Source organism: Streptomyces sp. SAS_272, assembly GCF_052543235.1.
The window spans coordinates 1-56,862 of record NZ_JBMNDR010000013.1; the positions used below are offsets into that span (position 1 = coordinate 1).

General features: G+C 71.6%; 48 protein-coding genes, 2 tRNA genes and 1 riboswitch (1 of these 51 only partly in view). Of the genes, 28 read left to right on the forward strand and 22 right to left on the reverse strand.

Translation table 11 applies throughout. From position 1 onward, the window contains the following. Positions 1-43: 43 nt before the first annotated feature. The 6 genes from ACN6LD_RS11050 to ACN6LD_RS11075 form a co-directional block, all read right to left on the reverse strand. Entirely contained in the window at positions 44-598 is a 555-nt protein-coding gene (locus tag ACN6LD_RS11050) for a hypothetical protein (protein ID WP_445043022.1), read from the reverse strand. Between the two features lie 53 nt (positions 599-651). Beyond that, positions 652-1,254: an aminoacyl-tRNA hydrolase gene (gene pth / locus ACN6LD_RS11055; RefSeq protein ID WP_319197507.1), complete on the reverse strand. Its 603-nt coding sequence runs from the start codon at positions 1,252-1,254 to the stop codon at positions 652-654. Between the two features lie 71 nt (positions 1,255-1,325). Next, a complete protein-coding gene (locus ACN6LD_RS11060) occupies positions 1,326-1,910 on the reverse strand; it encodes a 50S ribosomal protein L25/general stress protein Ctc (protein ID WP_319197508.1) in 585 nt (194 codons plus the stop codon). Between the two features lie 199 nt (positions 1,911-2,109). After that, entirely contained in the window at positions 2,110-3,084 is a 975-nt protein-coding gene (locus ACN6LD_RS11065) for a ribose-phosphate diphosphokinase (RefSeq protein WP_319197509.1), read from the reverse strand. 133 nt (positions 3,085-3,217) lie between these two features. Continuing rightward, complete coding sequence (gene glmU / locus ACN6LD_RS11070; protein ID WP_445043023.1) at positions 3,218-4,666, reverse strand: bifunctional UDP-N-acetylglucosamine diphosphorylase/glucosamine-1-phosphate N-acetyltransferase GlmU; 1,449 nt, start codon at positions 4,664-4,666, stop codon at positions 3,218-3,220. Positions 4,667-4,776: 110 nt separating this feature from the next. Next, positions 4,777-4,851: transfer RNA gene (locus ACN6LD_RS11075), tRNA-Gln, on the reverse strand. A gap of 492 nt (positions 4,852-5,343) precedes the next feature. On the opposite strand from ACN6LD_RS11075, the gene ACN6LD_RS11080 reads away from it, so the two are divergent. Next, positions 5,344-6,627 (forward strand): sensor histidine kinase, encoded by a 1,284-nt coding sequence (locus ACN6LD_RS11080; protein WP_445043024.1) that lies wholly within the window; start codon positions 5,344-5,346, stop codon positions 6,625-6,627. Between the two features lie 76 nt (positions 6,628-6,703). On the opposite strand, the gene ACN6LD_RS11085 is transcribed toward ACN6LD_RS11080, so the two are convergent. Together ACN6LD_RS11085 and ACN6LD_RS11090 are read right to left on the reverse strand one after the other, a co-directional pair. Beyond that, on the reverse strand, positions 6,704-7,198 hold the full coding sequence (locus tag ACN6LD_RS11085) for an SUKH-3 domain-containing protein (protein ID WP_319198581.1): 495 nt from the start codon (positions 7,196-7,198) through the stop codon (positions 6,704-6,706). 63 nt (positions 7,199-7,261) lie between these two features. Beyond that, entirely contained in the window at positions 7,262-7,798 is a 537-nt protein-coding gene (locus ACN6LD_RS11090) for a YwqJ-related putative deaminase (protein WP_445043025.1), read from the reverse strand. A gap of 305 nt (positions 7,799-8,103) precedes the next feature. Between ACN6LD_RS11090 and ACN6LD_RS11095 the strand changes: the two genes are divergently transcribed. From ACN6LD_RS11095 to ACN6LD_RS11105, 3 genes are all read left to right on the forward strand, one after another. Continuing rightward, entirely contained in the window at positions 8,104-9,132 is a 1,029-nt protein-coding gene (locus tag ACN6LD_RS11095) for an SMI1/KNR4 family protein (protein WP_057579347.1), read from the forward strand. 8 nt (positions 9,133-9,140) lie between these two features. Beyond that, on the forward strand, positions 9,141-11,924 hold the full coding sequence (locus ACN6LD_RS11100) for an SUKH-4 family immunity protein (protein WP_445043026.1): 2,784 nt from the start codon (positions 9,141-9,143) through the stop codon (positions 11,922-11,924). Positions 11,925-12,145: 221 nt separating this feature from the next. Further along, the gene (locus ACN6LD_RS11105; RefSeq protein WP_445043027.1) at positions 12,146-13,030 is read left to right on the forward strand and encodes a cellulose-binding protein; all 885 of its coding nucleotides are present in this window, start codon (positions 12,146-12,148) and stop codon (positions 13,028-13,030) included. A 171-nt stretch (positions 13,031-13,201) separates the two neighbouring features. On the opposite strand, the gene ACN6LD_RS11110 is transcribed toward ACN6LD_RS11105, so the two are convergent. Together ACN6LD_RS11110 and ACN6LD_RS11115 are read right to left on the reverse strand one after the other, a co-directional pair. Beyond that, the gene (locus ACN6LD_RS11110) at positions 13,202-14,812 is read right to left on the reverse strand and encodes a sodium/solute symporter (protein ID WP_445043028.1); all 1,611 of its coding nucleotides are present in this window, start codon (positions 14,810-14,812) and stop codon (positions 13,202-13,204) included. Further along, complete coding sequence (locus ACN6LD_RS11115; protein WP_445043029.1) at positions 14,809-15,282, reverse strand: DUF485 domain-containing protein; 474 nt, start codon at positions 15,280-15,282, stop codon at positions 14,809-14,811. The genes ACN6LD_RS11110 and ACN6LD_RS11115 overlap by 4 nt, the downstream gene beginning before the upstream one ends. Positions 15,283-15,991: 709 nt before the next feature. Here ACN6LD_RS11115 and ACN6LD_RS11120 point away from each other — a divergent pair. From ACN6LD_RS11120 to mfd, 3 genes are all read left to right on the forward strand, one after another. Next, positions 15,992-16,780 carry an ABC transporter ATP-binding protein gene (locus tag ACN6LD_RS11120; RefSeq protein ID WP_319198099.1) on the forward strand — a complete coding sequence of 263 codons (789 nt, stop codon included), beginning with the start codon at positions 15,992-15,994 and terminating at the stop codon, positions 16,778-16,780. Further along, positions 16,777-19,356: an ABC transporter permease gene (locus tag ACN6LD_RS11125; RefSeq protein ID WP_319198098.1), complete on the forward strand. Its 2,580-nt coding sequence runs from the start codon at positions 16,777-16,779 to the stop codon at positions 19,354-19,356. Before ACN6LD_RS11120 ends, ACN6LD_RS11125 begins: the two co-directional genes overlap by 4 nt. Positions 19,357-19,686: 330 nt before the next feature. Continuing rightward, a complete protein-coding gene (mfd, locus tag ACN6LD_RS11130; RefSeq protein ID WP_445043030.1) occupies positions 19,687-23,220 on the forward strand; it encodes a transcription-repair coupling factor in 3,534 nt (1,177 codons plus the stop codon). A 237-nt stretch (positions 23,221-23,457) separates the two neighbouring features. Here mfd and ACN6LD_RS11135 read toward each other — a convergent pair whose 3' ends face one another. Next, positions 23,458-23,643, reverse strand: a complete 186-nt coding sequence (locus ACN6LD_RS11135) for an antitoxin (protein WP_445043031.1) — start codon at positions 23,641-23,643, stop codon at positions 23,458-23,460. A gap of 191 nt (positions 23,644-23,834) precedes the next feature. Between ACN6LD_RS11135 and ACN6LD_RS11140 the strand changes: the two genes are divergently transcribed. Beyond that, positions 23,835-24,575 carry an HNH endonuclease family protein gene (locus tag ACN6LD_RS11140; protein ID WP_445043032.1) on the forward strand — a complete coding sequence of 247 codons (741 nt, stop codon included), beginning with the start codon at positions 23,835-23,837 and terminating at the stop codon, positions 24,573-24,575. Positions 24,576-24,619: 44 nt separating this feature from the next. Here ACN6LD_RS11140 and ACN6LD_RS11145 read toward each other — a convergent pair whose 3' ends face one another. Further along, positions 24,620-25,036 carry a hypothetical protein gene (locus ACN6LD_RS11145; RefSeq protein ID WP_445043033.1) on the reverse strand — a complete coding sequence of 139 codons (417 nt, stop codon included), beginning with the start codon at positions 25,034-25,036 and terminating at the stop codon, positions 24,620-24,622. A 266-nt stretch (positions 25,037-25,302) separates the two neighbouring features. On the opposite strand from ACN6LD_RS11145, the gene ACN6LD_RS11150 reads away from it, so the two are divergent. The 12 genes from ACN6LD_RS11150 to ACN6LD_RS11205 all read left to right on the forward strand — a co-directional run bounded on the left by ACN6LD_RS11150 (position 25,303) and on the right by ACN6LD_RS11205 (position 39,005). Then, complete coding sequence (locus ACN6LD_RS11150) at positions 25,303-26,133, forward strand: glycoside hydrolase domain-containing protein (protein WP_319190761.1); 831 nt, start codon at positions 25,303-25,305, stop codon at positions 26,131-26,133. Positions 26,134-26,313: 180 nt separating this feature from the next. After that, positions 26,314-26,958, forward strand: a complete 645-nt coding sequence (locus ACN6LD_RS11155) for a SurA N-terminal domain-containing protein (protein WP_319190759.1) — start codon at positions 26,314-26,316, stop codon at positions 26,956-26,958. A 113-nt stretch (positions 26,959-27,071) separates the two neighbouring features. Further along, positions 27,072-28,103, forward strand: a complete 1,032-nt coding sequence (locus ACN6LD_RS11160; protein WP_445043034.1) for a nucleoside triphosphate pyrophosphohydrolase — start codon at positions 27,072-27,074, stop codon at positions 28,101-28,103. Positions 28,104-28,143: 40 nt separating this feature from the next. Then, on the forward strand, positions 28,144-29,469 hold the full coding sequence (locus ACN6LD_RS11165; RefSeq protein WP_445043035.1) for a cytochrome P450 family protein: 1,326 nt from the start codon (positions 28,144-28,146) through the stop codon (positions 29,467-29,469). 217 nt (positions 29,470-29,686) lie between these two features. Next, positions 29,687-30,724: a LysM peptidoglycan-binding domain-containing protein gene (locus tag ACN6LD_RS11170; RefSeq protein ID WP_445043036.1), complete on the forward strand. Its 1,038-nt coding sequence runs from the start codon at positions 29,687-29,689 to the stop codon at positions 30,722-30,724. Between the two features lie 205 nt (positions 30,725-30,929). Continuing rightward, a riboswitch (cyclic di-AMP (ydaO/yuaA leader) is annotated at positions 30,930-31,113 on the forward strand. A 3-nt stretch (positions 31,114-31,116) separates the two neighbouring features. Beyond that, the gene (locus ACN6LD_RS11175; protein ID WP_057578622.1) at positions 31,117-31,827 is read left to right on the forward strand and encodes a LysM peptidoglycan-binding domain-containing protein; all 711 of its coding nucleotides are present in this window, start codon (positions 31,117-31,119) and stop codon (positions 31,825-31,827) included. A gap of 411 nt (positions 31,828-32,238) precedes the next feature. Then, positions 32,239-33,534 (forward strand): phosphopyruvate hydratase, encoded by a 1,296-nt coding sequence (gene eno, locus ACN6LD_RS11180; RefSeq protein WP_319190767.1) that lies wholly within the window; start codon positions 32,239-32,241, stop codon positions 33,532-33,534. A 118-nt stretch (positions 33,535-33,652) separates the two neighbouring features. Next, positions 33,653-34,129 carry an FtsB family cell division protein gene (locus tag ACN6LD_RS11185; RefSeq protein WP_266721306.1) on the forward strand — a complete coding sequence of 159 codons (477 nt, stop codon included), beginning with the start codon at positions 33,653-33,655 and terminating at the stop codon, positions 34,127-34,129. A 29-nt stretch (positions 34,130-34,158) separates the two neighbouring features. Next, the gene (locus ACN6LD_RS11190) at positions 34,159-34,698 is read left to right on the forward strand and encodes a DUF501 domain-containing protein (RefSeq protein ID WP_445043037.1); all 540 of its coding nucleotides are present in this window, start codon (positions 34,159-34,161) and stop codon (positions 34,696-34,698) included. Beyond that, the gene (locus tag ACN6LD_RS11195) at positions 34,695-35,636 is read left to right on the forward strand and encodes a Ppx/GppA phosphatase family protein (protein WP_445043038.1); all 942 of its coding nucleotides are present in this window, start codon (positions 34,695-34,697) and stop codon (positions 35,634-35,636) included. The genes ACN6LD_RS11190 and ACN6LD_RS11195 overlap by 4 nt, the downstream gene beginning before the upstream one ends. Before the next feature lie 452 nt (positions 35,637-36,088). Then, entirely contained in the window at positions 36,089-37,483 is a 1,395-nt protein-coding gene (locus ACN6LD_RS11200) for an NAD(P)/FAD-dependent oxidoreductase (RefSeq protein ID WP_445043039.1), read from the forward strand. A gap of 232 nt (positions 37,484-37,715) precedes the next feature. After that, complete coding sequence (locus tag ACN6LD_RS11205) at positions 37,716-39,005, forward strand: class I SAM-dependent methyltransferase (RefSeq protein ID WP_445043040.1); 1,290 nt, start codon at positions 37,716-37,718, stop codon at positions 39,003-39,005. A 59-nt stretch (positions 39,006-39,064) separates the two neighbouring features. Here ACN6LD_RS11205 and ACN6LD_RS11210 read toward each other — a convergent pair whose 3' ends face one another. Both ACN6LD_RS11210 and ACN6LD_RS11215 read right to left on the reverse strand, forming a co-directional pair. Next, entirely contained in the window at positions 39,065-41,593 is a 2,529-nt protein-coding gene (locus ACN6LD_RS11210) for an ABC transporter permease (protein ID WP_445043041.1), read from the reverse strand. 54 nt (positions 41,594-41,647) lie between these two features. Continuing rightward, positions 41,648-42,418, reverse strand: a complete 771-nt coding sequence (locus ACN6LD_RS11215) for an ABC transporter ATP-binding protein (RefSeq protein WP_319190743.1) — start codon at positions 42,416-42,418, stop codon at positions 41,648-41,650. Positions 42,419-42,910: 492 nt separating this feature from the next. Here ACN6LD_RS11215 and ACN6LD_RS11220 point away from each other — a divergent pair. The 3 genes from ACN6LD_RS11220 (at position 42,911) to ACN6LD_RS11230 (ending at position 45,577) form a co-directional block, all read left to right on the forward strand. Further along, positions 42,911-42,994: transfer RNA gene (locus ACN6LD_RS11220), tRNA-Leu, on the forward strand. A gap of 310 nt (positions 42,995-43,304) precedes the next feature. Next, on the forward strand, positions 43,305-44,480 hold the full coding sequence (locus ACN6LD_RS11225) for a 4-hydroxybenzoate 3-monooxygenase (RefSeq protein ID WP_445043042.1): 1,176 nt from the start codon (positions 43,305-43,307) through the stop codon (positions 44,478-44,480). Positions 44,481-44,692: 212 nt separating this feature from the next. Then, entirely contained in the window at positions 44,693-45,577 is an 885-nt protein-coding gene (locus tag ACN6LD_RS11230) for a Bax inhibitor-1/YccA family protein (protein WP_057578599.1), read from the forward strand. Between the two features lie 101 nt (positions 45,578-45,678). Here the strand turns inward: ACN6LD_RS11230 and ACN6LD_RS11235 are convergent, their stop codons facing one another. Beyond that, positions 45,679-45,906, reverse strand: a complete 228-nt coding sequence (locus ACN6LD_RS11235) for a DUF4287 domain-containing protein (RefSeq protein WP_314224892.1) — start codon at positions 45,904-45,906, stop codon at positions 45,679-45,681. Positions 45,907-46,009: 103 nt separating this feature from the next. Here ACN6LD_RS11235 and ACN6LD_RS11240 point away from each other — a divergent pair, with 103 nt between their 5' ends. Further along, entirely contained in the window at positions 46,010-46,321 is a 312-nt protein-coding gene (locus ACN6LD_RS11240) for a hypothetical protein (RefSeq protein WP_319190738.1), read from the forward strand. A 21-nt stretch (positions 46,322-46,342) separates the two neighbouring features. On the opposite strand, the gene ACN6LD_RS11245 is transcribed toward ACN6LD_RS11240, so the two are convergent. From ACN6LD_RS11245 to ACN6LD_RS11255, 3 genes are all read right to left on the reverse strand, one after another. Beyond that, on the reverse strand, positions 46,343-47,158 hold the full coding sequence (locus ACN6LD_RS11245) for a hypothetical protein (protein ID WP_445043071.1): 816 nt from the start codon (positions 47,156-47,158) through the stop codon (positions 46,343-46,345). A 283-nt stretch (positions 47,159-47,441) separates the two neighbouring features. After that, positions 47,442-48,662, reverse strand: coding sequence for an acetyl-CoA C-acetyltransferase (locus ACN6LD_RS11250; RefSeq protein ID WP_445043043.1), 1,221 nt, complete (start codon positions 48,660-48,662; stop codon positions 47,442-47,444). A 340-nt stretch (positions 48,663-49,002) separates the two neighbouring features. Continuing rightward, positions 49,003-50,031 carry an SGNH/GDSL hydrolase family protein gene (locus ACN6LD_RS11255; protein ID WP_319190733.1) on the reverse strand — a complete coding sequence of 343 codons (1,029 nt, stop codon included), beginning with the start codon at positions 50,029-50,031 and terminating at the stop codon, positions 49,003-49,005. A gap of 161 nt (positions 50,032-50,192) precedes the next feature. Here ACN6LD_RS11255 and ACN6LD_RS11260 point away from each other — a divergent pair, with 161 nt between their 5' ends. Beyond that, positions 50,193-51,581, forward strand: coding sequence for a cystathionine beta-synthase (locus ACN6LD_RS11260; protein ID WP_057578588.1), 1,389 nt, complete (start codon positions 50,193-50,195; stop codon positions 51,579-51,581). A gap of 448 nt (positions 51,582-52,029) precedes the next feature. Here the strand turns inward: ACN6LD_RS11260 and ACN6LD_RS11265 are convergent, their stop codons facing one another. Then, positions 52,030-52,455, reverse strand: coding sequence for a hypothetical protein (locus tag ACN6LD_RS11265; RefSeq protein WP_415924885.1), 426 nt, complete (start codon positions 52,453-52,455; stop codon positions 52,030-52,032). A gap of 237 nt (positions 52,456-52,692) precedes the next feature. On the opposite strand from ACN6LD_RS11265, the gene ACN6LD_RS11270 reads away from it, so the two are divergent. The 3 genes from ACN6LD_RS11270 (at position 52,693) to ACN6LD_RS11280 (ending at position 55,082) form a co-directional block, all read left to right on the forward strand. Next, complete coding sequence (locus ACN6LD_RS11270; RefSeq protein WP_319190729.1) at positions 52,693-53,235, forward strand: GNAT family N-acetyltransferase; 543 nt, start codon at positions 52,693-52,695, stop codon at positions 53,233-53,235. A 214-nt stretch (positions 53,236-53,449) separates the two neighbouring features. After that, the gene (locus tag ACN6LD_RS11275; protein ID WP_319190727.1) at positions 53,450-54,412 is read left to right on the forward strand and encodes a MurR/RpiR family transcriptional regulator; all 963 of its coding nucleotides are present in this window, start codon (positions 53,450-53,452) and stop codon (positions 54,410-54,412) included. 85 nt (positions 54,413-54,497) lie between these two features. Beyond that, positions 54,498-55,082 (forward strand): hypothetical protein, encoded by a 585-nt coding sequence (locus ACN6LD_RS11280; protein WP_445043044.1) that lies wholly within the window; start codon positions 54,498-54,500, stop codon positions 55,080-55,082. A gap of 58 nt (positions 55,083-55,140) precedes the next feature. Here ACN6LD_RS11280 and ACN6LD_RS11285 read toward each other — a convergent pair whose 3' ends face one another. The 3 genes in view from ACN6LD_RS11285 to ACN6LD_RS11295 are tightly spaced (at most 34 nt apart) and all read right to left on the reverse strand, a layout consistent with a single transcriptional unit that may run on beyond the window. Beyond that, positions 55,141-55,515 (reverse strand): roadblock/LC7 domain-containing protein, encoded by a 375-nt coding sequence (locus ACN6LD_RS11285; protein WP_057578582.1) that lies wholly within the window; start codon positions 55,513-55,515, stop codon positions 55,141-55,143. Positions 55,516-55,535: 20 nt separating this feature from the next. Next, positions 55,536-56,066, reverse strand: a complete 531-nt coding sequence (locus ACN6LD_RS11290; protein WP_445043045.1) for a roadblock/LC7 domain-containing protein — start codon at positions 56,064-56,066, stop codon at positions 55,536-55,538. A 34-nt stretch (positions 56,067-56,100) separates the two neighbouring features. Then, positions 56,101-56,862: the 3' portion of a transcriptional regulator gene (locus tag ACN6LD_RS11295; protein ID WP_445043046.1), read on the reverse strand. Its footprint extends 225 nt past the window's final position; only the last 762 of its 987 coding nucleotides appear in the window; its start codon lies off the right edge, out of view; its stop codon occupies positions 56,101-56,103.

Sequence of the window (56,862 nt, forward strand, 5' to 3'; positions counted from 1 at the left end):
CCGGGTTCGTACGAACCCGGGGGCGCCCCTCATCCGTCCCCGCTCACACCGTGAGGAACGCCGCCGTCAGCAACGCCACTCCCGACCCCGCCAGCACCCAGCCGGCCCGCACCCGCCCCAGACCCCCCGCCACCACCACCGACGCCAACAACAACGCCCCGCCGAACGGCACCCACGCGTACAACACGCCCGCGGGCCCCGAACGCACCGCCCGATCACCGCCCGGCTTCAGCACCACCGTGTACGTCCGCCCCTTGCGCACCGCCACCGACTGATCCAGCACCACCCGCGCCCGCGCCGTCGACCCCGCCGACAACGGCGTGTACGGCCCCGCACAGCTGCCCCCCGCACACCGCGTCACCTCGACCGTGCCCTGCTCCCGCCCCTTCGTCAGCATCACGTGCTGCGCCGAGCCCCAGGAACCCCACACCCCCGCCACCAGGATCAGCACCGCGACCGCGCTCATCGCGGCGACCCGCCCGAACCGCAGCACCGCCACGGAGACCGAACCCCGGGCCGCGCCCCGGCCGGACCCCTTGGCCGAGTGCTTCCGGGACGGACCCCCACGGCGGTGCGACGAGACTGCAGAGCCAGACATGGCCGGGATCATCAGCCATCACTGAACCGACGTCAACCTCGGCGGGTGACAAGTCAGGAGTTGTACGTGCTTTGCGCCCGCTCCAACCCCTCCAGCACCAGGGCCTCCGCCGCGTCCGCCGCCCGGTCCACGAAGTAGTCCAGCTCCTTGCGCTCCGCCGACGAGAAGTCCTTCAGCACGAAGTCCGCCACCTGCATCCGCCCCGGCGGACGCCCGATCCCGAACCGCACCCGGTGGTACTCCGCGCCCATCGCCTTCGTCATCGACTTCAGACCGTTGTGCCCGTTGTCGCCGCCGCCCAGCTTCAACCGCAGCACGCCGTAGTCGATGTCCAGTTCGTCGTGCACCGCCACCACGTTCGCCAGCGGCACCTTGTAGAAGTCCCGCAAGGCGTTCACCGGACCGCCCGACAGGTTCATGAAGGACATCGGCTTCGCCAGCACCACCCGCCGGCTCCCCGTCCCCGGCGGGCCGATCCGGCCCTCCACCACCTGCGCCTGCGCCTTCCCCGCCCGCTTGAACCGCCCCCCGATTCGCTCAGCCAGCAGATCGGCGGCCATGAAACCCACGTTGTGCCGGTTCATGGCGTACTCCGGGCCCGGATTGCCGAGACCCACGATCAGCCACGGCGCGTTCGCATCGGTCGTCACCTGCATGTCTCCTTGATACGCGCAGACCGCCGCCCCCCGAGGGGAGCGGCGGCCGACGAAATGAGGTACCGGGAAAATCAGGCCTCAGTGGTCTCGGCCTCGGCGTCCGCCGGAGCCTCCTCCGCCTGAGCGGCCAGAACCTGCAGGACGACCGCGTCCTCGTCGATCGCCAGGGTCGTGCCCTTGGGGAGCGGGATGTCCTTGGCGAGGATGGACGCGCCGGCCTCGAGACCCTCGATGGAGACGGTGACCGACTCCGGGATGTGCGTCGCCTCGGCCTCGACCGTCAGCGTGCTCAGGACGTGCTCGAGCAGGTAGGCGCCCGGGGCCAGGTCGCCCTCGGTGTGCACGTAGACCTCGACGTTGACCTTCTCGCCGCTGCGGACCAGAAGCAGGTCGACGTGGTCGAGGAAGCCCTTGATCGCGTCACGCTGCACGGCCTTCGGGATGGCCAGCTGCTTCTTGCCCTCGAGCTCCAGGCTCAGCAGGACGTTCGGGGTGCGCAGCGCGAGCTGGAGCTCGTGGCCCGGCAGCGTGATGTGCATCGGCTCGGCGCCGTGACCGTAGACAACGGCGGGAACCTTGCTGGCACGACGGATACGGCGGGCGGCGCCCTTGCCGAACTCGGTGCGGGTCTCGGCTGCGAGCTTGACCTCGGCCATGTTCACTCCTCGTAGAAAGGGGGAAAGGTGGTCACCCGGCCAACCATCGGCCTGCTACGAAGAGCGCGTCGATAACGGACCGCCGTACACACGCGCTACACGCACGCGTACGGCCTCCCTCGCCGAGCAACTGTCACAGCTTACGCAGCGGGAAGGCCGTACACGAAATCGATCTAGGGCATGCGTCGGGCGGCAGCCGTCACTGCTCGTCGAACAGGCTCGTCACCGAACCGTCCTCGAACACCTCACGCACCGCGTTCGCGATCGTGGGCGCGATCGACAGCACCGTGATCTTGTCGACTTCCAACTCACCCGGCGTCGGAAGCGTGTTCGTGAACACGAACTCGCTGACCTTCGAGTTCTTCAGGCGGTCCGCCGCCGGACCCGACAGCACACCGTGCGTCGCCGTCACTATGACGTCCTCCGCGCCGTGTGCGAACAACGCGTCCGCGGCCGCGCAGATCGTGCCACCCGTGTCGATCATGTCGTCCACGAGAACACAGACACGGCCCTCGACCTCGCCCACGACCTCGTGGACCGTCACCTGGTTCGCCACGTCCTTGTCGCGCCGCTTGTGCACGATCGCCAGCGGCGCGCCCAGACGGTCGCACCAGCGGTCCGCCACCCGCACCCGGCCCGCGTCCGGGGACACCACCGTGAGCTTGTTGCGGTCCACCTTCTGACCCACGTAGTCCGCCAGCAGCGGCAACGCGAACAGGTGGTCCACCGGACCGTCGAAGAACCCCTGGATCTGGTCCGTGTGCAGATCGACGGTCAGGATCCGGTGCGCGCCCGCCGTCTTCATCAGGTCGGCGATCAGCCGCGCCGAGATCGGCTCACGCCCACGGTGCTTCTTGTCCTGACGTGCATAGCCGTAGAACGGCACGATGACGGTGATCGAACGCGCCGAAGCCCGCTTCAGCGCATCGATCATGATCAACTGCTCCATGATCCATTTGTTGATCGGAGCCGTGTGGCTCTGGATCAGGAAGCAGTCCGCACCGCGCGCCGACTCCTGGTAGCGAACGTAGATCTCACCGTTGGCGAAATCGAAGGCCTTCGTCGGGACGACCCCGACACCCAGCTGGTGGGCGACCTCCTCGGCAAGCTCGGGGTGGGCGCGGCCGGAGAAGAACATCATCTTCTTCTCGCCGGTCGTCTTGATCCCGGTCACAGCACTGTCTCCTCAGAGGTGTCTCAGCTGGATGTCGAGAACCCTCGCCGCTGGGCGCGACAAGGACGTCTCAGCTGGTAGGTGCGGGTGTGCACTTATCACGGTACGCCGTGTTCGACGCGCCCGTTTCCGGTCAGCTTCCGCTTTCGCCCTGGCGGGACGCCGTCTCGGCCGCCTTCGCCGCCGCGCTGCCCGGACGCTTACGGGCCACCCAGCCCTCGATATTCCGCTGCTGACCACGGGCCACGGCCAGCGAACCGGGCGGCACATCCTTCGTGATCACGGACCCGGCCGCGGTGTACGCGCCGTCCCCGACCGTGACCGGAGCCACAAACATGTTGTCCGAACCCGTCTTGCAGTGCGAGCCGATGGTGGTGTGGTGCTTGCTCTCCCCGTCGTAGTTCACGAACACGCTCGCCGCGCCGATGTTGCTGTACTCGCCGATCGTCGCGTCGCCCACATACGACAGGTGCGGAACCTTCGTCCCCTCACCGAGCGACGCGTTCTTCGCCTCCACGAACGTGCCGATCTTGCTCTTCGTCCCCAGACGCGTACCGGGACGCAGATAAGCGAACGGCCCCACCGACGCGCCCGCCCCGATCTCCGAGTCGTTGGACACCGTGTTGTCGACCCGGGCGCCCGCCCCGACCACCGTGTCCTTCAGCCGGCTGTTCGGACCGACCTCCGCGCCCTCGCCCACGTGCGTGCTGCCGTGCAGCTGCGTACCCGGGTGCACCACCGCGTCCCGCTCGAACGTCACCGTGACGTCCACCCACGTCGTCGCCGGGTCGATCACCGTCACACCCGACAGCATCGCCGCGGTCAGCAGCCGGTCGTTCAGGATCCGGCGCGCCTCGCTCAGCTGCACCCGGTTGTTGATCCCGGCGATCTCACGGTGATCGGCGGCCACGGACGCCCCCACCCGGTGACCCGCCTCGCGCAGAATCCCCAGGACGTCGGTCAGGTACTCCTCGCCCTGACTGTTGTCCGTGCGCACCTTCTTCAGCGCGTCCGCGAGCAGCTGCCCGTCGAACGCGAACACCCCGGAGTTGATCTCCCGGATCGCCAGCACCGCGTCGTCCGCGTCCTTGTGCTCGACGATCGCCGTCACGGCGCCGGAGGCCTCGTCCCGGACGATCCGCCCGTACCCCGTGGCGTCCGGCACCTCGGCGGTCAGCACGGTGACCGCGTTGCCGTCCGCGTGATGCGTCGCGGCCAGCTCCGCCAGCGTCGCACCCGTCAGCAGCGGAGTGTCGCCGCACACGACCACCACCGTGCCGTCCACACCGCCGCCCAGCTGCTCGAGCCCCATCCGCACGGCGTGCCCGGTGCCGTTCTGCTCCTCCTGCACGGCGGTGCGCACGGCGGCGTCGACCTCGGCGAGGTGCGCGGTGACCTTCTCGCGTGCGTGTCCGACCACCACGACCAGGTTCTCGGGGTCCAGCTCACGGGCGGCGGCCAGCACGTGGCCCACGAGGCTGCGGCCGCAGAGCTCGTGGAGGACCTTCGGTATGGCCGACTTCATACGGGTGCCCTCACCCGCTGCGAGTACGACGACGGCTGCCGGGCGAATGGCGCTCACGGAGTTTGCCCTTCGGCTGTGGGAGGTGGGGACATCCGAAGGATACCGGGGCGTTTTCCGGCGGACATGGGAGCGGGCCCCGACGGTGAGGTCGGGGCCCGGATCCTGTATGGCTCCCCCGCCAGGACTCGAACCCGGACATATGGCACCAAAAGCCACAGTGCTGCCAATTACACCACAGGGGAACATTGTCGCCCGAATCGGACATCTACTCCGACCGGCGAGTGGCGGTTCCTACTATGCCGCACCACCAGCCTTCGGTGCGACGGTGTAGGTCGGCGCTTTGGGGCGCGGCAACCCGTAGGCGGCCGTGGCAACCCTCTCCGGTGTCGGTGCGGTTGGTCTTGGGGTCGTGCTTCTCGAGGCTCGTTATCAGGCGAGCGTCGACCTTGATGCCGACCCGGTCTGCCCGGTGGGCCTCGGCTGCCGGCACGTCCGCCGACTCGTGGATGGCGACGGAGATCGTCGGCGTGCGGAGTCCACCCCTGTACTTGCCGGATGAATGTGCCATACGCATGCCGTGCGGGCGGAATGTGAGGCTCCGGGGTCGAACGGGTGTGGTTCAGCCGTTCGATGGATACCGGTGGGTTTCGATGCTGTTCGGTTACGGTGCGTGGTGTGGGGCGGTCGGGGAAAGTCGCCGGAAAAGGCGGGGGGTGCGCCCGTAGGCTGGAGGCATGACCATGACGGGGGCAGAGGACACGGCGGTCCGGGGAGGGCCGCTGTGGTGGGCCAGACGGCGCAGCGCGGTGTTCGACTCGGGCCTGGGGCTCGTGTCCGCCGTGGAGTGTGCGGTGGAGGGGGTGCCGTTCGCACGGGACGCGGGCATCCCGGTGGCGGTGGGGGCGGCGTTCGGTCTGCTGGCCGGTTCGGTGCTGGTGGTGCGGCGGAGGTGGCCGATCGCGGTGGTGCTGGTGGCGATCGCGATCACGCCGGCGCAGATGGGTTACCTGATGGGCATCGTGGGGCTGTACACGCTGGCGGCGTCGGAGTTGCCGCGGCGGATCATCGCCTCGTTGGCGGGGATGCAGTTGGTGGGGACGTTGATCGTGACGTTCGTGCGGGTGCGGCAGAGCCTGGATCAGGGGCGTCTGACGATCGGGGACTGGTTCATTCCGTTCGCGGCGATCACGACGTCGCTGGGGTTGACGGCGCCGCCGTTGCTGCTGGGGCTGTATGTGGGGGCGCGGCGGAGGCTGATGGAGAGCCTGCGCGAGCGCGCGGACAGTCTCGAGCGGGAGTTGCAGTTGCTCGCGGAGCGGGCGGAGGAGCGTGCGGAGTGGGCGCGTAACGAGGAGCGCACGCGGATCGCGCGGGAGATGCACGACGTGGTGGCGCATCGGGTGAGTCTGATGGTGGTGCATGCGGCGGCGTTGCAGGCGGTGGCGCGGAAGGATCCGGAGAAGGCGGTGCGCAACGCGGCGCTGGTGGGGGACATGGGCCGGCAGGCGCTGACCGAGCTGCGGGAGATGCTCGGGGTGTTGCGCAGTGGGGTCGGGGTGGAGCGGGCGGCGACCGCGTCGGTGACGGTGGGGGTGGCCGCGGTGGTCGTGGAGGAGGGGGAGGGGCCGTGTCTGGCGGAGCTGGAGGAGTTGGTGGGGCAGTCGGCGGCCGCGGGGATGGCGGTGGATCTGATGGTGGAGGGTGAGGTGCGGGCGTATGCGCCGGAGGTGGAGCAGACCGCGTACCGGGTGGTGCAGGAGGCGTTGACGAACGTCCACAAGCATGCCGGGGGTGCGAAGGCGCAGGTGCGGTTGGCGCATCGGGTGGGCGAGATCGCGATGCAGGTGGAGAACGGGGCGCCGCCGGAGGCGGGGTCCGCGTCGTCGGCGGGGTTGCCGTCGGGGGGCAACGGTTTGGTGGGGATGAAGGAGCGGGTGGTGGCGTTGGGCGGGGTGTTCGTGTCGGGGCCGACGGAGGCGGGGGGTTTCCGGGTGTCGGCGGTGATTCCGGCGGCTTAGGGCGTGGACGGTGGCCGTGCGGCGCGTCCGCCGTGTGGTGGTGGGGGGGTGGGGGCGGTGCGGGGGCGGCCGGGTGTCAGCCCGCGGTGAGGCGGGTGGGTTCGGTGCCGGAGGTGAGGGCGCCGAGGGCCTGGTCGATGTCGGGGCCGAGGTACCAGTCGCCGGTGTGGTCGAGGGCGTAGACGCGGCCTTCGGCGTCGATGGCGAGGAGGGCCCGGTCGTCGGCTTCGGCGCCGAGGGGGGCGACTTCGGTGTCGAGGGCGCGGCCGAGGTCGGCGAGGGTGCGGGCGAGGTGGAGGCCGTGCAGGGGGTCGAGGTGGAGGGTGCTGGGGGCGATCTGGCGGCCGGGTCCTGTGGGGGTGATGGTGAGTCCGCCGAATTCGGCCCAGGCTTCGACGGCGGCGGGGAAGACGGCGTGGCGGTGGCCGGCGGGCGAGGTGTGTTCGCGGAGGGTGTCGGCCCAGATTTCGGCTTGTTTGATGTCCCAGCGTCCGGGTTGCCAGCCGGCGGCGCGCAGGGCGGCGTCGACGGGTACGGGGAAGCGCGTGGTGGAGGCGCGGTCGGGGTGCATCTGCCCTTCGTCCGTGGTGTGTCGGGGTGGTGCGGGTGTGCCGGTGTGCCTGCGGGGGGCGGTTCAGGAGCCGGTCGCGGGGTCGACGACGCGGACGCCGAAGTGGGCGCTGAGGGCGGTGCAGGCGCGGCAGGGGGTGGCGAAGCCGCCGTGGAGGGGGTCGCCGTCCTCGCGGATGTGGCGGGTGGTGAGTTTGGCTTGTCTGAGGGTCTTCCGGGCTTCGCCGTTGGTCATGGGGCGGCGGGCGGCGCGTCTGCTGCGGGCGGCGTCGGCGGCGCTGATGTGACGGGAGATGAGGATGGCTTCGGCGCAGCGGCCGGTGGAGCGGTCGCGTTGGGCGCTGGTGAGGGTGTCGAGGAAGTCCTGGACGAGGGGGTGCAGGGGTGGGGGCTGGTCGCCGCGGGCGGCGGTGCCGGTGAGGGTGGCGCCGCGGACGGAGAGAGCGGCGGCGACGGTGGGGAGTATGCCGTCGCGGCGGTGGCGGAGCGCGGGGATGAGGGGTGCGGCGGTGGCGGACCAGCCGATGCGGGGGTCGCCGGTGTGGGTGGTGTGCAGGTCGTCGGGCCTGCCCGTGTGTGGCCCCGTCTGCGTGGTGTTCATGATCGTTTCCCCTCCGTGCATCCCCCCGGACGTCACAGGGTGCCAAATGGCGGGGCCGGTGCGGAAGCTGGGGCGGTGCGACACGCCCGGGGCGGGGTGGGTCGTCACGGCGGGGTGACGGCTGGTCACGGAAGTGGAGGGCCGGTGACCGCCGTCGCCGTACCGCATAGGCTGTCGCACCGTGAGCGCGTGGTTGACGCGCGTCGGAGATCGTTGGAGACAGTCGATACGGGTCGTGGCGGGCCGGGTCCGGAAGCGGAACCGCCTGTCGCGGGCCGTACAGAGTGCCGCAGGGGGCAACCGCCATGACGACAGGTCGGCTCGGGCTGGGGGCGCCTCCCGGCCGCCAGGTGGGGGGACAGGGCACGCCGCCGAACGCGGCCTACGCCGGGCAGGTCGTGCATTTCCCTGATCCGGTCCGGGCCGCGCGGCACCCGAGGGGTGTGCGGGTGGACGAGCGGGGTTATCCGGACTTCTCGCCGTATGCGCGGGCGGTCGCGGAGATCGCGGATCCGCCGGAGGGTTTCGGTGTGGACGAGTTGCGCCTGACGGACTACGTGTCGGCGAACGCGGCCTCGGCGGCTTCGGGGCACGAGTTGTGGGACACGGTGCCGGCGGTGGCGACTCCGCACGGCTGGACGTGGCATCACGTGGTGGGTTCGCGGCGCCTGGAGCTGGTTCCGGTCGAGGTGAAGGCCTTGCTGCGGCATCACGGCGGGGTGTCGACGGCGTTGGTGGACCAGGCGAAGCGGGGGACGCGGCCGTTGCAGGAGACGCGTCCGGCGCACTTCGGTCTGCCGAAGTCGGGTGTGGCGGTCTCGGAGCAGCAGGTGCAGGGGGTGGAGGAGGATCTGGGGTATCGGCTGCCGGGGGCGTACCGGTCGTTCCTGAAGGCGGCCGGCGGTTGTGCGCCGGTGGGCGCGGCGTTGGACGCGGAGCTGGGTCTGCTGGTGGACCAGCCGTTCTTCACGGTGCGGGACGAGGCGGCGGTCAACGACCTGGTGTATGTGAACAAGTGTCTGCGGGACCATCTGACGAAGGACTATCTGAGCGTCGGTTTCGTGCAGGGCGGGTTGCTGGCCGTGAAGGTGCGGGGCGAGCGGGCCGGTTCGGTGTGGTTCTGCTCGTACGACGATGTGCGGGACGTGGATCCCGGGTGGTCGCCTGCGGAGCGGATGGAGCGGTTGTTGTTGCCGTGCGGTGAGGACTTCGACGTCTTCCTGTCGCGGCTGGCGGGCAATCCGCCGGAGTTGGCGACGGTGGCGAATCTGATGGTGGACGGCGGGTTCGCGCGGGCGGTGCCGGCGTCTTCGGTGTCTTCGGCGGGGGAGTGAGCTGGACGATGGTGACGTTCGCGCAGGCGCAGGAGCGCGCCGGGGAATGGGTCAACGGGGATGTGCCGGCGTATCAGCATCGTGAGGTGCGGGTGCGGGAGTTCGAGCTCGGTTTCGTGGTGTGGGCCGAGGACCGTGCGGAGGGGCCGCGCTCGGACGGGGGTGCGCAGCGGCTGGTGATCGCCCGGGACAGCGGGGAGGCCACGTTGTGGCCTTCGGTGCCGGTGGGCGAGGTGATTCGCCGGTACGAGGAGGAGTACGGCCGTCCGGAGGGGCCTGCGGACGCGGTGCCGGCGCCTGCGGCGCGGGTGGATCTGAATCAGACCTCGTTCCTGTTGTCGCCGCCGGAGTGGTTGCAGGAGGCGGCGGACAAGCTGGGGATTCCCGACCGGCGGGAGGCCGGTTCGGGCTCCGGGGACGCCGGTTCGGGCTCCGGGGTTGCCGACGGTCCCGCCTCGTCGTCGGGCTCGTTCGGTTCGGGTTCGGGTGCGGGTGGTGATCCGTCGCTGCCTCGGACGCAGGGCGGTGTGCCGGGGAGCCGGCTGCCCGAGACGCAGCCCGGGGTGCCGACGGGTCCGTCGCCGGCGGCGGCCGCCGCTCCGGCCGGAGCGACGCCGTGGGCCGGGACGGACACCAACGGCGACGCCGGTGACGACCGTTCCGTACCGCTGCCCGCGACCGTGTTCGCGCCTCCGCTGAGCGGGTCCGACGACGAGGCGGGGCCGCCGACGGCCGCGCCGGACGCCCAGACGGCGTTGATGTCCGGTGGCAGTCAGCTTCCGCCGACGGCGGTCGCTCCGGTGCTCGGCGATCCGGGTGCGTCGGGTGCGTCGGGGGTTCGGGGCGGGCAGCAGGCGTCCGGGAGCGCGCCGGCCGGGCCGTCCGCGACGCCTCCGCCCGCCGGTCCGACGCCTCCGCCGGCGGGTCCGGCCGGGTCGTCGTACGGCTATCCGCAGGGTGCGGGTGCTGCGGGTGCTCCGCAGCCGCAGGCCGGGCCCGGCGCTCCGCCGAGGCCGCTCGCGCCGAACGCCGGTGACATCGCCGACGCGGCGACCAGCAAGGCCGCGCCGCCGCCGCGGCGCAACCGCGGTGCGGGGCCGCCGCCGCCACCGCCGGGGATGCCCGGAGCGCCGGGTGCGCGTCCGGGCGGCACGCCTCCTCCGCCGCCTGCGCCGTCCGGCCCGGGCGCGCCGGGCACTCCGGCGGGCGGCTATGTGCCGACGCAGCTGATCTCGTCCCTGGAACCGGGTGCTCCGGGTGCTCCGGGCGGTCCCGGGACTTCCGGTCCTGCGGGCGCTCCGGGTGTGCCCGGTGCGCCGCACGTGCCGGGTGCGCCGAACCCGCCCGGGGGGACGCCTCCCGGCGCGGTCCATCACGCCGCGACGATGTTCGCCGACCCGGGTCAGATGGGTCCTGGCGCCGCCCCGCATCCGCCGGGAGCCCCGGGCGTCCCCGGCGCTCCGGGCGTCCCCGGCGCGCCGCAGGTTCCGGGCGCTCCGGGAGCCCCGGGCGCTCCGGGCGGGAACGGCTCGGCGGGCGGGGGGCAGGGCGCCGTCCACCGTGCCGCGACGATGCTGGCCGGTCCGTCGGCCGGCGGCCCGGGCGCGCCCCCGCCGCCGCAGGCTCATGGGCCGCACGGGGTTCCTGGGGCGCATGGTGCTCCCGGTTTCCCCGGCGGCGGTCCCGGTGTGCCCCCGGGGCCGGTCGGGACGGCTCCGGGCGTTCCGCAGCCTCCGATGCCGCCGGGTGCGGTGCCGCCGCCGGGCGGCCCGGCGCCGGGGCAGCCGCCGTCGTACGGGTATCCGCAGCAGCAGGGTCTGCCGACGGTCGGGCCGGGGTATCAGGCCGTGCTGCGCTTCCGGGCGCAGGACGGTTCGGAGCAGCAGCTGATCAGGCGTTCGGCGCCGGGCACCCCGCACCCGGAGTGGCAGATCTTCCACGAGCTGCGCGCGATGAACGTGCCGCCGGACCAGGTGCTGGAGCTGCACACGGAGCTGGAGTCGTGCGAGCTGCCGGGTGCGTACTGTGCGCGGATGATCCGGGAGCAGTGGCCGCAGGCGCGGATCACGAGCATCGCGCCGTACGGCACGGATCATGCGAGCCGGCAGCAGGGCATGCAGCAGTTGCTGGCGCATCAGGGCGAGTTGCACCAGGTGGCCGACGGTCCCGCGCGTCCGGGGCCGGTGCGTGCGCCGTTGGCCCCGGTGCAGCCCGTGCCGCCGGTGCCGCCGGAGGCGATCGGGCAGGAGCTGGCGGCGGTGTTCGGGCCGGCGGTGTTCCGCTTCGAGCAGGCGGCGGTGTCCCGGCAGGGCGTGCCGCCGGTGGTGGCGCACACCCTGGTGGTGGCGGGTCTGCCGGCGGACATGGGGCCGTTCTTCTGGGCGCAGGCCCAGCCGGGGCGGCCGGTGCCGACGCTGGCGGAGCTGGCGGCGGAGCGGGGTGTGCAGCCGGCCTCGGACGCGGGTTCGTATCTCGTCATGGGCAGCGACTTCGGCAAGGCGATCTGTGTGCAGTACGGGACGGCGAACATCGTCGCCGTGCCGGTGGAGGCGGGCCTGGGCGGTGCTCCGGTGCCGCCGCAGTTCGTGAACACGGGGCTGCCGGAGTTCGCGCGCTGTCTGGCGCTGCTGGGGCGGATGTGGCGGCTGCGGTTCGGTCTGAACCAGGAGCAGGCGGGCCGTTGGACCGTCGACTTCCAGGCCCAGTTGGCCTCGCTCGACCCGGCGGCGCTCGGTTCGCCGGAGAGCTGGTGGTCGGTGCTGCTGGAGCAGATGTGGGACGGACTGCTGTGACGGGTGGTCGCTGACCCGCCGGAGTGTGCGGGGCGAAGAACGGGCCGGGCCCGGTCGGAAGACCGGGTCCGGCCTTTTCGTGTCCGGGCGGTGTCCGGGGTGGTGACGCCGTTGAGCGTGACCTGCACGCGGAGTGTCGCGTTATGAACACTTACGCCCGATACATCAAGATATGCGCGAAATCATCATGTCGTGTCCGTCGGGTGGCGAGGGGTTCAAGGATGAGCAGCGCATCGGTGTCACCGCCGGGGTTCGTGACCGTTCGCGGCCGCGGCTACCGTCCTGAGCAGGTCGAGGCGTACACGGCCGCGCTGTGCGCCGACCGCGACGCGGCGTGGGAGCGGGCCGCCCGGCTCACCGTCCTCGCCCGGCAGATGGAGGAGGAGGCCGAGCGGCTGCGCGAGGTCGTGACGGGGCTCGCGCCGCAGACCTACGACGTGCTGGGCGAGCGCGCGCAGCGCATTCTCCAGCTCGGGATCGAGGAGGCGGAGGACGTTCGCGCGTGTGCGCGGCGTGCGGCGGCGGACGAGGTCGCGCACGCCGAGACGTGCGCCCTCGGGACGCGCCGGGCGGCGCAGGAGGAGGCGGACGCGCTGCGCGCGGACGCCGAGGAGCGCACACGTCAGCGACTGCTCGCGGCGCGCGCCGAGGCCGACGAGGTCCGCATCGGCGCCCGGCGTGAGGTGAAGGAGTACCGGGGCGAGGCGCTGGCCGCCCTGCGCGAGGTGCGCCAGCGCACCGCCGCCATGCTCGCCGAGCAGCACAAGGAGCACGCCGAGCGGTGGGCCGCGGTGGAGCACGAGGCCGCCGAGCGGGCCGCCGCCCTCGACGCGCGGCACGCCGAGGCGGTGGCCCGCGCCGAGGCGGCGCTGTCCGGGGCGAAGCAGGCGTTCGCCGAGGCCGAGGAGTCGGCCCGCCGCGGCCAGGAGGACGCACACGCGCGTGCGGCCGGGATCCTCGCCGAGGCGCGCGCTCAGGAGGAGCGAACCGAGCGGGAGACGGAGCGCGTCCTGCGGGAGCACGGCGCGCGCGGGGAGGACGTGCAGGCGCACATGGATCACGTCCGCAACAGCCTGACCGCCCTCACCGGCCGCGCGGTCGACTGACGGCCGCCCTCACCCGCCGCGCGGTCGTAGCGGCGACTGTCTTCCCCGGCCGCGCAATCGACTGACGACTGTCTTCCCCGGCCGCGCGGTCGAGCGGCGACCGCCCGGCCGACGACCGGGTCGCCCGATGTCCCGGGCGCCGGTTGTCGCGCCGCCCGCGGGTGCTGGGTGTCAGTCGCCCCTGCGGACCGCGCCCGCCAGGATCCAGCCCTCCACCTCCTCGTACCGGCGGCGCTGCGCCTCCGCCTTGCCGTGGCCCGACAGCACCGTCCCCAGCCAGCCGAGGGCGAAGCCCAGCGGGACGGTGACGATGCCCGTGGTGGTGAACGGGAACCAGTTGAAGTCGGCCTCGGGGAAGGCGGAGACGGGCGAGCCGGAGACGAGGTTGGTGCCCGGCATGAGGAGCAGGACGGACACGGTCCCGCCGATGAGCGTGGTGAGCAGCCCCGTGCGGGTGTAGCGGCGCCAGAAGAGGCTGTAGACGAGGGCCGGGGCGAGGGCCGACGCCCCGAGGCAGAAGGACAGGGTGACCAGGGGCTGCAGGCTGCGGTGCTGGACCTGGGTGGCCAGCAGGATCGTCGGGACGCCGACCGCGAGGGCGGACAGCCGGGCCACGAGCATCTCGCGCCGCGGGGACGTCCGTGGCTTCTGCGCGGCGAACACGTCGTGAGCGAGGGAGTTGGCGCAGGCGAGGATCATGCCGGCGACCGAGGCGAGGACGGTGAGGAAGATCGCCGTCGTGACGGTGGTGAAGAGGAGGGTCTCGGCGGTGGACACGTCCGTGCCGAACGCGGCCCGCGAGCCCAGCAGATAGGCGGTGTTGCCCCGGGGGTCGGCCCCGGCGATCAGCGCACGGCCGACGAGCGCGGTGGCGCCGAACCCGACGACCGTCATCACCAGCACGAACAGGGCGACTGCGGACACCGCCCAGGACATCGAGCGGCGCACCTGGCGGGCGCTGGAGGCGGTGTACATGCGCATGGTGATGTGGGGCAGACACGCGCCGCCCAGCACGACCGACAGCTGGGAGACGATCATGTCCACGCGGGGGTAGGGGCCGCCGGCGAACTCCAGGCCGGAGCGCAGGAAGGCGTCGCCGACCCCGCTCCCCTCGGCCGCCGCGTCGAAGAGCGCGCCGGGGCTGCCGTCGAAGCGGTACAGGATGATCGCCGCGATGACCGTGCCGGAGCCGAGCAGCGTGACGATCTTCAGCATCTGGATGAGGGCGGTGCCCTTCATGCCGCCGATCGCCGCGTAGCTGATCATCAGCACGCCCATGCAGACGACGCAGCCCGTCTTCACGTTGTCGCCGGAGAAACCGAGGATGAAGGCGAGCAGCTGGCCGGTGCCGGCGAGCTGGACGAGCATCATCGGCAGCAGCGCGGCGAGGGTGACCGCGCACGCCGTGATGCGGACCGCGCGGCCCGGCATCCGGCGCGCGAGCGCGTCGCCCATGGTGAACCGGCCCGCGTTGCGCAGCGGTTCGGCCAGCAGGAACATCAGCAGCATCAGCGAGAGCACGGTGCTGAGGGCGAGGACGACGCCGTCGTAGCCGCACAGGGCGATCACCCCGCCGGTGCCCAGGACGGTGGCCGCGGAGATGTAGTCGCCCGCGATGGCCAGGCCGTTGCGCAGCGGGGAGAGCGAGCGGTAGCCGGTGTAGAACTCGTCGAGGTCGTCGCGGTCGGGGCCGGTCATCACGCACAGCAGCAGCGTGATCGTGGCGACGGCGGTGAACGCCACGAGCGACATGGTCTGGGCGTCGCCGGTGAGTTCCGTCATCGTCGGGCCTCCCCGGGGTGCGTTCCGCGCCGGTCCCGGGACTCCCGCGCGGTGCGGTTGTCGTCCCGTCTGGCGTCGATCTCGGCCAGTTTGCGGATGCGGTCGGCGAGCGGGTCGACGTGCCGGCGGGCCGTGCGCTCGTACAGGACGATCGCCAGCCAGGTGACGGGGAGCTGGAGCAGGGCGAGCAGCAGTCCGGCGGGGAGGCCGGGGGCGAGCGTGCCGGTCATCAGGGACGGTGCGAACGCCGACAGGAGGAGGAAGACGACGAAGTAGCCGAGCGCGGTGAGGGTCGCCACGCGTCGCTGGCGGCGGTAGGCGCCGCGCAGGATCCGCAGATCGCTGTGGCGGCCGAGGGGGGCGTGACGGTCCGGCCGCGGTCGCTGCGGCTCGGGCTGTGGGGGCGGCGGCTGCCAGGGGTAGGTCGGGTGGGGGTGTGACGGGTGGGGGTATGACGGGTCGTGGGACATCCCGCTCCTTGCATGGCTCGGATCCGAGGCGGCGGACCGCAGGGAGGTGGGGGGCGAGGGAGGCACGTTACTCGGGAGTACGGCGGCTGCGAAGCCTTTTCGCCAAACTGGTCGGTCGGTATGCGCTTACTGCGCGAAACGGGCTCCCACCTGGGGTGTTACCCGCGTTAACCTCATGCGCTCCGAGGGCGGCGGGAGGGTTTCCCGAGGACCGCCCCCGCCCGTGCGGGAATCGGCGCCGGCGCCTCGCGCTCCCCCGCGCCCCTGCGTGCCCCCTGCATCCATCCGCCGGAATCCGGCTTTCCACTTGATCCTCACGCGACGGGAGGGCGCAGCCTGGGCGGGGCGGAGGGTGGAGAGACCCCCGAGTGCCTCTCCACCTGGCGGTGGACGGCCCCTAGGGGTCTCTCCGTACTACGGCTGGGGGTGGGTTCGTTCCGGCGGAGGAGGAGAACCCCCCTCCGCCGTCCTTAACCTGGCTTTACGCCGTCGACGGGGGCGGCCGGGGACCGGCGGGGCGGTCAACCCCACCCACGGGGGGTGGGGTTAACCCCCCGGGAAGACGGGCCCGGGCACCAGCGCGCGGGCCCGCCTCCCGCCGACACACTTCTCGACGTAGCGCTTCACCGTCCGGCACCGCCACGCACCATCCGGCGGCACCGGCCCGGCGCGCTCGTCCACCGCAGACTTTCGACTGAGGAGACTGACCGTGACTTCGGCTGTGACCATTCCCAGGCACGGGGGCACTGGAGGGCGTACGGCCGTTGCCGCGCGAGCGCGACAGGTCGTCAAGGCGTACGGGTCCGGGGAGACCCGGGTCGTCGCCCTCGACCACGTCGACGTGGACATCACCCGTGGCCAGTTCACCGCGATCATGGGCCCCTCGGGGTCCGGCAAGTCCACGCTGATGCACTGCCTCGCCGGTCTCGACACCGTCTCGTCGGGCCAGATCTACCTGGACGAGACCGAGATCACCGGGCTGAAGGACAAGAAGCTCACCAAGCTGCGCCGGGACCGGATCGGGTTCATCTTCCAGGCGTTCAACCTGCTGCCCACGCTGAACGCGCTCGAGAACATCACGCTGCCCATGGACATAGCCGGCCGCAAGCCGGACGCGGCGTGGCTGAGCCAGGTCGTGGAGACCGTCGGCCTCGCCGACCGCCTCAAGCACCGTCCCACCCAGCTCTCCGGCGGTCAGCAGCAGCGCGTCGCCGTGGCCCGCGCCCTCGCCGCCCGCCCGGAGATCATCTTCGGGGACGAGCCCACCGGAAACCTGGACTCGCGCGCCGGCGCCGAGGTCCTGGGCTTCCTGCGCCGCTCGGTGGACGACCTGGGCCAGACCATCGTGATGGTCACGCACGACCCGGTGGCCGCCTCCTACGCGGACCGCGTGCTGTACCTCGCGGACGGCAGGATCGTCGACGAGATGTTCAAGCCGACCGCCGAGACCGTCCTCGACCGCATGAAGGACTTCGACGCGCGGGGGCGTACGTCATGACCGTGCTGAAGACCTCGATGCGCAACTTCTTCGCGCACAAGGGACGCATGGCCCTGTCGGCCGTGGCGGTCCTGCTGTCCGTGGCGTTCGTCTGCGGGACGCTGGTGTTCACCGACACGATGAACACGACGTTCGACAAGCTCTTCGCCGCCACCTCCTCCGATGTGACGGTGAGCGCGAAGGGCGCCTCGGACACCGGTGAGACGACCGCCGACAACGGCAAGCCGCCCGTCATGCCGGCCTCCGTGCTCGACGAGGTCCGCAAGGCGCCGGGCGTGAAGTCCGCGGAGGGCTCGGTCTTCACCAGCGCGGCGACCGTCGTCGACGCCGACAAGGACAGCCTGTCGCCGTCCAGCGGCGCGCCCACCATCGTCGGCGGCTGGAACGCCAACGAAGCCCGCACCATGAAGATCACCGAAGGCGCGGCGCCCAGGGGCTCCGACCAGATCATGGTCGACGAGGACACCGCCGACAAGCACGACCTGAAGCTCGGCGACGAGATCGGCGTGATCACCGCGGTCGGCACGCACACCGCGAAGATCTCCGGGATCGCCGCCTTCCAGGTCACCAACCCCGGCGCGGCGATCTTCTACCTGGACACCGCGACCGCCCAGAAGGCGCTGGTCGGCGAGGCGAACGTCTTCACCAACGTCAACGTCACGGCCGCGGCCGGGGTCAGCGACGACCAGCTGAAGAAGAACGTCGCGGCCGGGATCGGCGCCGACTACAAGGTGCAGACCGCCAAGGAGACCGCGGACGCCAACCGCAAGGACGTCGGGAGCTTCCTGGACGTCATGAAGTACGCGATGCTCGGCTTCGCCGGGATCGCCTTCCTCGTCGGCATCTTCCTGATCATCAACACCTTCTCGATGCTGGTCGCGCAGCGCACCCGTGAGATCGGCCTGATGCGGGCCATCGGCTCCAGCCGAAAGCAGGTCAACCGGTCCGTCCTCGTGGAGGCCCTGCTGCTCGGCGTGGTCGGCTCCGTCCTCGGGGTCGGCGCGGGCGTCGGCATCGCCGTCGGCCTGATGAAGCTCATGAGCATGACCGGCATGAACCTCTCCACCGACGACCTGACGGTCGCCTGGACCACCCCGGTGGTCGGCATGGTCCTCGGCATCGTCGTCACGGTGCTGGCGGCCTACCTGCCGGCCCGCCGCGCCGGCAAGGTCTCCCCGATGGCCGCGCTGCGCGACGCGGGCGCCCCGGCCGACGCCAAGGCGGGCGTCGTGCGGGCCGTCATCGGCCTGCTGCTCACCGTCGGCGGCGGCGCGGGCCTCTACCTCGCCTCCGTCGCAGACAAGGCCGCCGAGGGCTCGTTGTGGCTGGGCCTCGGCGTGGTGCTGAGCCTGATCGGCTTCGTGGTGATCGGCCCGCTGCTGGCCGGCGGCGTGGTGCGGGTGCTGGGCGCGGTCCTGCTGCGGGCGTTCGGCCCGGTCGGACGGATGGCGGAGCGCAACGCGCTGCGCAACCCGCGCCGCACCGGCGCCACGGGCGCGGCCCTCATGATCGGCCTCGCGCTGGTCGCGTGCCTGTCGGTGGTCGGCTCCTCCATGGTCGCCTCGGCCACCGAGGAACTCGACAAAAGCGTCGGCACGGACTTCATCATCCAGAGCGACAAGGGCCAGCGCATGACCGCAGACGCGGTGCAGGCGATCAAGTCGGTCCCGGGTCTGGAGCGGGTCACCGAGTACAAGGGGACCCAGGCCGACTTCACCACCCCCGACGGCAAGACCCTCGACGACACGTCGATCACGGCGGCCGACCCGACGTACGCGACCGACCTGCGCGTCGAGACCGTCGCCGGCAAGCTCGCCGACGCCTACCGCCTCGACTCGATGTCCGTCCACGAGAAGTTCGCCGAGGACCACAAGATCAAGCTGGGCTCCACGATCTCCGTGGCGTTCAAGGACGGATCCACCGCCCGGCTGACGGTCCGCGCGATCACCAGCAGCGACGGCGTCATCGACCAGGGCGCGATGTACACCTCCATCGACACCCTGAAGAAGTACGTGCCGGCCGGCAAGCTGCCGCTCGACCAGCTGGTCTTCGCCTCCGCGAAGGACGGCCGGCAGGACGCCGCGTACACGGCCCTGAAGTCGGCGCTGCACGACTACCCGCAGTACGTCGTGCGCGACCAGACCGACTACAAGCAGGAGCTGAAGGACCAGATCGGGCAGCTGCTGAACCTGATCTACGGCCTGCTCGCCCTCGCGATCATCGTCGCGGTCCTCGGCGTGGTGAACACCCTGGCCCTGTCGGTGGTGGAGCGCACCCGGGAGATCGGCCTGATGCGGGCGATCGGTCTCTCCCGCCGCCAGCTGCGCCGCATGATCCGCATGGAGTCGGTCGTCATCGCCCTCTTCGGCGCCCTGCTCGGCCTCGGGCTGGGCATGGGCTGGGGCGCGACCGCGCAGCAGCTCCTCGCGCTGCAGGGGCTGGACGTCCTCGACATCCCGTGGCCGACGATCATCGGCGTGTTCATCGGCTCCGCGTTCGTGGGCCTGTTCGCGGCACTGATCCCGGCGTTCCGCGCGGGCCGCATGAACGTCCTGAACGCGATCGCGACGGACTAGCCGCGACGGTCCGGCTTCCCCGGACAGCCCGGCATCGAGAAGGACGGGGGTCTTCTCGGTGCCGGGCTCCTGCATGCTCCGGGCCGGTCCGGGGACGTCCCCTGCGCGAGGGCGCGGACGAAAAGTTCCGGTCATCGCTCCCCACCGGCCCCCGCGGTTGTCCACAGCCCCCGGCGAACGACCCCGCCCCGTCGTACCCTGGACACCCCCGGCCCGTGACACGCGTCGGGCCCTTCGCGTTGCCCACCCCGGACCCGGTGCACCCGTGTCGCCGCGAGAGACATCCCGCGAGAACGAGACGTGCCCGGGCCCCTCGACGGAAAGCCCTCCATGAGCCTGCACGGTCTGCTCGACGCCGTCGTCAAGGACGCCGCCCTCGCGGAAGCCATCCCCGCGGCCGCCGACGGCAACCGCATGCACGTCGATCTGGTCGGTCCTCCGGCGGCCCGCCCCTTCGCGATCGCCGCCCTCGCCCGCGAGACCGGCCGCACCGTCCTCGCGGTGACCGCCACGGGCCGTGAGGCCGAGGACCTCGCCGCCGCCCTGCGCTCGCTGCTCCCGCCGGACGGCGTCGTCGAGTACCCCTCCTGGGAAACGCTCCCGCACGAGCGCCTCAGCCCGCGCAGCGACACTGTCGGCCGCCGCCTCGCCGTGCTGCGCCGGCTGGCCCACCCGCGTCCCGACGACCCGGAGACCGGCCCTGTCTCCGTGGTCGTCGCGCCCGTCCGCTCCGTGCTCCAGCCGCAGGTCAAGGGACTCGGCGACCTGGAACCGGTGGCGCTGCGCTCCGGTGGGACCGCCGACCTGAACGAGATCGTCGAAGCGCTCGCCGCGGCCGCCTACGCGCGCGTGGAGCTCGTCGAGAAGCGCGGCGAGTTCGCCGTCCGCGGCGGCATCCTGGACGTGTTCCCGCCCACCGAGGAACACCCCCTGCGCGTCGAGTTCTGGGGCGACGACGTCGAGGAGATCCGCTACTTCAAGGTCGCCGACCAGCGATCCCTGGAAGTCGCCGAGCACGGCCTGTGGGCGCCGCCCTGCCGTGAGCTGCTGCTGACGGACGACGTGCGCACGCGTGCCGGCGCCCTCGCCGAACAGCACCCCGAGCTGGGCGAACTGCTCGGGAAGATCGCCGAGGGCATCGCGGTCGAGGGCATGGAGTCCCTGGCCCCGGTGCTCGTCGACGACATGGAGCTGCTGATCGACGTCCTGCCCAAGGGCGCGATGGCCGTCGTCTGCGACCCGGAGCGGGTCCGCACCCGCGCCGCCGACCTCGTGGCCACGTCGCAGGAGTTCCTGCAGGCCTCCTGGGCGGCCACGGCGGGCGGCGGCGAGGCGCCCATCGACGTCGGCGCGGCCTCCCTGTGGTCGATCGCGGACGTCCGCGAACACGCGCGCGAGCTGGACATGATGTGGTGGTCGGTGTCGCCGTTCGCGGCCGACGACGAGCTGGACGACGGCACGCTGAAGCTCGGCATGCACGCGCCCGAGACCTACCGCGGCGACACCGCCAAGGCCCTCGCGGACACCAAGGGCTGGCTCGCGGACGGCTGGCGCGTCGCCTTCGTCACCGAGGCGCACGGCCCGGCCGCCCGCACGGTCGAGGTGCTCGGCGGCGAGGGCGTCGCCGCCCGCCTCGACAGCGACCTGACCGAGCTGAGCCCCTCCGTCGTGCACGTCTCCTGCGGCTCGATCGACTACGGCTTCGTCGACCGCGCGCTGCGCCTCGCCGTCCTCACCGAGACCGACCTGACCGGCCAGAAGGCGGCCGGCAAGGACGGGGCGCGCATGCCCGCGCGCCGCCGCAAGACCATCGACCCGCTCACCCTCGAGGCCGGCGACTACATCGTCCACGAGCAGCACGGCGTGGGCCGCTACATCGAGATGGTGCAGCGCACCGTCCAGGGCGCCACGCGCGAGTACCTGGTCGTGGAGTACGCGCCCGCCAAGCGCGGCCAGCCCGGCGACCGCCTCTACATCCCCACCGACCAGCTGGAACAGATCACCAAGTACGTCGGCGGCGAGGCGCCCACGCTGCACCGGCTCGGCGGCGCCGACTGGACGAAGACCAAGGCGCGCGCCAAGAAGGCCGTCAAGGAGATCGCCGCCGACCTGATCAAGCTGTACAGCGCGCGGATGGCGGCGCCCGGCCACGCCTTCGGCACCGACACCCCCTGGCAGCGCGAACTGGAGGACGCCTTCCCCTACGCGGAGACGCCCGACCAGCTCACCACCATCGCCGAGGTCAAGGACGACATGGAGAAGACGGTCCCGATGGACCGCCTGATCTGCGGCGACGTCGGCTACGGCAAGACGGAGATCGCGGTCCGCGCCGCCTTCAAGGCCGTCCAGGACGGCAAGCAGGTCGCCGTCCTCGTGCCGACGACCCTGCTGGTGCAGCAGCACTTCGGCACCTTCAGCGAGCGCTACGCGCAGTTCCCGGTGAAGGTCCGCGCGCTCTCCCGCTTCCAGACGGACGCGGAGGCGAAGGCCACCCTGGAGGGACTGCGCGAGGGCTCCGTCGACGTCGTCATCGGCACCCACCGCCTGTTCTCCTCCGAGACGAAGTTCAAGGACCTCGGACTGGTCATCGTCGACGAGGAGCAGCGTTTCGGCGTCGAGCACAAGGAGCAGCTGAAGAAGCTCCGCGCGAACGTGGACGTCCTGACGATGTCGGCGACCCCGATCCCGAGGACCCTGGAGATGGCGGTGACGGGCATCCGCGAGATGTCGACGATCACCACGCCCCCGGAGGAGCGCCACCCGGTGCTCACGTTCGTCGGCCCCTACGAGCAGAAGCAGATCGGCGCCGCCGTCCGTCGCGAACTGCTGCGCGAGGGCCAGGTCTTCTACATCCACAACCGGGTCGAGTCGATCGACCGGGCGGCGGCGAGACTGCGCGAGATCATCCCCGAGGCGCGCATCGCCACCGCGCACGGCCAGATGTCGGAGTCGGCGCTGGAGCAGGTCGTCGTCGACTTCTGGGAGAAGAAGTTCGACGTGCTCGTCTCGACGACGATCGTCGAGTCCGGCATCGACATCTCCAACGCCAACACGCTGATCGTGGAGCGCGGCGACACCTTCGGCCTGTCCCAGCTGCACCAGCTGCGCGGCCGGGTGGGCCGGGGCAGGGAGCGCGGCTACGCCTACTTCCTGTATCCGCCGGAGAAGCCCCTCACGGAGACCGCCCACGAGCGGCTCGCCACCATCGCCCAGCACACCGAGATGGGCGCGGGCATGTACGTGGCGATGAAGGACCTCGAGATCCGCGGCGCGGGCAACCTGCTCGGCGGCGAGCAGTCCGGCCATATCGCGGGCGTCGGCTTCGACCTGTACGTGCGGATGGTCGGCGAGGCCGTCGCGGACTACCGGCGTCAGCTGGAGACCGGCGAGATCGAGGAGGAGCCGCCGCTCGAGGTCAAGATCGAGCTGCCGGTCGACGCGCACGTCCCGCACGACTACGCGCCGGGCGAGCGGCTGCGCCTGCAGGCCTACCGGGCCATCGCCTCCGCCAACTCGGAGGACGACGTCAGGGCGGTCCGCGAGGAACTCGTCGACCGGTACGGCAAGTTGCCCGAGCCGGTGGAGAACCTGCTGCTGGTGGCGGGGCTGCGGATGCTGGCACGCGCGTGCGGCGTCGGCGAGATCGTGCTCCAGGGCGCCAACATCCGCTTCGCGCCGGTGGAGTTGCGCGAGTCGCAGGAACTGCGCCTGAAGCGGCTGTACCCCGGGTCGGTCATCAAGCCGGCCGCGCACCAGGTCCTCGTGCCCCGTCCGAAGACCGCGAAGGTCGGCGGCAAGCCGCTGGTCGGACGGGAACTCCTGGGCTGGGTCGGCGAGTTCCTGGCCACGGTGCTGGGCTCGTAGCGGGCGGGGAAGGCGCGGGCCGGGAAGACGCTCACGGGGAAGACGCCCACGGGGAAGACGCCCACGGGGGAGGCGCGGGCCGGTAAGGCGCCTACGGGGAAGACGCGTACGGGAAGGACCCGGCCGCCGCGGGGGCGGTGGCGGCGGGAAACCGTCCGCGGAGCGGCTTGCTCCGCGGACGGCCACGTCAGGCTCGGACCGCAGGGCCGGCCGGGTCCCGAACCGGCAGGGTCCCGGCTACGGCTTCTCGGGCCGGTCCTCGTCCATCCCCATCCGCTCGTGCAGCTGCTGCTGCCCGGAGTCGACCTGGGACTCGTACTTGTCGCCCGTCTTCTCGTTGATCCGCCGCTCCGCGGCGTCGGACATGTCCCTGGCCTTGTGCTGGGCCGACTTGTTGCTCTTGAACCTGTCGAAGATGCCCATGCAGAGCTCCCTTCCCGGAGGTGACTCTCCACCGACGATATTCCCGTGATGTGCGAGATGCCCACTTGAGACCGTTATGGTCTGGACCTCCCGGTCGCTTCCGAGCGCCCCCTCGCCAGGGTGTGTGCCGGTCCTCGTCGGGGGAATCCGCCCTGTGCGGGGTGGGCAGCAGCCAGGCAGGGGAGGGGCGCGTGAGGCGTCTGAGGGGTGGGGCGGCGGTCGCCGTCACGTTGGTGTGCGCCGTGACGGTGGCGGGCTGCAAGGAGCAGACCGCCGGCGCGGGCTCCCGTGGGCCGGGCGCGACGGCGGGCACGGGAAAGGCAGGCGGCGGGGCTGCCCTCGCGGCGGCCGAGTCGCTGCCGGTGAAGGGGCGTGCCCCCAAGACCGGTTACGACCGCGAGCAGTTCGGCTCCGCCTGGGCGGACACGGACTCCAACTCCTGCGACACCCGTGACGACATCCTCAAGCGGGACCTGGAGAAGGTGAAGTTCACCGGCGGCGTCTGCAAGGTGTCCTTCGGGGTGCTGGAGTCGGATCCGTACTCGGGGAAGGCCGTGACCTACCGGCGCGGCAGCAGCAAGGTCGACATCGACCACGTCGTCGCCCTGTCCGACGCCTGGCAGAAGGGCGCCAAGTACTGGGACGCCGCCAAGCGGATAGCGCTCGCCAACGACCCCCTCAACCTGCTGGCCGTCGACGCGAGCACCAACCGTTCCAAGGGGGACGGCGACACGGCGACATGGCTGCCGCCCAACAAGGCCTACCGCTGCACGTACGTCGCGGCGCAGGTCGCCGTGAAGAAGAAGTACCAGCTGTGGGTCACCGCGGCGGAGAAGTCCGCGATGGAGGAGGTGCTGTCGGCCTGCCCCGCGCAGCGACTGCCCGCCGGGGGCAACCCGACCAAGGCTCCGGGCCGCTTCCGCGCGGGATGAGCCCGCGCGGGGACGGCCACCGGTTCACGGTCACCGGCTGACGGCTACCGGCCGTACGGGTACCCCTGCTGGTACGGGTTCGGGCTCGGGTGGCCCGCTCCGTACGCCGGAGCCGCCGCCGGGGCCTTCTTGTCGAACATCGCGAACAGCAGCATCCCGGTCGCCATCAGCAGGGTGATGAGGAACATGGCGCCGAAGAACGCGTCCGAGTCGTCGTTGTCGGACGCCACCGTGCACGTCACGATCGCCACCTCGTACAGCGCGAACGAGCAGAAGGCCGCCCAGTCCGAGGACAGTCCGCGGCGAATCCCCACGTAGAGGAACGGCACCCAGGCAAGGAAGCCCAGCGAGAGCCACACCAGCACCACCCAGGCGAGCCGCTCGAACCAGCCGCCCTCCAGCCGTCTCACCGTGCCGGTCACGGTCGTCGTCGGCATCGTCATGTCGCCCCCCAAGGTCACCAGGGAGCAAGGGTAGGACATGGGCGGCCCGCGTCAGGCCGCCGCTTCTTTACCGTGACGTAAGTGAATCTTGTGGCGCTGCGGACGCCCCGTTTCCCTTCCACGGGGGCGCCACGGGTTACGGTGCCATCCGCCTCCGGCGTCAGGACGTCGAGTCGACGCCGTATCGTCGTACCGGTCAAGGGGAGACATCCGTACGGTGCGACCGCGACAGCGAGGCCGCCGTACGCAACAGATCACAGAATGAACGATGGGGTGGGGATCGCATGGCCGAGCACCGGCAGTCCAGGAAGCGCAGATACATCACGTGGGGCGTGGCCGGCGCGGCCGTCCTCGCGGGGGCCGGGATAGCGGCGCAGACCTCGATGGCGGCCACCGTCTGGCCTGCCCAGAAGACGTACACCGGCCGGGCCTTCGACGCCTGCACCGCCCCCTCGTCGGCCGCGATGAAGGCCTGGAAGACCGACGGCTACTACGGCGGCGCCGCCGTGTACATCGGCGGCAAGAACCGCGGGTGCGCGCAGCCCAACCTGACCGCGTCCTGGGTGAAGTCGGTCAACACGCTCGGCTGGAAGCTCATCCCGCTCTACGTCGGCGCGCAGCCGCCGTGCCAGACCGGCTCCAGCCCCGAGAAGATCACCGCCTCGACGGCCACCTCCCTCGGCGCCACGGACGCGGCGGACGCCGTCGCCAAGGCCTCCGCGCTCGGCATGAAGACCGGCAGCCCCGTCTACCTCGACATGGAGGCGTACGACATCACGAACAAGTCGTGCAACGACGCCGTGCTGGCGTACGTCCGCTCCTTCAGCAAGACGCTGCGCGCCAAGACGTACCGGGCCGGCTACTACGGATTCAGCAGCTCCAGCGCCAAGGCGATCGCCACCGCGACGAACAAGACGGACCTGCCGGGCAACCTCTGGTACGCGCTGTGGGACAAGAAGGACACCACGACCACGGACTGGCCGTGGGGCGCCACCCAGTTCACCGGCCACAGCCGCGGCCACCAGTACCTGGTCAACAGCAAGGAGACCCGCGGCGGTTACACGATCACCGTGGACCGCGACTCCTGGGACGCCCCGGTCGCCCTGGTCGGCTGAGAGCGCCCGGACCCGCAGGGTCGACCGCTCGCACCGACGAGCGGGCGGCGAGCGGGCGCGGCGGTGCCGGAAGTCCTGGTGAATCGTTGGTCGAATGGCTTGGCCGCAGCCGCGCCACTGCCTACCATCGATCACCGCAAGACTTTGTGCACCGCCGCACAATCTCCTCGGGAGGCTTCCTTGCACCGCCGTCGTCGCACCGCGCTCCTGCTGTCCGCCGCGATCGCGGCGGCCCCTCTCCTCACCGCCTGCGGCAACGACGCGCATCCGGGCGCTGCGGCCGTCGTGGGCGGTCAGCGGATCACCGTGGCGCAGCTGGAGAGCCGGGTGGACGAGGTGCGCTCCGCGCAGCGCGCGGCCGTCACCGACGACGCCCAGTACGCGCAGGTCGTCGGCCAGACCGGCGGGCTCGCCCGGGACACCCTGCACGGCATGGTCCTCGACCGGGTGCTGCACCGCGCCGCCGAGGACGCGGGCATCACGGTCACCCCCCGCGAGGTCCAGGAGATGCGGACCGGCCTGGAACAGCAGGCGGGCGGCGCGAAGGGCCTGGAGACGGCGTGGCTGCAGCAGTACGGCATTCCGCCGCAGCGCCTCGACGAGAACCTCCGCCTCCAGCTGGAGGCCCAGAAACTCGCCGCCCAGCTCGGCGCGACCACCAGCCAGCCCGCCTTCTGGAGCGCCCTGTCCAAGGCGTCCAAGGCTCTCGGTGTCGACCTCAACCCGCGCTACGGCGACTGGGACGCGCAGAAGGTGGCCCGCGTCGACGCGAAGACCCCGTGGGTGCGGGAGGTCACGGCGGCCGGGACCAAGCAGCCGACCTGACCGTGTGATCGCCATGACCGTGTGATCGACGCGACCATGTGATCGTGTGACCGGCAGGCCTGCCCTGTGGACGACTCCTGGGGCCGCGTGCGGGCGTGGGTTACGTTCGGGGTGTGAACGCAATCAGCTCCGCCGATGCCGACGCCGCAGTCACCGCCCCTGGCCGCGTCGTCCTGCTCACCACCAGCCACCGCGTCGCCCCCGGTCTGCTGTCCTGGCCCGCCTGGCAGGCCCTGCGCGCGGCGGACCGCGTGCTGTGCGCGGACGGCGCTCACCCGCAGCTGCCCTATCTGCGGGACGCGGGCATAGCGGTCGAGGAGACTTCGCCCACCGCCGAGGAGCTGGTCGCCGTCTGCGCCGGCGGCCGCACCGCGGTGGTGGTGGCGACCGGCGAGGGCGAACCGGCCCTCACTGACGGTCTGGCCAGGCTGGCGGGCTCCGGGCGGGTGGCGATGCCGGAGCTGGAACTCCTCCCCGCCTCCTACGACCTGCCGGGCGCCCGGCTGCTCGACCTCGTCCAGGTCATGGACCGCATCCGCGACGAGTGCCCGTGGTCCTCCCGGCAGACCCACCTGGGCCTGGCCAAGTACGCGATGGAGGAGGCGTACGAGCTGGTCGAGGCGATCGAGGACGGCGACCGCGACGAACTCCGCGAGGAACTGGGCGACGTACTTCTCCAGGTGGTCTTCCACGCCCGCATCGCCGAAGAGGACGAGGAGGCCCCGTTCTCCGTCGACGACGTCGCGGGCACGATCGTCGCCAAACTCGTCCACCGCCACCCCCATGTCTTCGGCGACGCCACCGCCACCACGCCGGAAGAGGTCAAGGAGCACTGGCTGCGCACGAAGGCGGTGGAGAAGCGCCGGGCGTCGGTGACCGACGGGGTTCCGCTCCACCAGCCCTCGCTTGCTCTCGTGGCGAAGCTGACCGCGAGGGCCCGGACGGCGGGGCTGGACGTGTCGCTGCCGGCCGCCGAGGGCATCGGCTACGAACTGCTCGCCCTCGCCGCCCGGGCCGAGTCGGAGGGCATGGACCCGGAGGCGGCGCTGCGTGCGGCGGCCCGGGCCTACCGGGACGCGATCCGGGTCGCCGAAGGGGTCCTCGACCGCCCGTCCCCGTCCGCGTCCGGCCCGTCGGGCGAGTGAGCGTGACCGTGCACGCCGGCAAGCCCGCTACGGTCGGGTCGTGACCGACCCGAACCACCCGAACCACCCGTCCCGGCAGCCCCAGGCCGACGTCCCGCCCGCGCCCGCGCTCTTCACCTGGGAGTTCGCCACCGACCCCTACCCCGCCTATGCCTGGCTGCGGGAGCACGCCCCGGTGCACCGGACCGCGTTGCCGAGCGGGGTCGAGGCCTGGCTGGTCACCCGGTACGCCGACGCCAAGCAGGCCCTCGCCGACCCGCGGCTGTCCAAGAACCCCGCACATCATGACGAACCCGCCCACGCCAGGGGCAGGACCGGCATCCCCGGGGAGCGCAAGGCCGAGCTGATGACCCATCTGCTCAACATCGACCCGCCGGACCACACCCGCCTGCGGCGGCTCGTGAGCAAGGCCTTCACCCCGCGCCGAGTCGCCGAGTTCGCGCCGCGCGTGCAGGAGCTGACGGACCGGCTGATCGACCGGTTCGCCACCGAGGGGCGGGCCGACCTCATCCACGACTTCGCCTTCCCCCTCCCCATCTACGCGATCTGCGACCTGCTGGGGGTCCCCGAGGAGGACCAGGACGACTTCCGCGACTGGGCCGGGATGATGATCCGGCACGGCGGTGGCCCCAGGGGCGGCGTCGCCCGGTCGGTGAAGAAGATGCGCGGCTACCTGCTGGAGCTCATCCACCGCAAACGCGCCGGACTCCCCGCCGAGCCCGTCCCGGGCGAGGACCTCATCTCGGGTCTGATCCGCGCCTCCGACCACGGCGAGCACCTCACGGAGAACGAGGCCGCCGCGATGGCCTTCATCCTGCTGTTCGCCGGCTTCGAGACGACCGTGAACCTCATCGGGAACGGCGTGTACGCCCTCCTGACCCATCCCGCACAGCGCGAGGCACTGCAGCGGTCCCTCACCGAGGACGGCGGGGACCGCGCCCTGCTCGAAACCGGCGTCGAGGAACTGCTCCGCTACGACGGCCCCGTCGAACTCGCCACCTGGCGGTTCGCGACCGAGCCGGTCACCCTCGGCGGACAGGACATCGCGCCCGGCGACCCCGTCCTCGTCGTGCTGGCCGCGGCCGACCGCGACCCGGCCCGCTTCACCGACCCCGACACACTCGACCTCGCCCGCCGTGACAACCAGCACCTCGGCTACGGCCACGGCATCCACTACTGTCTGGGCGCCCCGCTGGCCCGGCTGGAGGGGCAGACCGCGCTGGCCACCCTGCTCACCCGGCTTCCCGACCTCCGACTGGCGGTGGAACCGGCCGAGTTGAGATGGCGCGGCGGCCTCATCATGCGCGGCCTGCGCACGCTGCCGGTCGAGTTCGCCCCGGCGTCCGCGCCTGGCTCCGGCGTCTGACGGTTCGGCCGGACCGGGGCTGGACTGACCGGACGTCAGCCGGATTGTGACCATGCGGCGGAGCAAAGGTGACCGATCCTCAAGTCTGTGATCTTCACGTGATCTGCGCGGCATTAACTTGTGACAAGTGATCGTCTGCCGATACGTTCACTCGTCAGCGCGACGCGTCAGCTCACTCGCCCGCGCCGGCACTGCTGTCCAGAGAAAGGCCCCTCGCATGCTCTCCGGGAACGGTCGTCACCGTCGCCCCCGCCAGGCCCCCGCGCTGCTCGTCGCGGCCGGGGTGACCGGCTCCGCCATCGCCATCCCGTTGCTCGCCGCCTCCGGCGCGAGCGCTGCGGACGGCACGGTGTGGGACAAGGTGGCGCAGTGCGAGACCGGGGGCTCGTGGAGTGCCGACGGCGGCGACGGCGAGTCCGGCGGCCTCAGCCTCACCCAGCAGGACTGGAGCGCCTACGGCGGGCTCGACTACGCGGCGAGCCCCGACCTGGCCAGCCGCAACCAGCAGATCGCCGTGGCGCAGAAGGTGCTCGCGGCCAAGGGCGTCGGCGCGTGGGGCACCTGCGGGCTGACCTCCGGGCTCACCAAGGAGAACGGCGCGCTGACCGTGGACACCGGCGTGGCGGGCGATTCGTCAGGATCGTCCGGCTCCTCGGGTTTGTCCGACCTGTCCAGGGGGCTGTCGGGCTCCTCGGGCTCGTCGGATTCCGGCGCCGGTTCGACCGGTTCCAGCGGTTCGACCGGTTCAGCGGGATCGTCCGACTCGTCTGACTCATCCGACTCGTCCGGTGATTCCTCGAGTTCACCCTCGGCGTCACCTTCGTCGCCTTCGTCCCCCTCTGCCGTCACGGGCGACCCCGGCGATGCCGGCGGTCAGGGCGACCCGCAGGCGGCCGACGGTTCGTCCACGGGGACCCCGGAAGCGGACGACTCGGACAAGTCGGGCCAGGATGTGGGTTCCTGGAACCTCGTCGACACCGGCTCCCTCGGCTCCGGCCGTCATCGCGGCGTCACGGCCGACGAGCCGGCGGCCAAGAGTGCCGACACCGAAGCGGGCGGCGCGTCCACCGCCTCGGCGGGCCGGCATGCCGCGGCCGCCTATGTCGTCCAGGAGGGCGACTCCCTCGCCTCCATCGCCGACTCCCTTGGCCTCCACGGCGGATGGCGTGCCCTCTACGCCGAGAACAGGGACCTCATCGGCGCCGACCCGAGCGACATCGCCCCCGGTCAGACCCTCGACACAGGGGTCCAATAGGGCGCAAAGCCCAAGAAAAACAGCGGTAGTTCACGTCACGCTTCGCGCCGAATGTCCGATTTGGCGAAAGTGTGGGATGAGTCTCAGAAGCCCTGATCGTCTTTGAAATTCCGCGGATCGCGTGTCTACGGTCGTGACCGCTCGGCAACCCGAGCCCCGGCCGTCGCAACGCCGAATCCTGCCAGCGGCAGCCCGGGAACAGTCGTCGCGTCAAGCGCCGTAGGCAGGAGCGGGGGACCCAAGGTAAGTGCCGCACCGGGAAGTTGCCGGAGCGGCTTGGGGTGAAGTCACCCCTCCCACGGAGCGGAAGTCTCCGGCGGAGGAGTGACCGGGCAACTCACACGGCCCGAACCCGACAGCTCACCTCGCAGGCGTCGGTGAGGGGATCCACCATGCTGTTTTCCGGTAAGGGCAAGCACCGTCGTCCGTCCAAGGCCACCCGCGCCGCCGCTCTCGCCGGTGTCACCGGCGTCGCCATCGCCGCCCCGCTGATGGCGGCCGGCAACGCCTCCGCCGCGACCGCCTCCGAGTGGGACGCGGTCGCCCAGTGCGAGTCCGGCGGCGACTGGTCCATCAACACCGGCAACGGCTACTACGGCGGCCTGCAGTTCTCGTCCTCCACGTGGGCCGCGTACGGCGGCACGCAGTACGCCTCGCAGGCCAACCAGGCCTCCAAGGCCCAGCAGATAGCCATCGGCGAGAAGGTCCTCGCGGGCCAGGGCAAGGGCGCCTGGCCGGTCTGCGGCAAGGGCCTGTCCGGCGCCGCCTACAACGGCAGCAGCGCCGGCTCGTCGAACTCCGGCTCGTCGAACTCCGGCTCGTCGGACAGCGGCAGCAGCTCCCGCTCGACCGAGCAGAAGAGCAGCTCCCGCTCCACCGACCGTCCGGCGGCCGCCAAGAAGTCCAAGACGGTCACCACCCCGACCGGCAAGAAGGTCAAGAAGGGCGACGGCGAGTACAAGGTCGTCAAGGGCGACACCCTCAGCACCATCGCCGAGAAGCACAAGGTCAAGGGCGGCTGGCAGAAGCTGTTCCAGCTCAACAAGGACATCGTCCAGGACGCCGACCTCATCTACCCGGGTCAGCAGCTGCACCTGAAGTGACAGCCGTCTTCCGGCGAAGCCACAGTGCCCTCCTGGTGAAGGTCGGCACTCCGAGGACCTCGTGAGGGTCCCCCCGTCCCCACGGGCCCCCCGTCCCGGTGCGTGTTCCCCCGTACGCACCGGGACGGGGTTTTCTCTTGCGCCCTTCCGGGCCCCGCGCTCGCGGCGTTCCGGTCGCCGTTCTCGCGCCCTTCCGGCAGTCGTCCGTCCGGCCGCCGTCCCTTTGGTCCACGTGCTGTCCGCCCGGTCTTTTCGGCCGCTTCTCCTCGCCGCTTTGTTCCGGACAGGAACAATGTGTACGGTCAGTCCGTCCACGGGACGGTCGGTCGGTGGCCGACGCTCCGGAGACGGTTAGGCTCTAGGCGCAAGGCCACGCGCCGCGCACTTTCAGCGTCACATCCCATGAAGGAGATGCTCGTGCCGTCCATCGACGTCGTCGTAGCCCGGGAAATCCTCGACTCGCGAGGCAACCCCACCGTCGAGGTCGAGGTCGGCCTCGACGACGGCAGCACGGGTCGTGCCGCCGTCCCGTCCGGCGCCTCCACGGGCGCCTTCGAGGCCATCGAGCTGCGCGACGGTGACCCGAACCGCTACCACGGCAAGGGCGTCGAGAAGGCAGTCCTCGCCGTCATCGAGCAGATCGGCCCGGAGCTCGTCGGTTACGACGCCACCGAGCAGCGCCTGATCGACCAGGCCATGTTCGACCTGGACGCCACGGACAACAAGGGCTCCCTCGGCGCCAACGCGATCCTCGGCGTCTCGCTCGCCGTGGCGCACGCCGCCTCCGAGGCCAGCGACCTGCCGCTCTTCCGCTACCTGGGCGGCCCGAACGCGCACCTGCTGCCCGTTCCGATGATGAACATCCTGAACGGCGGCTCGCACGCCGACTCCAACGTGGACATCCAGGAGTTCATGATCGCCCCGATCGGCGCGGAGTCCTTCTCCGAGGCGCTGCGCTGGGGCGCCGAGGTCTACCACACCCTCAAGAAGGTGCTGAAGACCAAGGGCCTGTCCACCGGCCTCGGCGACGAGGGCGGCTTCGCCCCGAACCTGGAGTCCAACCGCGCCGCGCTCGACCTCATCATCGAGGCCATCCAGCAGGCCGGTTACGTCCCCGGCGAGCAGATCGCGCTCGCGCTCGACGTCGCCGCGTCCGAGTTCTACAAGGACGGCAAGTACGAGTTCGAGGGCAAGTCCCGCTCGGCCGCCGAGATGACCGAGTACTACGAGGAGCTCGTCTCCGCGTACCCGCTCGTCTCCATCGAGGACCCGCTGTACGAGGACGACTGGGCGGGCTGGAAGGTCATCACCGACAAGCTGGGCGACAAGGTCCAGATCGTCGGCGACGACCTCTTCGTCACCAACCCGGAGCGTCTGGCCCGCGGCATCGAGGAGGGCTCCGCCAACGCCCTGCTCGTCAAGGTCAACCAGATCGGTTCGCTGACCGAGACCCTGGACGCCGTCGAGATGGCCCAGCGCAACGGCTTCAAGTGCATGATGTCCCACCGCTCCGGCGAGACCGAGGACGTCACCATCGCCGACCTCGCCGTCGCGGTGAACTGCGGTCAGATCAAGACCGGCGCCCCGGCCCGCTCGGACCGCGTCGCCAAGTACAACCAGCTGCTGCGCATCGAGGAGATCCTCGACGACGCCGCGGTGTACGCCGGCCGCTCCGCCTTCCCGCGGTTCCGCTCCGCGAACCACTGAGCGCAGCAACGGCTGACCCCACCCGGGGTAAGGCCTAGCCAGTCGCACGAACGTCCCCGTACTCGGTCCCGTACCGTGTGCGGGGACGTACGCACGTGGGAGACGGGAGGCGCAGCACATGGCCGTGAAGGACCGGGACCGTTTCTCCACCGCGACCAGGATCAAGCTGCTCGGCGAGCAGACCGCGGCCCGCGTGTACCGTTCGCAGACCAAGCGCCAGGCCCGCCGCTCCCGCCTCACCGGCCGAGCGGCCCTGCTGGCACTCGTCCTGTGCACGCTGATCGTGGCCCTGGCCTATCCGATGCGCCAGTACGTCTCCCAGCGCGCCGAGATCGCCGACCTGGAGCGCGAGAAGCAGCAGGCCGGCGAGCGCGTCGAGCAGCTGCGCGACCTCAAGGCGCGCTGGCAGGACGACGCGTACGCGGAGCAGCAGATCCGGCTGCGGCTGCACTACGTGCTGCCGGGGGAGACCGGTTACATCGTGGTCGACCCGGACGTCGCCAGGCAGTCGCGTGCCGACCTCGGGGCGGCCGACCGCCCCTGGTACTCCAATGTCTGGGACGGGGTCGACAAGTCCGACGCCTCCGACCACTGACCGACCGACTGACCGATGGAAAGACAGGCATGCAGACGCCCCCGCCGACCACTTCGCGCACCGAGCCCACCGACGCGGACGTCGAGGCCTTCAAGCAGCAGCTCGGACGCCCGCCGCGCGGCCTGCGCGCGATCGCGCACCGCTGCCCGTGCGGTCAGCCGGACGTCGTCGAGACGGCCCCGCGCCTGCCCGACGGCACTCCCTTCCCGACGCTGTACTACTTGACGTGCCCGAAGGCCAACTCGGCGATCGGCACGCTGGAGGCGAACGGCGTGATGAAGGAGATGACGGAGCGGCTGCAGTCCGACCCCGAGCTCGCCGCCGCCTACCGGGCCGCGCACGAGGACTACGTCCGGCGGCGGGACGAGATCGAGGAGCTCAGGAACTTCCCCAGCGCGGGCGGCATGCCGGACCGCGTGAAGTGCCTGCACGTCCTGGTGGCCCACTCGCTGGCCGCGGGCCCGGGCGTGAACCCGCTCGGCGACGAGGCGCTGGAGATGCTCCCCGAGTGGTGGCGCAAGGGCACCTGTGTGACCCTTCCCCAGCCGGTCGAGGGGGACGCCCCGTGACCCGGGTCGCCGCCGTCGACTGCGGTACGAACTCCATCCGGCTGCTGGTCGCCGACGCGGACCCCGAGACCGGCGAACTCGTCGACCTGGACCGCCGGATGACGATCGTCCGGCTCGGCCAGGGCGTCGACCGCACCGGCCGGCTCGCGCCCGAGGCGCTGGAGCGCACGTTCGCCGCCTGCCGGGAGTACGCGGCCGCCGTCAAGGAACTCGGCGCGCAGCGGCTGCGGTTCGTCGCGACGTCCGCCTCCCGGGACGCCGAGAACCGGGAGGAGTTCGTGCGCGGGGTGCTGGACATCCTGGGCGTCGAGCCCGAGGTCATCACCGGCGACCAGGAGGCCGAGTTCTCCTTCACGGGGGCCACGAAGGAGCTCACCGGCCGCGACGACCTGGCCCGGCCCTACCTGGTGGTGGACATCGGCGGCGGCTCGACGGAGTTCGTCGTCGGCGACGACCGGGTGCGCGCCGCCCGCTCGGTCGACGTCGGCTGCGTGCGGATGACCGAGCGGCATCTGGTCGTGGACGGGAAGGTCACCGACCCGCCGTCCGAGGAGCAGGTCGCGGCGATGCGCGCCGACATCGAGGCCGCCCTCGACCTCGCCGAGCGGACGGTCCCGCTGCGCGAGGCGCACACCCTGGTCGGCCTGGCCGGCTCGGTCACCACGGTCTCGGCGATCGCCCAGGGGCTGCCGGAGTACGACTCCGCGGCCATCCACCACTCTCGCGTCTCGCACGACGAGGTCCGCGCGATCACCGAGCGGCTGCTGCGCTCCACGCACGCCGAGCGGGCGGCGATCGGCGCGATGCATCCGGGCCGGGTGGACGTGATCGGGGCGGGCGCGCTGGTGTTGCTGGCGATCATGGAGCGGACGGGTGCGCGGGAGGTCGTCGTGAGCGAGCACGACATCCTCGACGGCATCGCGTGGTCGGTCGCGTAGCCCTCGTCCGAGGGTGTCGGTGCACTCTGCTGAGCAGGCAGGACGCGCGGATGAGCAGCCCTGGGGGCCCTTCGGGGCCCCTTCGGCGCGTTCTCGCGACACCCCGCCGGGAAAGTTCGTGAAGTTCTTCACAAGGAATTCGGCCCTGTCGGAGGACGATCGTGTCCCGGTTGACCCTTCCGAGGCCCCGACCCCCGTGTGAACGTGTTCAAAAGAGGCGGACGCGGACGTCTCGCGGGTGTCTCGCGCGGCGGCTCGCGGGGTGCTCACGGAGGCCTCCGTGAGCCGGAGAGGCAGCTCACGCGGCATTGACAACGCCATGCCCTACACGCTGGTTCCCGTTCCCCGCCATGATGTGGATCACGCGGGGCGCGGAGGATAGCACACACCCTCGGGAAGCTTGTGAAGGGGCGCACGAGCGACCCCCCTGAACCAGGTGGATACTCGATGGCATGAGCACCACGGAGCGTCCCAGGATCCTCGTAGTAGGCGGTGGGTACGTAGGCCTGTACGCAGCTCGGCGCATCCTCAAGAAGATGCGCTACGGCGAGGCGACCGTCACGGTCGTCGACCCCCGGTCGTACATGACCTACCAGCCCTTCCTCCCCGAAACCGCCGCCGGCAACATCTCCCCGCGGCATGTCGTCGTCCCGCTGCGACGCGTGCTGCCCAAGGCGGAGGTGCTCACCGGCCGGGTCACCACCATCGACCAGGACCGCAAGGTCGCCACGATCGCCCCGCTCGTGGGCGAGGCGTACGAGCTGCCCTTCGACTACCTGGTGATCGCGCTCGGCGCGGTCTCCCGCACCTTCCCGATCCCCGGCCTCGCCGAACAGGGCATCGGCATGAAGGGCGTCGAGGAGGCCATCGGCCTGCGCAACCACGTCCTCGAGCAGCTGGACAAGGCCGACTCCACGACCGACGAGGAGATCCGCCGCAAGGCGCTCACCTTCGTCTTCATCGGCGGCGGCTTCGCCGGTGCGGAGACCATCGGTGAGGTCGAGGACCTGGCCCGGGACGCGGCCAATTACTACAAGACCGTGTCCCGCGAGGACATGCGCTTCATCCTCGTGGACGCCGCGGACAAGATCCTGCCCGAGGTCGGTCCGAAGCTCGGCCAGTACGGCAAGGCCCACCTGGAGAGCCGGGGCGTGGAGATCTACCTCTCCACCTCCATGGACTCCTGCGTCGACGGCCACGTCGTGCTGAAGAACGGCCTCGAGGTCGACTCCAACACGATCGTGTGGACGGCCGGCGTCAAGCCGAACCCGGTCCTCGGTCGCTACGGCCTCCCGCTCGGCCCCCGCGGCCACGTCGACACCGCCGCCACCCTCCAGGTGCAGGGCACCGACTACATCTGGGCCGCCGGCGACAACGCCCAGGTGCCCGACGTCGCCGCCCGCAAGGCCGGCGTCGAGAACGCCTGGTGCCCGCCGAACGCGCAGCACGCGCTGCGCCAGGCCAAGGTCCTGGGCGACAACGTGATCTCCGGTATGCGGGGCTTCCCGCAGAAGGAGTACGCGCACTCCAACAAGGGCGCGGTGGCGGGTCTCGGCCTCCACAAGGGCGTCGCGATGATCGTCATGGGCAAGGTGAAGATCAAGCTCAAGGGCCGTCTCGCCTGGTACATGCACCGTGGCTACCACGGTATGGCGATGCCGACGTGGAACCGCAAGATCCGCGTCTTCGCCGACTGGACCCTCGGCATGTTCCTCAAGCGCGAGGTCGTGGCGCTGGGTGCGCTGGAGTCCCCGCGCGAGGAGTTCTACGAGGCCGCCAAGCCGGCCCCGGTCGCCGCGAAGCCGGCTGCCGCGAAGACCGAGAACGAGAAGGCCAACGCCTCCTGACCCTCAGGTCACCCGACCTCGGGCCTGACGCCCGCGGTCACTGAACACCCCGAAGGGGCCGTCCGCCATCCGTGGTGCGGACGGCCCCTTCGGCGTGCGGCGACCGCCCCGCCGCATGGCATGCGCACGTATTTTGCCCGGTCGTGACGGCCGCGCGGGACTGGCCCGCGCATCCCGGCGTGTTTACGTGGTGACAGGACATTCCGGGATCACCGTCACGGAGGTGTGCATCATGGCTGACGCCGCGCCGCGGCTCCATGGGCTCGTCGAACAGTTGCTGGGGGCTCCGTTCCCGCTGCGCGTCCGCGCCTGGGACGGTTCGCAGGCGGGCCCGCCCGGCGCCCCCGTGCTCGTCGCGCACCACCGCAGAGCCCTGCGCCGTCTTCTCTTCAAGCCCGGCGAGCTGGGCCTCGCCCGCGGCTGGGTGGCCGGCGACCTGGACATCGAGGGCGACCTGTACACCGCGGTGGATCTGCTCGCCGGCCTCGTCTGGGAGCGCGGCGAGGACGCCCGCACCCTGTCCCAGGCCCTGCGCGACCCCCGCTTCCGTGCGGCCGTCCGCGGGCTGCTGAAACTCGCCGGACCCCCGCTGCCGCCCGCCCCGCCCCGCGAGGAGGTCCGCAGAGCCCGGCACCTGCACAGCCGGCGATCCGACAGACGCGCCGTCAGCCATCACTACGACGTCGGCAACGGGTTCTACGAACTGGTCCTCGGCCCGTCCATGGTGTACTCGTGCGCCTACTGGGAGACCGCGGACGGCGCCCTCGAGGACGCCCAGCGCGACAAGCTCGAACTCGTCTGCCGCAAGCTCGCCCTGACCCCCGGTCAGCGGCTGCTGGACGTCGGCTGCGGCTGGGGCTCGATGGCGGTCCACGCCGCCCGTGAGCACGGCGTGCACGTCGTCGGGATCACCCTCTCCCAGGAGCAGGCGGCCTACGCCCGCAAGCGCGTCGCCCACGAGGGCCTCACCGACAGGGTCGACATCCGCGTCCAGGACTACCGGGACGTCGCCGACGGCCCGTTCGACGCCGTCTCCTCCATCGGCATGGCGGAACACGTCGGCTCCGACAGCTACCTCGCGTACGCGCGCGCCCTGCACGCGCTGCTGCGGCCGGGCGGCCGGCTGCTCAACCACCAGATCGCCCGCCGTCCGCAGCGCGACGAGTCGTCCTACGACGTGGACGCCTTCATCGACGCCTACGTCTTCCCGGACGGCGAACTCGCCCCCGTCGGCACCACCGTCGCCCGACTCGAGCGGGCGGGCTTCGAGGTCCGCGACGTCGAGTCGATCCGCGAGCACTACGCCCTCACCCTGCGCCGCTGGGTGGCCCGTCTGGAGGACGGCTGGGACCGGGCTGTCCTCCTGGCCGGGCCCGGCCGCGCCCGCGTCTGGCGGCTCTACATGGCCGCCTCCGCGGTCGCCTTCGAACGCAACCGCATCGGCGTCAACCAGGTCCTGGCCGTCCGGACACCCGAGTCCGGGGACTCCGGGCTGCCGCTGCGCGCCCGCACCTGGAACTGACGGAACGACAGAAGGGCCCGGCGCCGTGGGGACGACGCCGGGCCCGACCGCTGCCGCCCCTACTCGGACTTGATCGCCGTCAGCATGTTCAGGCGGGACGCCCGCCGGGCCGGCCAGAGCGCCGCCAGGATGCCCACCGCCGCCGCGAGCGCCAGGAATACCGCCATCCGCCCCCAGGGCACGACGAGTTCGTAGGTGGCCATCTTCGTGCCGAGCAGTTCGCCCGCCGCCCAGCCGAAGAACACGCCGAGGCCGATGCCGAGCACCCCGCCGAACAGCGAGATCACCAGCGACTCCAGCCGGACCATCCGCTTGACCGACCGCCGGTCCAGGCCGATCGCCCGCAGCATGCCGATCTCCTGGGAGCGCTCGAAGACGGACATCGCGAGGGTGTTGACGACGCCGAGCACCGCGACGATCACGGCCATCGCGAGCAGCCCGTAGAGCATGTTCAGCAGCAGCGTGAACATCTTCGCGATCTCGTCGGAGAGGTCCTGCTTGCTCTGGACCTTGATGGCCGGGTTGGAGCCGAGGGCCTTCTCCAGCCGGTCCTTCGTGCCGTCCGAGACGCCGTCGGACGTCTTGACCATGACCTGCATGTCGGACGGGTCCTCGACGTGCGGGGTCAGCGCGGAGTTGTCGAGGAGGATGCCCCGGATCAGCTCGTTGCTCTCGTACACCCCGGAGACCGTCAGCCGCTGGCTTTTGCCGTCCTCGTAGTGCACCGTGAAGGCCGAACCGGCCTTCCAGCCGTAGGACTTCGCGGTGTCCGCGTCGACGGCGACCTGCGAGCCGGCCACCGTGAAGGCGCCGTTGTCCATCGGCAGATCGGTCAGCTCGCCGAAGGCGGAGCCGGTGACGCCGGTGAGGTACTCGGTGTTGCCGTCGATGCGGCCGGGCGCGTTGCGCATCGGGCTGGTGGCGGTCACCCCGTCGACGGCCTTCAGCTTGGCGTCGACGTCCGGGGAGAGCTCGTTGCCGTTGGCCATCGACACGACGTAGTCCGCCTTGATCGCGGAGGACGCCATCTTGTCGATGGACTTCTGCAGGCTGCCCGCCATCACCGTCATGCCGGTGATCAGGGTCAGGCCGATCATCAGCGCGGAGGCGGTGGCCGCCGTGCGTCGCGGGTTGCGCACCGAGTTCTGCCGGGCCAGCTTCCCGGACACCCCGAAGATCCGCAGGACCGGCGCGGAGGCCGCGATCAGCGGGCGGGACAGCAGCGGGGTGAGGATGAAGACGCCGATGATCAGCAGGACCGCGCCGAGGCCCATGGGAGCCTGGCCGTCGGAGCCGTCCATCGTCGTCGCGGCGAGGACGACGGCGACGCCCGCCGCCGAGAACAGCGCGCCCAGCGTGTTGCGCAGCACCAGCGACTTGGCGGTCGCGGCGGCGTGCACGCTGCTCATCGCGGCGACCGGCGGGATCTTCGCGGCCCGGCGCCCGGGCAGCCAGGCCGCCACCATGGTGATGACGACGCCGACGACCATGGCGGTGGCGACCGTGCCGGGCGAGACGACGAGCGGGCCGTCGGGGACGGTCGCCCCCAGCGTCCCGAGCAGCGAACGCAGGCCGGCGCCGATGCCGATGCCGGCGACCAGCCCGCTCACCCCGGCGACCGTGCCGACCACGAACGCCTCGATCAGCACGGACCGGGTGACCTGCCGGCGGGAGGCGCCGACGGCCCGCATGAGCGCGAGTTCCTTGGTGCGCTGGGCGACCAGCATGGTGAAGGTGTTGGCGATGATGAAGGTGCCGACGAACAGCGCGATGCCGGCGAAGACCAGCAGGCCCTGCTTCATTCCGCTCATCGACGCGGAGATCGCCTCGGCCTGGTCGTCCGCCAGCCGACGGCCGGTGGTGGTCTCGACCTGGCCCTCGGGCAGGGCGGCGTCGAGTGCGGACTTCAGCGCGCTCTGCGAGGTCCCGGCGGCCGCCTTGACGTCGATCTCGTCGTACGTGCCCGGCTTGCCGAACAGCGTCTGCGCGCTCGCGGTGTCGAACAGGGCGAGGCTGCCGCCGGCGGCGACGTTGCCGTCGTCGGTGGTGAAGACGCCGACGATCTTCGGGGTGAGGACGGGGCCGTCCACGGAGATCCGCACCGTGTCACCGACCTCGTACCCGGCCCGCTCGGCGGTCCGCGAGTCGATGAGGACCTCGTCCCTGCCGCTCGGGGCGTGCCCGGAGACGAGCGGGTAGCGGGCGTCCTTCTCGCCCCAGTAGTTGCCGCCCTGCGACTGGAAGCCGCCGCCGACGAGCTTTCCGTCCTTGTCGGCGATGGCGGTGAAGCCGTTGACGACGCCGATCGCGGAGGCCGCGCCCGGGACCTTCGCGCTCTGCTCCAGCAGGGCCTGGGTCAGCTCGGGCGTCTTGACGATGCGGTCGCCGACGTCCGGCTGGGACTCGGCGGTGACGGCGACGTCGACCTGGTCGAAGCCCTTGGCGGAGCTGTTCTGGAGAGCGTTGGACAGGGTGTTGGTGAAGACCAGGGTCCCCGACACGAAGGCCACGCCGAGCATCACGGCGAGTACGGTCATCAGGAGCCGGGCCTTGTGCGCGAGCACGTTGCGCAAGGCGGTACGGAACATGGGTGTTGTCTTCTCAGTCCTGCTCGTCGGCGAGCGGTCGGTCCCGGTCCGGGATCAGCTGGTGCGGCCCTTGGCGTCGAAGCGCTTCATACGGTCGAGCACCGACTCGGCGGTCGGGCCGTGCACCTCGTCGACGATCCGTCCGTCCGCGAGGAAGACGACCCGGTCCGCGTAGGCCGCGGCCACCGGGTCGTGGGTCACCATCACCACGGTCTGCCCCAGCTCCCGCACGGAGTTGCGCAGGAAGCCCAGCACCTCGGCGCCCGAGCGCGAGTCGAGGTTGCCGGTCGGCTCGTCACCGAAGATGATCTCGGGCCGCGAGGCCAGGGCGCGGGCGACGGCGACCCGCTGCTGCTGACCGCCGGAGAGCTGCGAGGGCCGGTGGCCGAGCCGGTCGGCGAGGCCGACCATGGCGATGACCTTTTCCAGCCACTCGTTGTCCGGCTTGCGGCCCGCGATGTCCATGGGGAGCGTGATGTTCTCGCGTGCCGTCAGCGTCGGCAGCAGGTTGAACGCCTGGAAGATGAACCCGATCTTGTCCCGGCGGAGCTTGGTGAGCTGCTTGTCCTTCAGCGAGCCGAGCTCGGTGTCGCCGATGCGCACGGAGCCGGAGGAGAAGGTGTCGAGACCGGCCACACAGTGCATCAGGGTGGACTTGCCGGAGCCGGACGGCCCCATGATCGCGGTGAACTCGGCCTGCCGGAAGTCGACCGACACCCGGTCCAGGGCGACCACCTGGGTCTCGCCCTGTCCGTAGATCTTCGACAGGTCCGTGGCGCGCGCGGCCACGGCGGTGGTCCGCTCGGCGAGGGGGCTGGTGGTCACGGGAAACGGGCTCCTGACGGGACGGTGGATGGTTCCGGGGACTGAAACCATGCTCGCGCCCGCCTGCCGCCGTGTAGTCAGCCGCTGTTCCGGTTCTGAGGGCAGACTCCGGATGGACCGGGGGCCGCGATGTCATACCTGGGGATGACCCGGGCCCCTGAGGAGCGGTCTCATGAGGCGGCCCCGAGACGGCCCCGAGACGGCCTTCGGAGTCGGCTTCGAAGGGCGGTCGCGGGAGGCGGCCAGGGGGACGGTCCGGCCCGAAGAAGTGTCAAGAACCGGTGGAGCAACCTCGTCCGGACGGTGAAATTCCGTCATTCCGCATACGCAAGCGGTTTCCGCGCGCCAGGCTACTGGCAAGTGCTGATGGCCGGTGCCATGTACTGATGCACCCTCAGACGTCAATAAAATAAGACAACATGAGGTCTGCTCGTCCGCTGTTCGGGGGACGGATCCCGATAGGGTCGGAAGCTCCAGCGGAGCCTTGGGCCTGCCCAGATGGTGGAATGCAGACACGGCGAGCTTAAACCTCGCTGCCCCTTCGTGGGCGTGCCGGTTCAAGTCCGGCTCTGGGCACTTCCGCGGTCACCGTGTGTGACGTTCGGAGACGGTGGGTTGCGAAAGGGGTCGCCGGTCAAGGCCGGACGGCCCCTGATGCGTGTTCGGTCCCCGATGTGCGTTCCGTCTCCTTTCCTCGCGCGACCGCCCGTCCTCCGGATCGGGCCGGCGCTCCCGTCCGCCGTGAGCCGGGAACCCCTCCACCGTTGACACCCGCAGAGCCAGGGAGCAGACTCGGACCCGGATCATTGAGTGAAGAAAATTTCACTGCACGAACAACCCGACCCGTCCCGACCCGTCCCGTCCCGTCCTCGAAGGGAAACGCCCGATGCGCACGACCGTCGGCATCGTCGGCGCCGGCCCCGCCGGCCTCCTCCTCGCCCGTCTGCTGCACAACGCAGGCGTCGACTCGGTCGTGCTGGAGAGCCGTGACCGCGCCTACGTCGAGCAGCGGCAGCGCGCCGGAATCCTGGAGCAGGGCACGGTGGACGTCCTGCGGGCGGCGGGCGCCGGGGAGCGCATGGACCGCGAGGGCCTGCGGCACGACGGCATAGAGCTGCGGTTCGACCGCCGACGCCATCGCGTCGACTTCCCCGCGCTCACCGGCGGCAGGTCGGTGACCGTCTACGCCCAGACCGAGGTGTGCAAGGACCTCATCGCCCTCCAGCTGAAGGAGGGCGGCCCGCTGCTGTTCGAGGCGGAGGCCCTGGCCGTGGAGGACGCCGACACCGACCACCCCCGTGTCCGCTTTCGCCACCAGGGCGTCGAGGACGTCCTGGAGTGCGACTACGTCGTCGGCTGCGACGGCTTCTGGGGCGTCGCCCGCAGGGCCGTCCCGGCCGAACTGAGCCGCACCTTCGAACGGTCCTACCCCTTCGGCTGGCTCGGCGTCCTCGCCGATGTGCCGCCCTCCCACGACGAGCTGGTCTACGCCCGCCACGACCGCGGGTTCGCGCTGCTGTCCATGCGCTCCCCGTCCGTCTCCCGTCTCTACCTCCAGGTGCCCGAGGGCACGGACGCCGGGTCGTGGAGCGACGGGGAGATCTGGGACGAGCTGGAGCGGCGGTTCGCCACTGACGACGGCTGGCGGCTGGAGCGCGGCCCTATCACACAGAAGTCGGTCACCCCGATGCGCTCGTACGTCCACGAGCCCATGCGACACGGCCGGCTCTTCCTCGCCGGCGACGCGGCCCACATCGTGCCGCCCACCGGGGCGAAGGGGCTGAACCTGGCGGTGGGGGACGTCGTCACCTTCGCGCGGGCGCTGGGCCACCGGCGGGAGACGGGATCGTCCGCGCTCCTGGACGCCTACTCCGCGACCTGTCTGCGGCGCGTGTGGCAGGCCGAGCGGTTCTCCTACGACATGACGACCCTGCTGCACCCCGCCCCGGGCGCGGACCCCTTCGAGAGCCGTCTGCAGCTCGCCCGCCTCGAGCGGCTCGCCTCCTCCCGGGCCGCCGAGACCGATCTCGCCGAGGGATACACCGGCTTCTCGTTCGAATGACCGAACGCCGCGGCCCGTCCGGTCTCCGTGCGGTACCGGACATGTCGCGGCTTGGTCATGATCGGGAACCTTCCGTGCCGGGAATCACGGCGCCACGTAGCGTGTTGCGCAGCAACAAGAGGGAAAGATCCTCCCCAAGCACTAGGGTCAATCCTTTGCCTACCCATTACCCTTGAGCTCAAGGCCGCGCAGTGCGGCCACGGAGGAGTGCAATGAGGAGCAGAAACCCGGTCTTCTCGCGACGGGGGTTCAGCCGCGACAACGGCTACGCGGGCTTCAACGCCGCGCCGCAGGCCGGGGGACCCGCAGTCGGCACGCAGCAGGGCAACCCGTACGCCCAGCCGGCCGGCAACCCCTACGCGCAGAACCCTTACGCCCAGCAGCACGGCGCCCCGCCGCAGGCCCCGGCCGCCACCGGCCGGATGACGATGGACGACGTCGTCGCGCGCACCGCGACCACGCTCGGCACCGTGGTCGTCACGGCGATCCTGTCGTGGCTCCTGCTGCCCGTCGACGACGCCAACATCGGCAAGTCGTACGGCATCGCCATCGGCGCAGGCCTGGTCGCGATGGTGCTCGCGCTGGTCCAGTCGTTCAAGCGGCGCCCGTCGCCCGCGCTGATCCTGTCGTACGCCGCCTTCGAGGGCGTCTTCCTCGGCGTGATCTCCAGCGCGGTCTCGACCTACATCGCGGACGGCGTCGTCGCCCAGGCGGTGCTCGGCACCATGGCGGTCTTCGCGGGCGTGCTCGTGGCCTACAAGGCCGGCTGGATCCGCGTCAACCGTCGCTTCTACGGCTTCGTGATGGCCGCCGCGATCGGTTTCGTCCTGCTGATGATGGTGAACCTGCTGTTCGCCGTCTTCGGCGGCGGTGACGGCCTCGGCTTCCGCAGCGGCGGCCTCGGCATCGTGTTCGGCATCATCGGCATCATCCTCGGCGCCTGCTTCCTGGCCCTGGACTTCAAGCAGGTCGAGGACGGCGTGGCCTACGGCGCTCCGCGCGAGGAGGCCTGGCTGGCCGCCTTCGGCCTCACGATGACGCTGGTGTGGATCTACATGGAGTTCCTGCGACTCCTGTCCATCCTCAACAGCGACTGAGCGAGGAGCCGCCGGGCGGCGGCGCGCGAGCGCCGGCGCACGACAGCGAGAAGGGCCCCGGGATCATCGATCCCGGGCCCCTTCGCCGTGTCGCGTGCGCGCTAGAGCAGTTTGCGCGCGGCCCTCCTCAGGTCGTACTCGTGGATGATCGCCTTGGCGTGGCCGTACGCGAGGTCGTGCTCGGCGCGCAGCCAGCTGACCTTCTCCTCGAAGCGGAGGGCGGGGCCTTCGTCGACGGTGCGCAGCCAGTCGGCGACTTCACGACCGGTGCAATGGGGGATGCGGGCGAGAATGTTGCGGTGGGTCTCCTCGGAGAGGACATGGGACATCGGCGCCTCCGGTAGCAAAGGGGATGTAAGCCGGTCCTCAGGTCACCGTGCCTGACTGTTCGCCCGTTGGCAACAGTCCCGCTGCGACGCGTAGTCTCGCGGCGTGGCTGATACGACGTCCCTGACCCGTGCGGTGGATCACTTCGCCGATCGTCTGCGCGCCGCCCCGCAGAGCCGGCTGCAGCGAGGCGCGGCCGCCGAGGCGCTGGCCCTGGCCAGGGAGTTGGCCCGGCGGACCCAGCTCATCGAGGAGCCCGGAACACCCCTGCGGGAGATGCCCGACGCCGGCATGTTCGCCGCCGCCGACCAGATCACCGTCGCCGTGCACGACCTGGCCCTCGTACTCACGGACGAGGGCCAGGTCGACGAGGCTGTGGAGTTGGTGGCGCAGGCGCAGAAGCGGGCGGGCGTGTGACGCCCGGGACCCGCGGGACGCTCAGAGGCTCGCTATGACGCGGTCCGCCAGGATGTAGACGTTGTCCCCGCCGCACTGGAACGTCAGGGTGTAGGCGCCCGAGATGCCCGACCCGCCCAGCAGGAACGGTGTCTGGCCCGCGGTCAGGGCCGCGGAGAGCCGTTCGGCCGTCTCGCGGTGACCCGGGGTCATGCAGAGCGTGGTGCCGTCGGCGAAGACGTAGACGTCGAGAGTGCCGAGCGGGCCCGGCCGGACGTCGGTCAGCTCGATCTGCGACGAGGCGAGCTCCTCGAGGGCGGCGACCGTGCGCTCGTGGTCGTTCACGACGGGTGACTGCACCGGCACGAAGTCCGGGTGGGACGGGTGCCGGCGGCGGGCCGCGGCCAGTTCGGGGGACTCCCCGGCCATTTCCCCGGCCAGCTCCCCGGCGAACTCGTCGGCGTCCGCGGCCGGCTCGCCCACCGGCTCCGACGGCTCCAGACCCAGCAGGTCGGCCTGGCGGGGCAGGAACAGCTCGCTGTCCGGCAGGCCCAGCAGCGACGGGGCGTCGGAGGCGTCACGCGCCTCCTGGGCGGCCCAGAACGCACGCGCCTCGGCGAGCTCCCGCTCCCGCTCCTCCGCGAGCGCGTCGGCGACGGCGGCGCGTATCTCGGCCGCGTCGGCGGTGGTGCGGGCGGCCGGGACGAAGCCGCGCAGGTCCGCTGCGGCGTCCTCGGCGCTCCTGGCGAGCTGGAGGTGCAGGGCGGCGACCTGCCGGCGCAACTGCATGAGGGTGCGCAGGACGGCGACGCCCACGGCGCCCGTGGCGGCCGTGGTGACCAGCAAGGCGATCGGCATGGCGCTCACTGACGTACTCCCGGTTTCAAGTCGACCCCCGACTTCCTACATCAGCTTGAAGGGCGGACTATCCAGCTGTCAGTGCGTAACGTCACGAAACGGGCAGGACTTTGGTCCTCCGGTTTACTGCCGAAAGGCGCTGAGCTGGGTGAACCCCTCCGGGGAGGGAGATAGGTCACATCCTGGGGGAGATTGGATCACAGAACGGCCCGGAGTCCGGGTGCTTTCCGGACTCCGGGCCATTTCGTCACAGCAGGTGCCGAAGCGGTCACTCAGGGGTGGGTCAGCTGATGCGCTCGATGACCATCGCCATGCCCTGGCCGCCGCCGACGCACATGGTCTCCAGACCGAACTGCTTGTCGTGGAACTGGAGGGAGTTGATGAGCGTGCCGGTGATGCGGGCGCCCGTCATGCCGAAGGGGTGGCCGACGGCGATGGCGCCGCCGTTGACGTTCACCTTGTCGAGGTCGATGCCCAGGTCGCGGTAGGAGGGGATCACCTGGGCGGCGAACGCCTCGTTGATCTCGACCAGGTCGATGTCGTCGATGGTGAGGCCGGCCCGGCGCAGGGCCTGGTTGCTCGCCTCGACCGGGCCGAGGCCCATGATCTCGGGGGACAGGCCGGAGACGCCGGTCGACACGATGCGGGCGAGCGGGGTGAGGCCGAGCTCGCGGGCCTTGGTGTCGCTCATCACGACGACCGCGGCGGCGCCGTCGTTCAGCGGGCAGCAGTTGCCTGCGGTGACCAGTCCGTCGGGGCGGAAGACCGGCTTCAGGCCCTGGACGCCCTCGAGGGTGACGCCGGCGCGCGGGCCGTCGTCCTGGGAGACGACCGTGCCGTCGGGGAGCGTCACCGGGGTGATCTCGCGCTGCCAGAAGCCGTTCTTGAGGGCTTCCTCGGCGAGGTTCTGCGAGCGGACGCCGAACTCGTCCATGTCCTGGCGCGTCACGCCCTTCAGGCGGGCGAGGTTCTCGGCGGTCTGCCCCATGGTGATGTAGGCGTCCGGGACGAGGCCGTCCTCGCGCGGGTCGTGCCAGGTGGCGCCCTCCTGGGCCGCGACGGCCGCGGTGCGGGCCTCGGCCTCGGCGAAGAACGGGTTGCGGGTGTCCGGAAGGCTGTCGGAGTTGCCCTTCGCGAACCGGGAGACCATCTCGACGCCCGCCGAGATGAAGACGTCGCCCTCGCCGGCCTTGATGGCGTGCAGCGCCATCCGGCTCGTCTGCAGGGAGGAGGAGCAGTAGCGGGTGATCGTGCAGCCGGGAAGGTGGTCCATCCCCATCTGCACGGCCACGATCCGGCCGAGGTTGTTGCCCTGCTCGCCGCCGGGCAGTCCGCAGCCGAGCATCAGGTCGTCGATGTCCCTCGGGTCGAGCTCGGGGACCTTGGCGAGGGCCGCCTGGATGATCGTGGCGGTGAGGTCGTCCGGGCGCAGGTCCTTCAGGGAGCCCTTGAAAGCGCGGCCGATGGGCGAGCGGGCGGTCGAGACGATGACGGCTTCGGGCATCACGGCTCCATTGGCGAGATTCTTACGGGGACGGCTTCCTGGGAAGTTACCCGTACGTATGGGCTGGGTCACTGGTGTCGTGGTGTGACCCTGGCCGCAATTTACTAAGCGCTTGCTTTTGCCTCCGGCGGTGAGCGCGAATCGTGCGGGCGGGTCGGGTCGGGTCGGGTCGGGTCGGGTTGCCGGGCCGACCTGAGGGCTGTGCCCCCGGACCCCCTGTCGGCCCTGAAGGGACCTCGTCCTCGATCGCTGACGGGCTGGTGGGGCGGGCTGCCGGTGAAGCGCCCCGCCCCGGCTCCGCAGAGGGCGCCCCGGACGGGCTGGTATGCCTGCTCGGCGGTCAGGCGTTCGTCGGGGAGGTCGGTTCCGATTCCGACACCCGCCGCCTGCGACGGCGCTTCAGGAGGGCCCAGGGACCCCGGGGGCCCGTCGGCATCGCTGCCGTCACCTCGGTGCCGGGCTCGGAGGCCGCTTCCGCAGCCGCACGGGCGACCGGCAGGAAGCCCTCGTGGCGGGAGGCGTCCGGGCGTTCCTCGTCGGCCGGCCACAGGCCGAGGGCCGCGCAGACCGTGGGGAGGACCGCCATCGCGGCCGTCGCGTACCCCTCCGCCGACGGGTGGTAGTGGTCGGGGCCGAACAGCTCGCGCGGGTTCGCCTCGAACTCGGGGCCGAGGAGGTCGCCCAGCGACACCGTGCGGCCGCCCTGCTCGACCGTGCCGATCGTCTGGGCCGCCGCCAGCTGGCGGGAGGCCCGGCGGGCCAGCCAGCGCAGGGGCTGCTGGACCGGCTCGATGGTGCCTAGGTCGGGACAGGTGCCGACGACGACCTCCGCGCCGGCCGTGCGCAGCCGCCGCACCGCCGCGGACAGATGCCGCACCGAGCGGGTCGGAGGCATCCGGTGGGTCACGTCGTTCGCCCCGATCATGATCACGCAGACGTCGGGCGCCCCGTCGGCGTCCGACAGGACCAGGGCGACCTGCCGGTCGAGATCGTCGGACTGGGCCCCCGGCAGCGCCACGTTGCGCAGCTCCACGGGACGCTCGGCGACCGCCGCGAGCCCGGAGGCCAGCAGGGCGCCCGGCGTCTGACCGGAGCGGTGCACGCCCTGACCCGCCGCCGTGGAGTCGCCCAGCATCGTCAGCCGCAGCGGTTCCCTGCCGGGGCCGGGTGCGTCATAGGCGACGCCGTAGCGGCCGTCCGCCTGGGGGACGTGCGGATGCGCGCCGTTGCTCACCTGGCGTCGGGCCAGATGCATCTCGGCCAGTACCAGTCCGGCCGCCGCCGCACCGGCCAGCCCGATCCCGCCGCCGCCGTAGGCCGCGCCGGCCGCGATGCGCCGGGCCACTCTCGCCCTCGACATGCTCGTCATGCCTCGACGCCACCTCCTCGTGTCCGTACACACACTCCTTGCCCCGTACGGCCGGTCGCCCAATCTCGACGAGGTGTGAACATGCCGCTTAGGTCAGAGCCCGACCCGTACTCTGGCGTAACCACTACGACCACTGTTTTTGCAAGCAACCGGAGACAACGGTGCAATTCCACGACTCGATGATCAGCCTCGTCGGCAACACCCCGCTGGTGAAGCTCAACAGCGTGACCAAGGGCATCCGGGCGACCGTCCTGGCCAAGGTGGAGTACTTCAACCCGGGCGGCTCCGTGAAGGACCGCATCGCCCTGCGCATGATCGAGGCCGCCGAGCAGAGCGGGGAGCTGAAGCCCGGCGGCACGATCGTCGAGCCGACCAGCGGCAACACCGGCGTCGGGCTCGCCATCGTGGCCCAGCAGAAGGGGTATCACTGCATCTTCGTGTGCCCCGACAAGGTGTCGACGGACAAGATCAACGTGCTGCGGGCCTACGGGGCCGAGGTCGTCGTCTGCCCGACCGCCGTGGATCCCGAGCACCCGGACTCCTACTACAACGTCTCCGACCGGCTGGTGCGTGAGACGCCGGGCGCGTGGAAGCCGGACCAGTACTCCAACGCGAACAACCCGCTCTCCCACTACCACTCGACCGGCCCCGAGCTGTGGGAGCAGACGGAGGGGCGGATCACCCACTTCGTGGCGGGCGTCGGCACGGGCGGCACCATCTCGGGCACCGGCCGCTACCTGAAGGACGCCAGCGAGGGCCGGGTCCAGGTCGTCGGCGCCGACCCCGAGGGGTCCGTGTACTCCGGCGGGTCCGGGCGGCCGTACCTCGTCGAGGGCGTCGGCGAGGACTTCTGGCCGACCGCCTACGACCGGACCGTCGCCGACGAGATCGTCGCGGTGTCCGACAAGGACTCCTTCCAGATGACCCGGCGGCTCGCGAAGGAGGAGGGCCTGCTGGTCGGCGGCTCCTGCGGGATGGCCGTGGTCGCCGCGCTGCGGGTCGCCGAGCGCCTCGGTCCGGACGACGTCGTGGTCGTGCTGCTGCCGGACAGCGGCCGCGGCTACCTCAGCAAGATCTTCAACGACGAGTGGATGGCCGACTACGGCTTCCTCGAGGACGAGGGTCCCAGCGCCCGCGTCGCCGACGTCCTCAACGACAAGGTGCACGGCGCGATCCCGTCCCTCGTCCACATGCACCCGGACGAGACCGTCGGCGAGGCCATCGAGGTGCTGCGCGAGTACGGCGTCTCGCAGATGCCGATCGTGAAGCCGGGCGCGGGTCACCCGGACGTCATGGCCGCCGAGGTCGTCGGGTCGGTCGTGGAGCGGGAGCTGCTCGACGCGCTGTTCACCCAGCGGGCCTCCCTCGGCGACCCGCTGGAGAAGCACATGTCCGCGCCGCTGCCGCAGGTCGGCTCAGGCGAGCCGGTCGGCGACCTGATGTCCGTGCTCGGCACGGCCGACGCGGCGATCGTCCTCGTCGAGGGCAAGCCCACCGGAGTCGTCAGCCGCCAGGACCTGCTGGCCTTCCTGGCCAAGGGCGGGAAGTGACGTCTGCGTGACAGGGGCCGTCACGGCGGGGAAACCTGCGGTGAACGGCCCCTCGGGGCGCTGAACTTCCGTTTTCCCACCGAAGTGGTGGACTTCGCAGAAGTGGTACGCGTGCGTCACGTCCGCGCAGCACCCGGTTAACACGCGTCCGGCATATTTGTGGATGTCGGCAGGGAGCGGCTCCCCCGCCGGCACGAAAACGGCGTCACGGACCTCCGGAGCGGCTCCCGGACCTTCCACAGACGCCACGGACGCGGCAACCGGCCTGACCCGGCCCGCGTCCCTCGCGGGGACCGCCGTCGTCCCGCCCCCCGGCAACGGGGGTGCGGCGGTCCCCGCGCACACCCTTTCGCCGTCGCTCTCCCCGCGCGCTGCCGTCCCCGCGCACGGCCTTCGCCTCACGCCCTCCCCCGCACGCCCTCCGCCCGAGGGCGCCTCGTGGCGCCGCTCACTCCTCCCAGTCGCCGTCCTTCGAGGAGCGGCGCCGGCCGACGAAGAGAGCGGGGTTGCTGCGGGCGGCCTGGACCACGTTGACGCCCACGATGCCGACCCAGGAGACGATCAGGCCCGGCAGGCCCTCGGTGCCCACGCCGATCGCGGACAGCGGGACCGCCAGCACCAGCGAGACGATGCCGAAGCCGAAGCGCTCGCCCCACGAGTCCGTCGCCTTCGACGAGCGGGAGTCGCGGGCCGCCGCCATCTGCTGCTCCGCGAACTGCCGGCGCACCCGGCGCTCCACCGCGCCGTCGATGCGCTGGTCCACCTTCTCCAGGAACGAGTCCACCAGCGCGGACTCGTACTCCTCGCCGAGTTCCCTGCGAGTCTGCAGGGTGGCCTCCAGGTCCTTCTTGAGGTCCGTGTTCCGCGCTTCCATGATGGTCTCCCGTCCCGTCATGGGCACCAGGCTAGAGAGCGCGCCCGCCCGTCGCACTGGGGATAGCCCCCCTCTCCGGGGTCGGGGCCGCCGGGGTCGCCCCGCCCGCGCCCCCCGGGCGACGCGTCCGCGGCATGGGACCGCCGCCGCCGGGATCCGGCCGACAGACGACTGCACCCGGGGGCCGGTCCCCGGTTAGGCTGCTCCGTCCTGAACAGGCCTGGGAGGTCCTACACCATGAGCAGCACGCCGTCCTTTCCCGACCGGATCGAGCTCGTGGGGGAAGGCCTCGTCCTGCGCGACTGGACGGAGGCGGACCTGGCGGCGATGCCCGATCTGTTCGACCACCCCGACATCGCGTACTGGACGCCGATCGTCTCCCCCTTCGACGCGGCGGCCGCCCGCGCGCGGCTGGACCGGGCCCGGCGGCTGCGGGCGGAGGGCACGACCGTCCTGCTCGCCGTCACCGTCGACGGTCACGCACCCCTCGGCGAGGTGATGCTGCGCCGCACGCCCGAGGGCGCGGAGATCGGCTACGCGGTCGGCCCGGCGCACCGCGGCCGGGGGCTGGCCGTGCGGTCGGTGCGGGTGATGGCCGCGTACGCCTTCGAGCAGCTGGACCTGGCACAGGTGGTCCTGGAGCTGGAGGCCGAGAACGCCGCGAGTGTCTCCGTCGCCACCAGGGCGGGCTTCCGCCTGCTCGACGTCCCGCTGATCGAGGGGCAGGAGAAGGGGCGGCCCTACGCCCTGCAGACCTGGGGCCTGAAGCGCCCCGCCTGACCCGCCTTGCCCGTCTGGCCCCCTGCCCCGTCTGGCCCTCTGCCCCGTCCGACCCGCTGGTCCGTCTGCCTGCGGCCGGTCCGTCTGGTTCGCCGGGCGGGTCTCGGGGTCTTCGGGCCTTGCTTGCTTGGCTGTATGACGTCATGCAGAGTGCGTGGTAGCTGAATAAGCTCGTCGACGGCTCGGATCGTGGACGGCTGAAGGGGGAGCGGGCATGAGCGCGGAGACGGACGCGGGAGCAGGAGCGGGGCCCGGAAAGGGGCCGGCGTCCGGGACCGGGCCGGGGTCGCGGCCGGGGCCGGGTGAGCGCGTGCAGGGTGCGGGCGTGCCGGGTGCGGCGTTGCCGGACAGCCCGGCGGCCCGGCTGCAGGTGCTCTTCGAAGGCCATCGGCTGACGCCGACCCAGCGGCGCATCGCGCACAGCATGGTGCGGCGCGCCGCCGAGGTGCCGTTCCTGTCCAGCGTGGAGCTGGCCGAGCTGGCCGGGGTCAGCCAGCCGTCCGTGACCCGCTTCGCGGTCGCGCTCGGCTTCGACGGCTATCCCGCCCTGCGCAAGCACCTGCGCGAGGTCGCTCCCGCCGACCGGGCGCCGGGCTCCGCCTCGTACAACGCCTACCAGCAGGCCGTCCAGGCCGAGATCGAGAACCTGCGGCACCTGGCCGAGCTGCTCGCCGATCCGCGGCCCGTGCAGCAGGCGGGAAGGCTGCTCGCGGCCTCGCGGCCGCTGCCCGTGCTCGGACTGCGCGCCGCCGCCTCGCAGGCGTACGGCTTCGCCTACTTCGCCGCCAAGGTGCATCCCGACGTACGGCTGCTGCACGAGGGCGGCACGATGATCCACGACCGGATCGACGCCGCGGTCCGGGCCGGCGCCTCCGCGCTGCTCTGCTTCGCGCTGCCCCGCCACCCGCGGGAGGTCGTCGACACCCTCGCCTACGCCAGGGAGGCCGGGCTGAGCGTGGTGACGGTCGCCGACTCCGCGTTCGCGCCGGTCGCCAAGGTCTCCGACCTGCTGCTGCCGGCCGCCGTCGGCACCGGGCTCGCCTTCGACACGGCGTGCGCGCCGATGCTGCTGGGGCGGGTGCTGCTGGAGGCCATGTGCGACGACCTGCCCGACGCACAGGCCCGGCTGGAGGAGTTCGACGCACGGGCGGCGACGCGCGGCCTCTTCGTGGAGTAGGGACCCGCGCCTCTCAGACTCGTCTCACGTTCGCTGACTACGCTGAACGGCCACGAGAGGGAGCCGGAGTGACGAGGAGGCGGACGTGGCACGCGGAGGGCAGGGGCTGGCTCGGGTGGCCGTCGTCGTACGGGCCGGGGCCGCGCCGTTGTGGTGGTGCGGGGTGTTCGCGGCCGGGGTCGGGGTCCTGGTGCCCGGCCTGACCGGGCGGCGGATCGGGGTGTGGGCCGGAGCCGCGTTGTTCGTCGTGGCCGCGGCGGTCACGGCGGTTCGCGGCCGCCGTCGGTTCACGGAGCTGGGGCGTGGCGCGGTCCGTGCGGGCAAGCACGACGTGCTCCAGGACCGGGCGGTGACCGTCCGCGCCTGGCGGCGCGGCCACCGCAGGTGGCTGCTGCCGGCCTTCCTCGCCGCACTGGGCAGTGCGTTCGCCGTGCCCGCGGCCGGCGGCATGCTGCTCGCCGGCTGCGGGGCGGGGCTGTGGCTCAAGGCCGCCTGGCTCGGCCGGCGCGAGCGCGCCGACGACGCGCTGCTGTGGGTGCGCGTCGACTGGCTGGACCGACACGGCGGACGCCCCGCCGGCAGAGCCGTCAAGGCGTACCGCAGCACCGGCATCGCGGCGGGCGACGCGGCTCCGGGCGGATCCCGCCGCCGCGCCGCCGCACTGGTCTAGGGCCTGTCGGACACGGCCCAGGGCCTGTCGGACACGGCCTGGCGACCTGATCCGCCGGTCACACCTCGAGGTCCTCCTCGATCCTCTTCAGCTGGTGGCGGGCCATCGCCAGGTTGGCCCGCTTGGCGTCCAGCACCAGGTAGAGGAAGAGGCCGTTCCCGCCACGGCCGCTGATCAGCCGGATCATGTGGTACTGGTCGGACAGAGTGATCAGGATGTCCTCGATCTGGGCTTTCAGTCCGAGGTGTTCCATGGTGCGCATCTTGGCGCGCACCACGTCGGTGTTGCCGGCGGCGGCGACGTTCAGGTCGAACGTCTTGCCGCCGCCCATGGTGCCCAGCGCCATGCCGCTGGTGTAGTCGACGAGCGCGACTCCGGTGGCGCCTTCGATGGAGGCGAGCGCTTCTTTCAGGCAGGTCTCGGTATTGGCCATGACTGTGCTCCTCGGTTCCTTCAACTTTCCGTGGTGGTGCGCGCGTTGGTGGTGGCTGGGCCGCGCGCCGATCTGGTCCGTACGGTCGTGGGCTTCGCGGGCGTCCGCACCGGCGCCTTGGCGGGCGGCTTGGGCGGTGTCTTCACGGGGGCGGCCGCCGCGGCCGACCGCGCCTTCGCCTCCTGGGCGTCGACCAGCTCCCCGATGCGGACGCCGGCCCGGCGTCCCTCGAGGTGCAGCCGGCCGACGTTGACGCGGTCCTGCGCGAGCAGCGTCAGCACGGCGTTCTCGCCGGCCGTGTACGTCGAGACGTAGCCGTACCGGCCGCGCACGAGCAACTCGCGGAAGTCTCCCTGGCCGGTCGTGTCGGCCATCCGCATCGCCACGCCGAGGGCGGCGGCGGTCAGTGCGGCGACCACCTCCGGCTCCACGCCCGGGGTGTCGTGGGCGAGCACGAGTCCGTCCACACCGGCCGCCAGTGCGCCGGTCAGCTGGGGCACCCGCGCCCGCAGTCTCTTCAGCTCGTCGAGTATCTCGGGCGCGGAAGCCATCAGCTCGCTCCTCTCGGCGCGCGGTCGCTGCCGTTCAAAGGGCCTCCAGCGCATCCCTGAGCCTCTTCAGCAGAGTGATGTCGGGGTCGTTGACGCGGGGCAGGGCGATGCCCTGCGGGGCGTCGGGGACGGGGGGTGCGGGGAGTCCCGCGGCTGCGGGGGCCCCGGTCGCCGGGGCGCCGGGTGCGATCACTCCGGCTGTGGGGCCCGCGGCCGCGGGGGATCCGGTCGCGGGGAGTGCGTGGCGGGGCGGGAATCCGGTCGGCAGGCGGTGCGGGCCGGGGGGCGGGAAGAGCGCGCCGAGCAGCCCCGCGGCCGCCAGCCGACGGGCGTCCACCAGCGTGTGGAAGGCCTGTCGGCCCAGCTCGCGGGCGATGTCCGGCGCGGTGCGTATCCCGTCGGCGAGGGCGAGCACCGCGCTCTGCCGGGCGGTCGGCGCGGGCGCGGCGACGGTCTCGGACCGGCGCAGCGGTGATCCGTCGGTCGCCGGGTCGGGCCACAGCCGGTCCAGCAGCGCGCGCCGGCGCAGTGTCTCGCGCTCTACCGCGCCGACCGGGACGGGGCTGAGCGTGCCGAGCCGGTGCCGGGCGCCGTAGTGGAAGCGGCCCGGCGTGCTGCTGGGGGCGAGCGCGAAGTACGCCGCGTCGAACACCGCCTCCAGGTGGCACAGCTCCAGCGCGCCGCGCGGGACGCGACCGGCGTCGAGCAGCAGACGGGCGACGCCGTAGTCCTCGTCGGCCCGCTCGACGGCGTCCTGCCAGACGGCGGGGGAGAGGGTGCCATGGGCCAGGAGGAG

Bases quoted from the DNA above. Each gene is read 5' to 3' on its own strand.
- ACN6LD_RS11200 (WP_445043039.1), top strand. From the start codon at position 36,089: ATGAGCACCACGGAGCGTCCCAGGATCCTCGTAGTAGGCGGTGGGTAC.
- ACN6LD_RS11270 (WP_319190729.1), top strand. From the start codon at position 52,693: ATGAGCAGCACGCCGTCCTTTCCCGACCGGATCGAGCTCGTGGGGGAA.
- ACN6LD_RS11185 (WP_266721306.1), top strand. From the start codon at position 33,653: ATGGCCGTGAAGGACCGGGACCGTTTCTCCACCGCGACCAGGATCAAG.
- ACN6LD_RS11060 (WP_319197508.1), bottom strand. From the start codon at position 1,910: ATGGCCGAGGTCAAGCTCGCAGCCGAGACCCGCACCGAGTTCGGCAAG.
- ACN6LD_RS11085 (WP_319198581.1), bottom strand. From the start codon at position 7,198: ATGCACCCCGACCGCGCCTCCACCACGCGCTTCCCCGTACCCGTCGAC.
- ACN6LD_RS11135 (WP_445043031.1), bottom strand. From the start codon at position 23,643: ATGGGCATCTTCGACAGGTTCAAGAGCAACAAGTCGGCCCAGCACAAG.
- ACN6LD_RS11255 (WP_319190733.1), bottom strand. From the start codon at position 50,031: ATGACGAGCATGTCGAGGGCGAGAGTGGCCCGGCGCATCGCGGCCGGC.
- ACN6LD_RS11090 (WP_445043025.1), bottom strand. From the start codon at position 7,798: ATGAACACCACGCAGACGGGGCCACACACGGGCAGGCCCGACGACCTG.
- ACN6LD_RS11265 (WP_415924885.1), bottom strand. From the start codon at position 52,455: ATGGAAGCGCGGAACACGGACCTCAAGAAGGACCTGGAGGCCACCCTG.
- ACN6LD_RS11210 (WP_445043041.1), bottom strand. From the start codon at position 41,593: ATGTTCCGTACCGCCTTGCGCAACGTGCTCGCGCACAAGGCCCGGCTC.
- ACN6LD_RS11225 (WP_445043042.1), top strand. From the start codon at position 43,305: ATGCGCACGACCGTCGGCATCGTCGGCGCCGGCCCCGCCGGCCTCCTC.
- ACN6LD_RS11080 (WP_445043024.1), top strand. From the start codon at position 5,344: ATGACCATGACGGGGGCAGAGGACACGGCGGTCCGGGGAGGGCCGCTG.
- ACN6LD_RS11110 (WP_445043028.1), bottom strand. From the start codon at position 14,812: ATGACGGAACTCACCGGCGACGCCCAGACCATGTCGCTCGTGGCGTTC.
- ACN6LD_RS11100 (WP_445043026.1), top strand. From the start codon at position 9,141: ATGGTGACGTTCGCGCAGGCGCAGGAGCGCGCCGGGGAATGGGTCAAC.
- ACN6LD_RS11245 (WP_445043071.1), bottom strand. From the start codon at position 47,158: ATGCCGATCGCCTTGCTGGTCACCACGGCCGCCACGGGCGCCGTGGGC.
- ACN6LD_RS11050 (WP_445043022.1), bottom strand. From the start codon at position 598: ATGTCTGGCTCTGCAGTCTCGTCGCACCGCCGTGGGGGTCCGTCCCGG.
- ACN6LD_RS11285 (WP_057578582.1), bottom strand. From the start codon at position 55,515: ATGGCCAATACCGAGACCTGCCTGAAAGAAGCGCTCGCCTCCATCGAA.
- ACN6LD_RS11175 (WP_057578622.1), top strand. From the start codon at position 31,117: ATGCTGTTTTCCGGTAAGGGCAAGCACCGTCGTCCGTCCAAGGCCACC.
- ACN6LD_RS11290 (WP_445043045.1), bottom strand. From the start codon at position 56,066: ATGGCTTCCGCGCCCGAGATACTCGACGAGCTGAAGAGACTGCGGGCG.
- ACN6LD_RS11095 (WP_057579347.1), top strand. From the start codon at position 8,104: ATGACGACAGGTCGGCTCGGGCTGGGGGCGCCTCCCGGCCGCCAGGTG.
- ACN6LD_RS11190 (WP_445043037.1), top strand. From the start codon at position 34,159: ATGCAGACGCCCCCGCCGACCACTTCGCGCACCGAGCCCACCGACGCG.
- ACN6LD_RS11275 (WP_319190727.1), top strand. From the start codon at position 53,450: ATGAGCGCGGAGACGGACGCGGGAGCAGGAGCGGGGCCCGGAAAGGGG.
- ACN6LD_RS11150 (WP_319190761.1), top strand. From the start codon at position 25,303: ATGGCCGAGCACCGGCAGTCCAGGAAGCGCAGATACATCACGTGGGGC.
- ACN6LD_RS11170 (WP_445043036.1), top strand. From the start codon at position 29,687: ATGCTCTCCGGGAACGGTCGTCACCGTCGCCCCCGCCAGGCCCCCGCG.
- ACN6LD_RS11235 (WP_314224892.1), bottom strand. From the start codon at position 45,906: ATGTCCCATGTCCTCTCCGAGGAGACCCACCGCAACATTCTCGCCCGC.
- ACN6LD_RS11230 (WP_057578599.1), top strand. From the start codon at position 44,693: ATGAGGAGCAGAAACCCGGTCTTCTCGCGACGGGGGTTCAGCCGCGAC.
- ACN6LD_RS11125 (WP_319198098.1), top strand. From the start codon at position 16,777: ATGACCGTGCTGAAGACCTCGATGCGCAACTTCTTCGCGCACAAGGGA.
- ACN6LD_RS11250 (WP_445043043.1), bottom strand. From the start codon at position 48,662: ATGCCCGAAGCCGTCATCGTCTCGACCGCCCGCTCGCCCATCGGCCGC.
- eno (WP_319190767.1), top strand. From the start codon at position 32,239: ATGCTCGTGCCGTCCATCGACGTCGTCGTAGCCCGGGAAATCCTCGAC.
- ACN6LD_RS11105 (WP_445043027.1), top strand. From the start codon at position 12,146: ATGAGCAGCGCATCGGTGTCACCGCCGGGGTTCGTGACCGTTCGCGGC.
- pth (WP_319197507.1), bottom strand. From the start codon at position 1,254: ATGCAGGTGACGACCGATGCGAACGCGCCGTGGCTGATCGTGGGTCTC.
- ACN6LD_RS11115 (WP_445043029.1), bottom strand. From the start codon at position 15,282: ATGTCCCACGACCCGTCATACCCCCACCCGTCACACCCCCACCCGACC.
- mfd (WP_445043030.1), top strand. From the start codon at position 19,687: ATGAGCCTGCACGGTCTGCTCGACGCCGTCGTCAAGGACGCCGCCCTC.
- ACN6LD_RS11205 (WP_445043040.1), top strand. From the start codon at position 37,716: ATGGCTGACGCCGCGCCGCGGCTCCATGGGCTCGTCGAACAGTTGCTG.